The following is a 57,671-nucleotide window of genomic DNA, read 5'->3' on the forward strand; positions in this document are numbered from 1 at the left end:
GTTCCGGAAAAAGCGGTTACGGAGGAAGGGCCTTTGGTGAAGACGGTATTATGGATATGGGCTCCTATGGAGGCTACCGCCCACTTTTGGTGGAAATAGCGACGTTTTTTGATTCCGGGAAGGCACCGGTATCCGAGGAAGAAACGATTGAAATCTTTGCCTTTATGCAAGCTGCCGACGAAAGCAAGAAAATCAACGGACAGGCCGTGTCCCTGCAGGCCGTTTTGGACAAAGGCAGAAGAGAAGCCGCTCAAATCAGCATTTAATTTTATACCCAAAGATTCTCCCGATTTAGTATCGGGACAGGCTATGGGACCATAAAGAAACTATTATAAACACATGAAAAATAGCAGAAGAACGTTTGTAAAGAAAGCAGTAGCAGGAGCAACCCTGGCATCGGTAGGAGGCATGCTGCCCGGTATGTCCGCCAAAAGTTATGGTAAAATTATGGGAGCCAATGACCGCATCCTGGCAGCCAGCATGGGCGTGGTGAGCAGAGGTCATGCGGTTGGAACCAATTTTGCCAGCCAGGAGCAATGTGAGGTTATCTACAGCTGTGATGTGGATAGCCGCGCCGCGGAAAAGTTTGCAGGTTCGGTGAATGAAATACAGGGGAGAGCACCCAAAATCGAAAAGGATGTTCGCAAAGTACTGGAAGACAAAGAGGTGGACGTACTGATCGTCACCGCTCCAGATCACTGGCATGCTCCGGCTGCCCTGATGGCCCTGAAGGCCGGAAAGCACGTGTACCTGGAAAAACCCTGTAGCCACAATCCACACGAGGGCGAACTCCTGATGGATGCCCAAAAGAAATACAACAAGGTAATCCAAGTCGGCAACCAACGACGCTCCTGGCCCAACGTGATGAAAGGAATCGAGGAGTTGCATAACGGCGTGATCGGCAGGGCCTACATGGCCAAAACCTGGTATGCCAATAACAGGGGACCCATAGGGGTAGGAAAGCAGGTTCCGGTACCAGAATGGCTGGACTATGAACTCTGGCAGGGACCCGCGCCCCGGGAGACTTACCGGGATAATATTCTGCATTACAACTGGCATTGGTTCTGGAACTGGGGTACCGGGGAAGCCCTTAACAACGGCACCCACATGGTGGACCTGGCCCGATGGGGACTTCAGGTGGATTATCCAAGCCGCGTAAATTCCTCCGGTGGGAGGTATCGTTATGATGACGATTGGGAGACGCCCGATACCCAAATCATCAACCTGGAATTTGATAACAATTCCTTGATCACCTGGGAAGGGAGAAGTTGTAATGGAAAGCACATCGAAAGCGGAAGTGTGGGTACCTTATTTTACGGAGAAGAAGGAAGCCTCTTGATCGAAGGGGGCAACTCCTACAAAATTTTCAATCTGAAAAATGAATTGGTGAAGGATGTCAAAAACGATCAGGTGATTGATCCAACCAACCGTACCAACCCGGCGCAGGCATTGGATGCGATGCACATCCAAAACTTTTTTGACGGCATCCATAAGGGTACGGAAGTCCGGTCGGAGATCGTTGGCGCACACAAAAGTACCCTGCTGGTTCAACTGGGAAATATTGCCCAGCGGGTGGGAAGGACCCTGGATATCGATCCGAAAACCGGAATGATTCAATACGATCCCACCGCTATGGAACTCTGGAAAAGGGAATACGAGCCTGGCTGGGAACCAAGTGTCTAAGTTTTCTTACATCTCAAAGAGGCCAAACAAATCTGGTTTGGCCTTTTTTCTTTCACCACCTTAATCGTCTGTTATGGAGTTGAGTACCCTTGACCTGATTGTGATTGGTCTGTTTTTTTTATTGATGTTATTGATTGGCATCTGGTCGTATTTCAGAAATACGGACTCGGAAGATTATTTTGTGGCTGGTGGTAAGCTGCCCTGGTGGCTATCGGGAATCAGTCACCACGTTTCCGGATATAGCGGGGCGGTTTTCGTAGCCTATGCCGGGCTGGCGTATACGCATGGGTTTTCAGTATACATCTGGTGGGCACTTACGATCGGCTTGACCGTGATGATTTCGGCCAAGGTATTTCCGGTCTTCTGGGTCCGGTTGAGAAAGCGGTTTAAAATCCAATCACCTTTGGAGTTTTTGGAAACCCGTTACAACCTGGCCACCCAGCAGTTGATGGCATGGAGTGGGGTGATTCTGAAATTATTTGATATCGGTGCCAAATGGGCAGCGATAGCCATTCTGCTAAATGTCTTTACCGGCATTTCCCTGACCTGGGGAATTCTCATTTCGGGAGGTATTTCCCTTTTATACATCACCTTTGGAGGGCTGTGGGCGGTAATTATTACCGATTTTGCCCAATTTGTCGTACAAATAATCGCCGGACTGGTCATGTTTGTGGTGGTCCTTCAGAAATTAGGTGGAGTAGATGCTGTATTTACCGTATGGGAGCAATTGCCCGAGGGGAATAGCCAGGCCTTTAACGATCCCTATACGGTTGGATTTGCTCTGGCTTTTTTGTTTATCAACTTCCTTTCCTACAACGGGGGACAATGGAACCTGGCCACGCGCTATATTTCCTCACCTACCGAGCAACAGGCATCGAAAGCCGCCTGGCTCTCTGGAGCCCTGTACCTGGTTTGGCCCCTAATCCTGTTTTTTCCCATGTGGGCCGCACCGGTGCTCCTGCCCAATATGGAAGATCCCACCCAGTCCTATGGTATCCTTACCATGGAACTCCTTCCCATAGGATTGATAGGCCTGGTGATCGCTTCCTTATTTGCCAACACCATGTCCATGACCTCCTCCGATATCAATACGATCTCGGCAGTCATTTCCCGGGACATTTTACCGGCGGTCAATAAAAAATTCAGAAAGGAAGCTACCTCCCTGACCACTGCAAGGATTACCACTTTCCTGTTTACCCTGGGGACCATCGTGATTGCCTTGCAGTTTGAGCGGTTTGGTGGCGTATTGGGACTGATTATCAGTTGGTTTGGCGCATTGGTGGGAACCATTGCCATTCCCATGCTTTTTGGTTTGATTCCCTGGTTCAAATCCTGTGGACCCAAAGCAGCTATTGGATCCATTCTGGTGGGGCTGCTGGCCTTTGTGATCACCAAAAATGTGGAATTAAATAGCCTGGCCCTGGAAGTTAGTTTGCCCGTATTGAGCTCGGCGGTGACCTATATTTTTGTTGGATTTCTGCAAAGAGACACGGTTCCTGACAAAGTAAAGCAAATGCTGGAAGACATCGCCCAGGAGTAAGTCATTCAAACTCCTCCCAGCTCCCTACTAAAACAGGAGGGAGCTGGGAGGTAAAACGGGATACAATTCCCTCAACTAAACCTCAGCAAGGGTATTTTTTCTCTTAACCGCTGCTTTAGATTATCCGGAAAGGCTTTCTTTCCCATAAACAGGTCCGTCAGCAGTTCACAGCCTCGCTGCCCGTACTTCTGAATTAGCAGATTGCGCATCGATGGCTGGGCATAAAATATCCAGGCCATCAAACTGGATGTTTTCAACTCGGGAAGCAGCCTTTCTTCCAGCAAGGCCTGATAGGTCTGCCCGGCAACTGCACTTGATTCCCCACTTTCTATAAGGGCCTTGGCGGCCAATTCCCCTGAATACAAGGCATTCGAAATTCCCTCGGCCGTCAACGGGTCGGCAAATCCTGCCGCATCGCCAGCCAGAAAAACCCGGCCATTGGAAAAGCCAGTTGTTCTGGGTGCAATCGGAATCTGGAAGCCATGCGCAGAAGTGGAAAGCAGCTCATTGATCTGCAGTTTTTTCAGATAGGCCTGGTAGTAATCCTTTAGATTTATTTTCTGCTTTTTGAGGCTACAGACTCCCAGCGACAAATGCTTCTTTTTGGGAAAACACCAGGCATAGCCATAGGGTACCGCATCCACGTCAAAGCGAGTGGTCCGGGACAACCGCTCAAAGTCATCCGGATTCACGGCTACTTCGTATTCAAGCGCCGGAATAAGTTTTCTGCTTTCTTCCCAGCCAGCCAGTTTGGCGGTAGGACTGAGGGCTCCATCCGCTGCGACTACATATGTGGCCTTGAATGCCCCCATAGAAGTCTGCAATAAAACCCCGTTTTCTTCCTGCGTTAAGCCTTGAAGGGTACACCGCTCAAGCAATTCCGCTCCTTTCTCCCGGGCTTTTGTCACCAGCAGGGAGTCGAAGGAATCCCGCATCACCATGCTGATAATCGGTTCCTCTCTTCGTGCTGAAAAATAGCGCTTGGAACCTTCAAAATAGACTTCGATTTCCCGGCATTCCTTTTCTATCGTGCTGTCGATCGGAAAGGGCAAACGGCTTTTTCCCCGGAATACCAGGCCTCCTCCGCAGGTTTTGTAGCGGGGGAGTGATTCTTTTTCGATCAGGAGGACGCGTTTGTTGGCGGCGGCTGCGGTGTAAGCGGCCATGGCACCGGCCGGTCCCGTGCCGATTACGGCCATGTCGTATGCATTCATGGGCTGAATCAGAGCTCGTCCGGCTCCCTTTCGGGTACATCCGGACCGGTTAGGACTAGTTTCTCGTTCGAGCGATCCATAAAGTATCGCACCTGAATTTTATCCAGATCGGTATCATGAATATTAAGGCAGGCATTGTAATGCACTTTCTGAAACCCCAGCCAGAGCGAACCTTCCTGTGGGGATCGGGGCTCCTCCATTTCCAGCAGACGGACATTCTCGGCGATGGCTCCTTCGGAGCGGGTATAATAGCTTAGAAATATCCCCAATTCCTTTGCCTTCTCTGAAAATAAGGACTCCAAAGATGCCTGTAGACTGTCTTTAGGATCCTGTTCCTGCCAATCAAAAACCCACTTTTCCTGCATGTTCCTCGAAAATTAATGATTATAAGTAGTACCGGAATTCGCCCGAAACGGTAATAGTCCATTCCTGAAAGATTAGCGTATTACTTGCGAAAACCCTAAGGAGCTTTAAATATAAATAGTTAACTTGGAATCGAACAGAATAACAACCAACAATTCCCCATTTTCCATGATAAGCACCAACCCTTTCCCGACTTTCCCTGATTTTTTTTACCTAAAAACACCTGTTTTCCATTAGTAATTAACTGAATTGGGAATCCTCCGTTCAGACGTAACCAAGCAATCAATTTAATCTTTAAAAATAACCCAAACGAATGAAACCAATTGTTCAGATCAGTTTAGATTTAACGAATATTGAAGAAGCGCTGGAAACGGCGGCCATGGCCATGCGTGCCGGCGTAGACTGGCTGGAAGCCGGTACGCCCTTGATTCTGGCTGAAGGCCTGCATGGCGTTCGCAAACTTCGCGAAGCCTTTCCTGATACTCCCATTGTAGCCGATTTGAAAACCATGGATGGGGGCTACCTGGAAGCAGAAATGATGGCCAAGGCCGGTGCCACCCATGTGGTCGTCATGGCCCGGGCCCACGAGGAAACCATCAAATGCGTGGTGCAGGCAGGAAAAGATCATGGGGTAAAGGTGATGGGGGACAACCTGGGTTGTCCCGATATGGTGGCCGGAGCCAAATTCCTGGAAGACCTGGGCTGTGATTTTATCGTTCACCATATCGGTTATGACGAAAGAAGAGGAATTGCCGCAAAAGGAAACCGCATGCCCAGTCCCTTGGATCAGCTTAGAGAAGTGGTAAACGCCGTCAGCATTCCCGTGCAGGCGGTAGGCGGACTAAGCCTGGAGCAGGCCATTTCCACGCCTACCTATGGTGCTCCGCTAGTCGTGCTGGGCGCACCCCTAACCATCGATGCGGATGCCTTTAAAACCGCCGATGGAGACCTGGAAGCTTCGCTGCGCAAAATCTGTGATGCAGTACATGCCCATGGCGATGTGGATATTTCCAACTAAAATAATGAAATCGGACTTGAGTATTGGCCTTGTAAAACCCTCTTAAAAAGAAGCATTTATTGAAATAAAAAACAGTCGAATTCAAGCAGCGCTCGCAGCGAATCCGCAGCGCTCGCCGCGTGAAAGATTACCAAATAAGAGTAGGAATGATTAGCATTCTTTCTAGATTTTCCCAAATTAGCTTCGGGTCAGGTTATGAGCTCTTAAAGAAAACAATTAAAAGATGAAATCGAGCATGACGTACCCGTCAGACACTGGGATGATTATAAGCGATGCGAGATTGCACTCCGATTCTGATCTGGGCAAGTTGTGACTACTAAAAGACAATTATAAACACATGAAATCAGCAGCAGTAGTAAACTATGCAGAAGCCAAAGGCTCTGTAGAAGTACGTGAAATCGAACAACCCGAAATAGGAGAGGACGAAGTATTGTTGGAAGTGGCCAACGTAGGGGTTTGTGGCAGTGACCTGCACCAATGGACCTCGGATCACAGCTGGCCGGTGAACTATCCCGTAGTATTGGGACACGAATTTGGCGGAAAGATCCTGGAGATCGGTTCCCGGGTGGAAGGATGGAAGACCGGGGACCGGGTGGTGAGTGAAACCGCCGCCGTGATCGACCCTCTGAATCCCATGAGCCGCGTCGGGCTGTACAACCTGGACCCCACCCGAAAAGGCTTTGGCTACGGGGTGAATGGGGCCATGACCCGCTTTGTAAAAGTACCGGCCCGCTGCCTGCACCGGGTACCAGAGCAGGTGCCTTTTGAGGAAGCCTGCCTGACCGAGCCTTGTTGTGTGGCCTATAATTCCGTAGTAATGAACTCCAATATCCGTCCTGGCGACCGGGTGGTCGTCATCGGTCCGGGGACCATTGGCATGCTTTGCGCCGTCATGGCCCGCTTAAACGGGGCTGAGGTGGCCGTTCTGGGCCTGGAAGCCGATAAGGGGCGGTTGGAAATTGCCAAGGGATACGGTTGCGAAGGCCTGATCGGAGATGCCAGCGAATGGGCCCGATCCCGGGATGGCCTGGGTGCCGACCTGATTGTGGATGCCGCAGGAGCGAGCGCCACCCTGAAAATCGCCATGGACCTGGTGCGCCCCAACGGGCAAATCACCAAGGTGGGCTGGGGGCCGCAGCCCTGTAATTTTTCCCTGGACCCCATCGTACAAAAGAACGTCCGCCTTCAGGGGAGTTTCAGCCACAATTGGCCCATCTGGGAAAAAGTCATTGGCATGATGGGTTCCGGCATGCTGGACGTAAAACCCATTATCGGAGGCGTATGGCCCGTTACCTCCTGGCTCGAAGCCTTTGAGAAAATGCATCATGGAGAAGTGGTAAAAAGCGTACTCAAACCCGTCTGATCATGCGACTAAAAGGAAAAGTAATCATCGTCACCGGCAGTACCACGGGCATCGGCAAAGCCATCGCCCTTCGCTGCGCAGCCGAAGGAGCCAAGGTGGTGTTACACGGGCTGGAGAAGGATTGGGGAGAAGCGGTATTGCAACAAATAGGAGCAGAGCAGGCCGTTTTGCACGTGGAAGACCTGCAAAAGGAGGGCTGCGCGGAGCGCCTGGTGGCCCTGGCCAAAGAGCGTTTTGGAAAATTGGATGCCGTAGTCAACAATGCCGCCTGGGTGGTGTCCTCCGATTTGGAAAGCGTGGACCGGGCCTTTCTGGAGAAAGTGCTGGCCATCAATTCCATCGCCCCGCTTTTGCTGATCAAAGCCGCCCTTCCCGAATTATCCGCCAACAAAGGCAATGTATTGAACATCGGTTCCGTCAATGCCTGGAGCGGTGAACCCAATCTATTGGCCTACAGCATGTCCAAAGGCGCGCTGATGACCATGACCCGAAACCTGGGCGACAGCCTTTTTCGGGATAAGGGTGTCCGCGTCAATCAGATCAACCCGGGTTGGGTGCTCACGGAGACCGAAAAGCAACGGAAAAAGGAACATGGCCTTTCAGATACCTGGTACGAAGACCTTCCCAAAATGTACGCCCCGGCCGGGCGAATCATTGCTCCGGAGGAAATTGCCGCCGCCGCTATCTTCTGGCTGTCCGACGAGTGCGGACCCGTCAGCGGACAGGTGATGGAACTTGAACAGTACCCCCTGATTGGCCGCAATGCCCCCAAAGATGCAAGTACCATTCATTAATTTTTCAACCAATAGATTATGCCAAAATTAGCCGCATTTCCCAAAGCCTACATGCAAGCCCTGTGTAAGGACGGAACCATGAAACTGGAAGAATGGATCCAGCTCGCCAGTACCCTGGACATAGAAGGACTGGAGTGGTACGCGGGTTTTCTGGAAATGGAAGACCGCACCCGCTGGCCCGAATTCAAGGCCCGGGTGGAAGATACCGGAAAAGTAATTCCCATGATGTGCTGTTCCCCGGATTTTACCCATCCGGATGCTGCTTTTAGGGAAAAGGAAATTGCCAAACAAAAACACTGGATCGACATGACCCATGCCCTGGGCGGTAGTTATTGCCGGGTACTTTCCGGGCAAAAACGACCCGAACTAAGCCTGGATGAGGGCGTAAAACTGGCGGCCGATGCCATCATGAGTTGTATTCCCTATGCCGAAGAGCGGGGAATCACCCTGATTCTGGAAAACCATTACAAGGACGATTTCTGGACCTATCCGGAATTTGCCCAGAAAATGGATGTATTCTGCCAACTGGTAGACAGCATACAGCATTCCCATTTTGGGGTCAACTACGATCCCAGCAATACCTTTCTGGCCGGCGAGGATCCCCTGGAACTGCTCCATCGGGTGTCGGACCGGGTGGTCACCATGCATGCCAGCGACCGTTTCCTGAAATACGGCACCATCGACGACCTCAAAAAAGAAGAAGGCGGGGCCGTGGGCTACGCCAAACGGTTGAGTCATGGGGAGATTGGTAAGGGACTGAACGATTACGATGCCATCTTTACCGAACTGAAGCGTGTGGGATTCGACGGCTGGGTCAGCATCGAAGACGGCGTGGACGGCATGGATCAATTGGAAAGAAGCGTGGCATTTCTAAAGAAAAAGCTCGCCATCTACTGGCCCGAACAAGCCTGATTTCGTACCTCCCAGTCGACCGCAAGTTTGAGGTCAATTGGGAAAAAGATGAGCGCATGGAATAAAAAAAGTTGATTTCACGCCGCGCTCGCCGCGAATCCGCCGCGCTCGCCGCGTGAAACCCTTACTTGTCAAGGGGAGCCGTAAATAGCTTCCTTCGAGATTCTCCCGATTTAATATCGTGACAGGCTATTTGACCGCTAAAAGACAATTATAAACACATGAAAGCAACACTACTCCTTGATTCCCGTTGTGTACTGGCCGAAAGCCCCGTTTGGGAGCCAACGGAAGGCCGGTACCTCTGGGTGGATATCGAAAACGGAACCCTGTACCGACTGAAAAGGGGAGAAGCAACTCCTGAAAAATGGAGCTTTCCCCATCGCTTGACCATGGTCATTCCCGACGGAAACGGCCAATACCTGCTGGCGCTGGACCGGAAACTGGCCAAATTTAACCCCGAAACGGAGCAGCTCGACTGGCTATGTGAAGTGGAGCAAGACAAGCCGGACAACCGCTGGAACGACGGGGCCTGTGATAGCAAGGGCAGGTTATGGGCCGGCACCATGAGTACCAAATTTACCAAGAATGTAGGTTCGCTGTACCTGGTGGATAAGGAGCTGGCTCCAAAGAAGGTCATCGATTTGGTCAGCATCTCCAACGGCATCTGCTGGTCCCTGGACGAGCGGACCCTGTACTATATCGACAGCCCCACCCGAAAGATACAAGCCTTTGACTTCGATCTGGAGAGGGGCTTTATCAGTTTTAACCGGGTAGCCGTGACCATACCCGAGGAACTGGGCACGCCGGATGGCATGTGCATGGATCAAAACGGCAAGCTCTGGGTGGCCCATTACGGGGGATTTGGCGTGTACTGCTGGGACCCCGAGACCGGCCTGCAACTGGACAAAATCGACGTGCCAGCTCCTCACGTCACCTCCTGCGCCTTCGCAGGACCAGACAACGACGAGCTACTCATCACCACCGCCCGCGAAAACCTCTCCGCCGAAAAGATACAGCGGTACCCACAAAGCGGAAGTGTTTTTACATGTAAGGTTCCGGTAAAAGGAGCAAAGGTCTACGGACCGCACTTTTAATTCCCAGAGGCAGGTAGTGAATGATAGTATCTTGCCGGGAGAATAGCCGGTTGTTTCCTCTGGACATTTTCCGTGAAGGAGGGAGCGGTAGGATTTGTTCTGGCGTATTTTTTTCTTGTACCCAGGTTATTTTTATTCGGTAGGCTGGATTTTTTGAATTTTATTTCCAGCCATTCTTAAATAAAACTACTATATTGTTCGTGTATCTGGTAGGGTTTGGAAACGGCTGTTGGACAACTTTTCCATGGAAGCTCGATATATTTTCAAAGGCTGACGAAACCTCGGATTAGATGGCTTACTTCCCTACCGGACACAGCAATAGTCGAAGAAATAAACCCTGGCAAAAAGACAGACTAATAAGGGGGATCCAGTCGTAAATGGTCGGATAAGCCTGATTTTTGTTTGGGATATATATTAGTTATGCACCATTCTAAAACAGAGGGACATAGGCGAAAAATGCAAGAAATTTTGTAACTTCGTAGAAGTTTAAGACCAAATTATATGTTTAACACAATCGAAATTGACAGGAGTAATCTGACCATAATGGGTGTAAAATTTTCAGATTTGAAAACACTTGAAAGCACTGCGAATGCCTTAGGAAGTAATATGTTTGAAGGTTTTAAACCAACTCCGAAAGGAATTGAAATAATTAGAGACTATGTAATGGGAAAAATTTCATTGAGCGAGCTAGTGAAATTTGGAAAAGAAAAGGCATATGTCTAATTCCTATAAATATTTAGACCCTGACTACACTTACACAGACCCAAAAACAGGAATTTTAAGAAATCTCCAAGATATTACGGAACCCGATGTATTACTTTTTGTTGAAAGTGGTGCTGTTACAAAACGACTGCAACAGCTTTACGAAAATCCGATAAAGATTAAAGCCATTGAAAGTCTTTTTGAAATTCATAAGCACTTATTTCAAGACATTTACGATTGGGCAGGTAAAAAAAGGATTGTTGAGATAAGTAAAGACGGTAAACAATTTTTTCCAACGACGCATTTCGACAATGCCTCTAGATTCATTAACGGCTTAATAGCTGATTTTAAGAAAATCCCAAAAGACAACAAAAAGCAATTAGCTGAAAAATTGGCGGAAATTTTAGACAATGTTAATTACTTACATCCTTTTAGAGAAGGAAACGGACGAACACAAAGAGAGTTTTTAAGATTAATAGCGTTAGAAAAAGGATTGAATTTAAACCTCAACCCTCCCGACAATAAAAGTGTTTTTGAAAGATATATGAAAGGGACTGTTGAGAGCGACTTAACAACTTTGACTGAGCTGATTTTTGAATTAATTGAACCCAAAAACTAAAAAAGGAACGGTGCAAAACATCACCTTGGACCCAGCGGGCGGTTCCGTGTAAATATGAAAATTAGTTTCTTTAAGAAGTTAGGAGTAGGTTGGAAGCGAGCGGCTCCGCATGCCTCCCTGACGTTAGGCAGGCCCGCCGTCTCCAAGCTGAATCACGTGTGTGACTTGAATCAGCCCCAAGGGGCTGAATGCTTTGAAATGGATGGAGGACGATTGGGTAACCATTAGAGAGGCCCTCCGATGGCGGCTTGCCGGAGCAGCCATCAAACCGCCTTATGCTGCATCTGGCGGAAACTCCGATGTGGTGAATGGCTAAGGAAAAACGGGAATATAAATTCCCGTAGGTAGGCACTGTGGAGCTGAACGAGAGTGAACCAACGATGAAGTCTCGATATGGCAAATTATGATGTGAAAAACAGGTAGTTACGTTTGTACCTGTGATAAGTGTGGCAGACGTCCGGAAGATACCGGGCACACCGCATCCGGGGTAAAGTTGGCAGAGCCTGTCCCGATATCGGGAAACGCTGTACAGGCCATTTCAAGGAACAAGTGAACTCTACACCGGTCTGTAAAATCGAAAGAGGAAGCAGACTTTCAGGGAATGTGGAAGAGATGTAGGGGGCAGACCCATTCGAAGTAGTGTTGAGGCTCCTGTAATGGGAGTGAAGCGAAGGGGTGAGCATACCATGTTTCGCCTTTATTTACAACCTTGTTCATTCAGGGGAGGATTTATGGAAAAGAAGCAGGACCACCGTTAATTGATCAAATTAGCGCATTACCTTTAAGTGGTTGTTGGTATGAAGAGCCCCCGATGCATCGGGGCAGGCAGTGTGAGGTGAGAGTTTCACGCACAGCCTGTCCCGACTTTTCGGGAGTTCCGTGGGAAGGTAGGGGTGAAATTCCCCCGCCTGACCCGATTATAGCGCATATTGAGAAAGTAAATTGACAACTAACCAGCTTTTTAAAATTTTGAAAATAGTAACTTTTAAGTTACATTCACGTTTATGGATAAAGTAAGGGAAGTCATAGCCTACCAAGACCATTTTGAGAACTTTCTGAAATAGCAGACAGCGAAAGTTTAAAACAAAATTTACAAGGTTATTGAGGCTATTGAAACCCTGGAAAGAGTACCCAAAACCTACTTGCAACCTATCAAGACCAAGAAAGGGTTGTTTGAAGCCCGTATTCAGTTGGGATCAAATATTTGGAGAGTGTTTTGTTTTTTTGACGAAGGCCAGCTTGTTATTTTATTAAATGGCTTTCAAAAAAAGTCACAAAAGACACCACCTAAGGAAATTGAAAAGGCGAGTAAGTTGATGGACCAATACTTTGCTGAAAAAAAGAAAAGAAAGAAGCCATGAATACAAAAAGCTGGAAAAACATAAAAGATGATGTGTATGGAATGAAAGGCACATCACGAAGAGACGAACTTGAAAGAGATTTTGAATCATTTAAGATCGGGGTATTATTAAAGAAGGCCCGGGAGGACAGGAATTTGACTCAGGAGCAGCTGGCGGAATTAGTAGACAAGAAAAGAACCTATATTTCAAGAGTCGAAAATAACGGAAGCAACCTAACGCTTAAAACACTCTTCGACATAGTAGAAAAAGGATTGGGAGGAAAAGTCAAAATTTCCATTGAAGTTTGAAAACCAAATACGCGCTCAGACAGCTTGATCAATTCGCAGGCGCAGTGAAATGATGTCACCTTGTATCCGTTTTTTTCCATCCTTCGATAGCCGGGGGGAATACTTAGGAAGTGGGTGGGGGTACTTGAGAAGTGGGGTAGGGTACTTCCGAAGTTAGGAAACCGGCACGATAAACCAAATCAATACTTTAAAGGAGTTATACATAAAATGGAAGAACCCAAAAAATTTTACTCAACAAGAGGCATAGCGATTGCGACTTTCGTTGGGGGACCGCTTGCTGCCGGATATTTGGCAAAGAAAAATTATGAGACCTTAGAACAACCCGATCATGCAAAAAAATCGCTTGTTATAGGAGTAATAGCCAGCATAGTACTTTTTGCGGGAATATTTTTGATTCCGGAAGAAATCATTGATAGCATACCTAGTGCCCTCATTCCATTAATTTATACAGTGATCATCTACCTAATCGTTGAGAGCATTCAAGGGGAACGGCTAAAAAATCATAAGGCATCGAATGGGGAATTTTATTCTGCCTGGAAAGCGGCTGGAATAGGTGCCATTGCGACGGTGATTACCATTGCGGTAACGTTCTTGGTTGCGGTTATTTTCAGTTGATTTAGAAATTTTAAAAAGGGATGGTTGCTCTCAGTGCCGTATTCCTTGTTGGCACCGGATTTTGGTTAATTGCCTGCTGCTTGAGGAATTCATTTTGGCTAAAGCCGGGGGATTTTGCTATTCCAATTTTAAGAATGGGCTAAAGCCGCATTCCTATTGAGAAATTATCATTTGGGTCCCGAGTTCGTTTAATCAATTGCCTGCTGCTTGAGGTATTCATTTTGGCTAACCCCAGGGATCTTGCTATTCTATTTTAGGAATGGGTTAAAGCCGCATTCCTATTGAAAAACAACCAATTAGAGGAATGGTATAGAGCCGCATTCCTATTGAGGAATAGTCATTTGGAACCAGCATGCTTTTAATCAATTGCCTACTGCTTCAGCTGTAGGCAATATTGATTTTTCCCCAGTCTGGGGCATTAGCCAAAACTTTTATCATTGAACCTTTCCAACCCAAATTTCACCATTTGATCCATTTTGGCTATGGTTCAGGTTTCTAATTTTAGGAATGGATTAAAGCCACATCGCTATTAACGAGTAATTATTGGAACCCGGATTTTGATTAATTGCCTGCTGCTTGAGGTATTCATTTTGGCTAACCCCAGGGATCTTGCTATTCTATTTGGAGAATGGGCCAAAGCCGCATTCCTATTGAAAAATAACCAAATAGAAGAATAGTCTAAAGCCTCATTTAATTGTAGAATCATCGCTTGAAACCAGCATGCTTTTAATCAATTGCCTACTGCTTCAGCTGTAGGAATTATTGAATTTTCCCCCATCTAGGGCTTTAGCCAAATCTTTTATGTTTGAACCTTTCCAAACCAAATTTTACCAATTCATCCCTTTTGGCTAAGGTTCAGGGTTTTATTTTATGGAATGGATTAAAGCCAGATTCTTTCTAACGAATAATTATTTGGCACCGGGTTTTGGTTAATTGCCTGCTGATTGAGGTATTGATTTTGGCTAAAGCCAGGGAACTTGCTATTCTATTTGGAGAATGGGCCAAAGCCGCATTCCTATTGAAAAATAACCATTTAGAGGAATGGTATAGAGTCGTATCCGTATTGAGGAAAATATTTATTTAGGACCAGCATGCTTTTATTCAATTACCTACTGCTTTAGCTGTAGGCAATATTGATTTTTCCCCAGTCTGGGGCTTTAGCCAAATCTTTTATGTTTGAACCTTTCCAAACCAAATTTTACCATTTGATCGATTTAGGCGATGGTTTGGGATTCTATTCTATGGACTGGGCTAACGGCGCTTTTCTATTTATGTCGGGGTTTCTAAGAGGACCAAGGCGGCTGATGGGATCAGGCCAACAGGTAAAATCTCCCTCCGATAGGGCATTGGTTTTTTTTGATTAAGAATTAAATTTTTGAAACAGTTGACCATCGACCTATTAATTTCCTAAATTGAAGCAAAAAGCATGGCAAACCTCACGTTAAAATAACAAGCCATTGGAAAAATTGATCGCATCTCTCGAAATAAAGGAGGGGAAGATGGCCTTGAAATCACTTTTTATAGCATGGGAAGACAACAACGATTATAAAGAAATAAGAAGCACGAGTTGAAAAGCATGAGATACTGGTTCCGAATGAAATACCTTTTAGACACCAATAGCTGCATTCATTTTTTAAGACGAAAGTTTGCGCTGATCGAAAGGTTGCAGGAGATACAAATTGAAATTGTTGCTATTTTTAAAATTACATTTGCTGAACTAGTCTTCGGGGCAGATGTAGAATAAGAGCACCCAAAATGATCGACAAAAAAATTACCACACTTATTGGGAAAGCCATACGGGAAGGGAGATACCTGAATATTACCTACCAAAATAGGAGCGGGGAGATTACTCCTTTTTGGATAAGCATTCTCGATATCAATGCAAAGGGTGAACTGTGGGTAAACATGTTTAATGTTACCAAAGATGACCCCATCAGAGATGCCAAAATTTTTATTTCCAGCATTCAGACTGCTGAAATCCTGAAATTTTCACACTATGAGGTATCGGAAAAGCTGATTAAAAAGCTGGAAGAGGATGAAAGTTTACAGGTTTTTGAGTTTGACCGGTATGACAATAGTATATTAAACTACTACCTGGAATGCTACAAAGCCAATAAGGACCCCTTTCTTTACAAAGCCCATTTAATTCCGGAGGTGGATTTGACAGAATTGGCGAAGAAAAATCCGTATCCGTTATCCGACGAACAGCAAAAACAGATCATAAAAGATATCTATCATAACGATTACAACAAGTATTTTAACTACGAGCTGGCGATATGTGAATTTTCTATTGATTTACCTTCGAAAGGTAAATTTGTAATTGCCTACCGCAAACTCGAGCTAGATCCCGTCAATAAAACCTTACATGTAGGTAGCAAGACACTATTCAATCCCAACTTTTATATCAAGGATGTAAAGCATTCCTTATCCTACTACACCGATTTAAGTCCTGAAGATTATGAAGCGATGTACTTAAGGGATAAGTCCGAAGCGTTAGCCCTATTGCGGGCCAATTTTAAAACCGGCGAAATGCCAAATACCAGGCCGGAGGTAATTGTTTTGGGATATGCCCAGATAGATATAGCTGGAATTTACGATAACATACATGCCGCCTATGAGCAAAAGGAAATGGAGGTTCCCTTAAAGGCATTTTTTCAAAACCTATCATTGCTGGACAGGCAAAACCGGACCGAACCGCATATTGCGCTGTATGACCGGAATATTAATATTGATCAGATTCAAACCATTTACAATGCGTTGAAATACCCCATCACCTATGTGCAAGGACCACCCGGCACCGGCAAAACACAAACCATATTGAATATTATTGTGAATTGCCTCACCAATGGTAAAACGCTATTGATTTCGTCAAACAACAATGTACCCATTGATGGAATTAAGGATAAATTATACATTGGCAGGTACCGGAACAAGGAAATTCTGCTTCCTGTACTCAGGCTTGGAAACAACAAATGCGTCGCCCAGGCGCTGGATTTAATTAGAGAAAGGATTGCCTTTGAAACAAAGGATGTGCCTAAGGAAAAACTCTTGGTTAATATCAAAGAAAAGTCGAAAGAGAAAAACAGAAAATTGCTGGAGAAGATTAAGAATTATGAAACCAGCATGGAACAGACACAAAACCTGTCTTTCGTAAGCAGTCTGTTGTCAAAAGGAAAAAATCATTTGCTGGAAAAAGAAAAACAGGCCATTGAAGAAAAACTAAGGCAAATCCCAGAAACCAGCAATGACGATCTGGACAATTTATTTGAAGTGATAAAAGATAACCAACAGCTGTTGCAGTTTTTCTACTTCGAATCCTTGCGCTATGTAAAGCGTTTGAATAGCAAGGATTTAACTCCATTGATAGAAATACTGGATATTGAGGAATCCGAAAAACAGGTAAGGGAATTTAATAAATGGATTGCCGATGACGAAAACCTGGAGAAGCTCACAAAAATATTCCCCATTATCCTTACAACCAATATATCCAGTCGTAAGTTGGGTAGGAAATATAAATTTGATTTACTGGTAATGGATGAAGCCGGGCAGTGCGATATAGCCACCAGCCTGATCCCGATTTCAAAATGCAAAAACATGGTTCTGATTGGCGACACAAACCAGCTAAAGCCGATTGTTGTTTTTGAAGAAAGCAGAAATCGACACCTGATGAGCCAGTTTGGTGTAGATAATACCTACGATTACTATAATAATTCTATTCTGTCCATTTATAAAAGGATAGATAATATTTCCAGAGATATTTTGCTGAGCTATCATTATCGCTGTGGAAGGAAAATTATCAATTATTCTAACATGCGGTTTTATGAGAACAGATTAAACCTTTCGAAGATTACAATAAAAGGTGAGGTGAAGCTGATAGATGTGAATAATGTAACCCAAAAGGATAGAAATGCGTGCATCGAAGAAGCACAGGAAATAGTCAAATACATCGCCGAAAATAAGTTAACGGATACGTTTATCATCACTCCCTTCCGAAATCAGCAAGAGGCTTTGAATCATTACCTGAATAAGGCAAAAGCAAATGCCGAAATTGATTCTTCTGTGAGTTGCGGTACAATTCACAAAATCCAGGGGCAAGAGAATAAAACCATCATCATATCTACTTCCATATCCAGCAACACAAGCCCCAGAACCTACGATTGGATAAAAAACAACAGCCAGTTAATCAATGTTGGCGTTACCAGGGCACAGCATAACTTGGTTGTGGTTGCCGATAAATAGGCAATAGATAGGTTATCCAGAAAAGATGACGATTTGTACGCGCTGATTGATTATGTTCAGAAAAATGGTACTACCCAGATCCAAAATAGCATTGCAAACAAGTTTACCATCGGATTTTCGAATGACTCCAAATTTGAAGACGAATTTTATAAAACAATGAGCCATTATTGCACCATACAGGGCACCCGTTTTGAAAGAAATGTAAAGGTAATCAATGTCTTTCCGGGAGAATTAAACAATCCGGATGTAAACAAAAAGGAATTTGACGGCGTCATTTTTCAGGGTAGGATGCCAAAAGTGGTATTTGAAATAAATGGTATAGAACATTTTAAAAATAAAAAGCGAATTGAGTCAGATAAGATTAAAATGCAACTACTGCATTCGAAAAATATCGACAGAATAGTTGTACCCAATCACTATGTGAAACATTACGAATTTATTCGGGAATTAATGAATAAGATCAAAGGAGGTGTTTATCAAAAAGCATTGTTTGGCAGCTAATGTATTAGTTTAAAATCCACCTCTTCGCCCAGCGCTGTTTCATCTCCAATTTTTTTTTTGAACTGATTTAAATAGTTCCCTGTTTGTGGATGATTTTTTCAAAAAAATGTCGAACTTTTTGTTTCTATGCGCATTCAGATGCTTAAGAAAATCGGTTTTCTATTGTTCGCATTCTTTCTGGCCTTTAGGTCTTATGAAATGGTGAATGGGCTAAGTCGCGGTACCATCCCTGATTTGTCCCTTTTTTGAATCAGTTTTGATTTCTTTTTTGTTAGCTCTATTTCTAACGGGTGTTTTTGCGTTTCCGGGATTTGCTTTTCCGACAAGTACGCTGCTTCCTGAGGCTTATTACCGAACCCGCCAACCCGAACGGTTGAAAGCGGCTTATTTTGGGTTGGGAGGGGAGTATTTTAAGCGGATGCTGCTTATTGCCTTCTGAGGTAAGGAGAAGCAGCGAAAGAAATATTTCGATGGCACCAAAACAGGGATTGCTAACCTGGATTTCCAGACCAGGCAATCCGAATTCGGTCATTTGGCGGCCTTTATTTTGCTTGGTGTTGCATCGGCTATGTTATTGTTCCGGGGATATACCTTCATTTTCTTTCTCACCACCTTGTTAAATATAATCGGAAATGGCTATCCGATTTTGTTGCAACGGGTGCATCGCATCCGGATTCAGAAAATTATCGGTGGGTAAATCGATCGGAACCTTTGGATCCGCGTAAAAGAATGGGCTAAAGCCCGATTCCTATTGGATAATAACCAATTAGAGGAATAGTCTAACGCCTCATTTTTTTGAAGATTCATCGCTTGAAACCAGGATTCTTTTGATAAATTGCCTACTGCTTCAGCTGTAGGGAATAGAGATTTTTTCCTCATTTAGGGCTTTAGCCAAATCTTTTATGTTTGAACCTTTCCAAGCCAAATTTCACCATTTGATCCATTTTGGCTAAAGCCAAGGGTTCTCGCTATTTTATTTTAAGAATGGATTAAAGCCAAGTTCCTATTGAAAAAATATTCATTTAGAATCAGGATCTCTTAATCAATTGCCTGCTGCTTCAGTATTGGCCGAACTAATCATTAATATGAAAAATTTCACAGAAAAATTTGGTTTTTTTTGATTTTATAACTAACATCACCTAGCCCTTATTTTTGTTGTCATTAATTGTTGATTGGGAATCTGGTTTTTAAGGGTTATCGAAAAATAGTTTGTATCCGTGATCTAGGACTTTTAATAGGTTATTTTTTATCTGGACGGGAAGGTTGGGCGGTTTGAAGAAATGATCTGTTAAAGGAGGGACTGAGTTCCTTTAAGCAATTCAGGATGTTTACGTTTATTCTAACCGATTATCCTTTTAAAAGGTATGAAAGCCAGGATTTTCCCTTCCGCTATTGCAAGGCACAGCGTCGAAGTTTTTGATGCCCGGATTAGTGTCCGCTCCCAAGCCATTTACCTCTTTATTTTAACCTTACTCCTGGGCGCAAGCATTGCCCTATTTTTTGTGTATGTAGACGTGGCGGTACAATCACGAGGTACCTTTCAGTCTGCTTTGCAGCGTAACCCGCTGATGACTGCGGTGGGGGGAAGGTTGGAAAAGTGGAACCTTGCCGAAAACCAAAAGGTACAGAAAGGAGAAGTGTTGGCTGTGATCAGAAAAGAAGCACTACACCTGGAAATGCAGGGAGTGCGAGAGCGACTTGCGCTTTTAAATGACTTTATTTCGGATTTAAGGCAATTGCTAGGAGCAAATTTGTCAAAAGACCACGATCGCGCTGTCCTGCTACAGACACATTATTTCCAGGCTTCTCTGGTGGAGTTCCGGACGGAATTAAGTAACCAATCTGCGGCAGTTCAGAAATTGGAGCGTGATTATGATAGGGCCAAAACACTCCTAAACAGCCAATCACTGGCTTTTGCGGATTTTGACGAGGTAGAAGTACGGTACAAGCAGGCCAGGGCCCAATTGGAATTGATCCAAAAGCAGAAAATTCATGCCTGGGAGCAAGAGCTGAATAATTTCAGGAATGAAAAGAATAAGCTAAATAATCAGCTTCAGGTGTATGCGGAAGAAATGGACCGATACAGCATTTTGGCCGGTACGAATGGCACCCTGATCAATGTATTAAACCTGAACGAAGGTGATTTTATCCACCCTCAGCAAAAATTGGCTGAGATCTCCCCGGATACCACCTTATTGGCAGTAACGTATATTTCCCCCGCTGATATCGCATTTATCAAAAAAGGGCAAGAAGTGAGTTTTCAGGTGGATGCCTATAATTATAACCAGTGGGGGATTGCAACAGGTAGTGTGTGGGAAGTTGCTGATGACCTGACATTAATAAATGAAAACGAAGTGGGCTACCTGGTCACCTGTCTCTTAGAGCGTTCTTATTTGACCCTTTCGAATGGGGCATTTGGCCATGTCAAAAAAGGGATGACCTTCAATGCCCGCTTTGTAGTGGCAAGGCGTTCCTTGTCTCAGTTGCTATACGATAAGGTGGATAACTGGATCAACCCTTTTGTCAACAAACAGCCCTAACCGGGATGCGATATGAGTATAAAGATCAAACAGCGAGACATCACCGACTGCGGCGCTGCCTGTCTGGCTTCGGTAGCTTCCTATTACAAGTTGGAAATGCCGGTGGCAAAAATCAGGCAAATGGCTTCTACCGACCAAAAAGGAACCAATGTATTGGGATTGATTGAAGCCGCCACAAAAATGGGGTTTTCGGCAAAGGGGGTACGCGGAGAATTTGAGGCATTAAAGGAGATACCCATGCCGGTTATCGCCCATTTAGTGGTCAACAAAGTACTTCACCATTTTGTGGTTTTGTATAAGGTGGGTGAACAAACGGTGAGCTATATGGACCCCGCAGACGGGCAATTTCATAAAATTAGCCATCATGATTTTAAAAATTCCTGGACCGGAGTGTTGGTGCTGTTAATGCCCAATGATGACTTTAGAGCGGTTAACCAAAGAGTAAGCACCTGGAGCAGGTTTTGGTTTTTGATGCGTCCGCACCGTGGGGTGATGTTTCAATCCCTATTAGGGGCGATGATCTATACCCTCCTGGGCTTGTCTACTTCCATATATGTGCAGAAAATCATTGACCATGTGTTTATCGGAAGAAATACCAACCTACTCAACCTGCTGTCGGTGACCATGATTGTCTTGTTGTTGTTGCAAATCACCATAGGGGTTTATAAAACGCTCTTCGTGTTAAAGGTGGGGCAGCGCATTGATGCCAGGCTGATTTTGGGGTATTACAAACATCTTCTGACACTACCCCAACGCTTTTTTGATACCATGAGAGTGGGGGAGATCATCTCCCGCGTCAACGACGCAGTGAAGATCAGGGCATTTATCAATGACGTTTCCATAGGCCTGGTGGTGAATGTCTTCATCGTACTTTTCTCTTTTGCACTGATGTTTACCTTTTACTGGAAGCTGGCATTGGTGATGCTGTTGGTAATTCCACTGTATGCCCTGATTTATGGCATCACCAACCAACTCAATAAAAAAATTGAACGAAGGCTTATGGAAGAATCGGCTGAGTTGGAATCCCAACTGGTAGAATCCATTACGGCTGCCGGAACGATAAAAAGGTTTGGTGCTGAAGAACATGCGAATATCAAGACGGAAGTCCGATTTGTCTCCCTGCTCCGTACCGTTTACAAATCAGGTACAAGCTCCATTTTTTCTGGCACTTCTGCAGAAACCGTTTCCAGGTTGTTTACCATTATACTTCTTTGGGTAGGGGCTGGGTATGTGTTGAGGAATGACATAACTCCCGGGGAGCTGATGGCTTTTTATGCCTTGACGGGATATTTGACGGGCCCTATTTCAGATCTTATTGGCATGAACAAAACGATTCAAAATGCCCTGATCGCAGCAGATCGCTTATTCGAGATCATGGATCTGGAAGTAGAAAGTGCCGATGAGACCTTCCCCCTAAATAAGGAAGAAGCAGGAGATATTGTTTTTAAGAATGTAAGCTTTCGATATGGTTCCAGAACCAATGTCTTCGAAGACCTTAATCTGGTTGTTCCAAAAGGCAAAATTTCCGGAGTAGTAGGGGAGAGTGGCTCGGGCAAAAGCACCCTGGTAGCCTTATTGCAAAACCTATATCCCCTACAATCGGGACAGGTTTACATTGGAAAACATAATATTCAATACATTAACCATTCGAGCCTTCGGCAATTGGTCTCCGTGGTGCCGCAGCGCATTGATCTATTTGCTGGCAATATTCTGGAAAACATTGCACTAGGAGACTACCAACCCGATATGCAACGTATCGTCAACATCTGTAACAAGTTGGGCATGATGGATTTTATAGAAACCCTTCCCAACGGATTTGGAACATATCTGGGAGAAAACGGAGCCGTTTTGTCGGGTGGGCAGAAACAGCGCATAGCCATTGCCAGGGCACTGTACCGGGATCCTGCCATTCTGATCCTGGATGAGGCCACCGCCTCATTGGATTCTGATTCAGAGCAGTTTGTACGCAATACCATGCGCATACTGGCAACGGAGGGAAAAACCATCCTTTTCATCACCCATCGGCTGGCAGCCGTTCAGGAAATGGACCGGATTTTTGTTCTGGATAAGGGGCAACTTATAGAGGAAGGCACGCATGAAGACCTTCTGGGCAAGGAAGGCAAATATTCAAAAATGGTAAAGAAACAGTTTTTGGTAGTGAATTTAACGAGTTAAACCGCATGGATTATGGAGTTTATTAGACAGATTGAGCGATTTCAGCTATTAAATAAGCTGGTAAAGGAACAACGCACGGGGAGTCCTAATGATATGGCAAAAAAGATGGGGATAAGTAAAAGGCAATTGTACGTGTACCTCGAATACCTAAAGGATTTGGGAGTTGAAATTTCTTTCTCGAGAAAACTAAATAGTTTCATTTATAAGGGAAATACTAAAATTTATATTGATCTGAGATTTGAGATACTTAAAGTATCAGAGAATTGATAAATAATTAATGAAAACTTGATTAATGTTATTTTATTGCATTGATCAGAGTTAATTTAGAGTGAAATTAAAGAGAAAATAACTTATAACATGTATAGGAAGGATTAAAATGTTAAAAAATTTGGTGTAATAATTAAACTTGATTAAAATTATGGAAAAGTTAAAAGAACTAAGTTTAGAAGAATTAAAAGTGATTAATGGGGGAGAACCAGTTTCGATTGCCATAGGACTATTTGCTTTAGCGATAGCAGTCGGTTCTGTAGGTGTTTATCTTTATAATAATTCTGGGGATATAGCAAGAGGTTTTAGGGATGGAAGGAAAGGAAATTATAATCCACCACTATCTTGTAGGTAACTAAAATTAATTTATTATCTTATGAAAGAGTTAACTAATAACGAATATTTATCAGTCATGGGAGGTGATCTCTTCTTATATGATGTGTTCTATTTAGCTGGTATGGTTTTTCAATCAAGTTTAGAAAGTGGAAGGAGAGCTAGAAGAACACTGGGAACGAATAGCTACATGATTTCTCTTAAAATGGGAGGCCTTTAGTTTATTGTAGTAAATTACCTATGTCGGTGATTAAATGATAAGTTTAAATTGGACTAAGATGATAAATAATGATAATAAATATAAAATTGGGTTCTATGTTCTTTTAATTTTTTCTATTTTGGTTTTATTAGTTCAATTATATAATGCTATTAAACCAACGAATTATTAAAATTGTATCGGATTTAGGATAAGTAATTTATAGGGATGTTTCATATCGATACCAATTTATAGGGGTCTTAAGGCTAGTATTTCCCCTCCTTGGGGTCTTACAGAATACCATGTATTTGGATTAAAATGGCCTGTTTTTAGGTGGATATTTCAAGGCCGACTAATAATTTGTCGATAGGCAGTATGCTGATGGACATTATTTATTCCGTTATATGAAGATTAAAAATAAAATACTATTAATTAATGTTACCATTATATTTTTGATGATTTTATTTCAAAAAGAAATCTCCTATTATCTCCAACACAATGGGATTATTTTTTCTGTTGCTATTGTGTGTTCGTTTCTGTATTCAGTATTTATATTTTTCGCTGGTGCTTCAAATGGTCTTGTATACATCGCTCCAATTATAAGTTTATTTTTAGGATACTATATGTTTTGGATTGAATCGAGTTATATTAAATTAAATGAGCTTATAATTGGTATAATAATAGGAGTATTACTATATGTTTTAGAAGTAGTAATGTTCAAGAGATTTTCGTTATAATTTCAGAAGGTTTTTTTACTTAAACGGTTAAGTTAGGTTTTTATATAATTGTATTATTGATGGTTTCTATTGAAAAAAAATAATGATTGAAACCTTTTCGACACTCTGCCTTATACTGATTTTTATACTTTCAATTCGAGGTTTTTATATTTTTTATAATAACAAGGTAAAACTAAGAGAAATAGCGGGAATTTATTTTTTAAAGAATTTAAATTATAGTATATATTTTTTTATTTTAATTCTTATTTTGTTTTATTCTATCATCTTATTAAATATATATAATAATTATATTGTTTTTAATTTTACTAATAATTATAAAATAATATTTTCACAAATTCCGAAATATTTATCCATAGCAATAGTAGAAGAATTTATTTTTAGAATTTTACTTTTTGCAAGCCTTATCCATTATATTTCCAGAAAAAATGCGTTGATATTTTTTGCTTCTGTTCTTTTTAGCTTATACCATTTCCCAACAAATGGTATCTATTTTGTAAGTTATTTCCTGGCTGGTATCATGTACGGGTATTCATTTGTAAAATTTCAATCCATACTCATTCCGATAGGTATTCATTTTTCCTGGAATTTTGTACAAGGCGCTATTTTTGGGTTCCCTGTTTCTGGAATCGAATCAGATGGACTTCTGAATATTAGTATTATACCCCATGATATTTATAATGGCGGTAGCCAGGGGCCGGAGGGTAGCGTTATTGGAATCATGATTCGATTAGCCATTATAGTGCTTATATATTCCCTCCCCTCGAAACAAACAAATGATCAATTTTTAAAATACGCTAGTGATTTTAAGAGCTAAAAAATTTTGACTAAAGCCAGGGTTCTTGCTATTCTATTTTTATGAATAGGCTAAAGCCCGATTCCTATTGAATAATAACCAATTAGAGGAATAGTCTAAAGCCTCATTTTTTTGAAGAATCATCGCTTGAAACCAGGATCCTTATAATCAATTGCCTGCTGCTTAGGGTATCGGTTTTGGCTAAAGCGTGGGTTCTTGCTATTCTATTTTAAGAATGGGCTAAAGCCTCATTCCTATTGAAAAATATTCAATTAGAGGAATAGTCTAAAGCCAGATTTAATTGTAGAGTCATCGCTTGAAACCAGCATGCTTTTAATCAATTGCCTACTGCCTCAGCTGTAGGCAATATTGATTTTTCCCCCACCAATGGCTTTAGCTAAACCCTTTATCCTTAACCCTTTCCAAACCAAATTTCATTATTTCATCCATTTTCGCTAAAGCCAGGATTTTTTTTCATTTTCGGGAATGATTTCAACTGAAGTATGGGGTTTCAAAATGAGCTGGTCGGATGAGGGGTTCAGTAGGCTGTCATGCCAACAGATAAAGGCTCCCTTCGATGGTCTTTAAAGGAAAATTTAGTATTATTATTCCTGGTAAGATGGAGAATATAGCTAATATGAATGCAACAGTCTTTGAGGAACATTTAGAAAAGAGATATGGGGCACCAGGAACAGATCAAGGAATAGCATTTGAGTCGGTGACGAAAGCTTTTGCCATTTATATAGGTTAGGAAAAGCCGGGAGGAGGCGGGTTCCGAAAGTGCTCGCCAACCATAAGCTTCGATGCGTTAGGCATAATTTGAAACTACGAACACCATGAAAATTTGCGTCGCACAGACAGAAGCGGAAAGAGGTAATATTCAGCGCAATATCGAAAACCATTTGGGATGGATTGAACTTGCCATTACCGAAAAATCCGACTTGATCCTATTTCCCGAATTATCGTTGACTGGCTACGAACCGGTGCTTGCAAAGGAGTTAGCCACCCAACAAAATGATGCGAGACTTGAGCAATTTCAAGAAATTAGCGACGCGAACCAGATTACAATTGGGATTGGCTTGCCCACCATATCGGACGCAGGTATACTGATCAGCATGATTCTATTTGAACCCGGGCAGGATAGAAAAATTTATTCCAAACAAAAACTACATTTGGACGAACGACCATATTTTATTCAAGACAACCATCAGATAATTTTGACCATAAAAAGCAATAAAATTGCCCCAGCCATTTGCTATGAATCACTGCAACCCGAACACGCGGAAAGCGCGCACAGGCTGGGAGCAGAAATATATATAGCAAGCGTTGCCAAGTCCCAGAAAGGGGTTGAAAAAGCATTCAGACATTTCCCGAAAATCGCAAGGAAGTTTTCAATGCCCGTGCTGATGTCCAATAGCATTGGATTTTGTGGTAATTTTCAAAGCGTTGGACAGAGTGCTATTTGGAATAGTCAAGGCGAACTTTTGAAAAAATTAGATAGCGACAAGGAAGGACTTCTACTAGTTGACACGGGGACGCAACAGGTAATGGTGAAGGAAAAAGCCGTCGGCGACGCGTAAGTTCTTCCGGCTTAGCTGGATCAGGCTGTACGTTTTGTTCAGCCAGGCGTGCAAAGGGATTTTAAATTATTCGGTAGAAGGGTTAAAAGAAAATGAAGCCAGGATGCCCTTAAGCATCGAATGTTGGCAGGATAGGATTGTCGCCGTACTATCCCGTCTCACAAGGGATGGAATCATCCTTTTTTCGGTTTTCCCATTAGATTGGTTCCCTTACTACATCGCGTTAAATTCCAAGTTAAAAAATCTATTAGGGATTGGGAATCAAAAAAAGAAATTAGTTGCTCAGAATGGGATTTTTCAGGAAAGGAAGAAGGGGTTGTTTATGGTATTGTGAGAAGCCGCATTCCTATTGAAAAATCATTATTTAGAGTCAGCCAGGATTCTCTTGATCAAATGCCTACTGCTTCAGCTGTAGGCAATAGGCATCCAGTTAGCATCCATGGCTTTAGCCAAATCATGAGTTCTTAAAGCATTCAAAGCAGAAATTCACATTTGATAAAGAGGGTTGCACCTCGCCTCTTTCTTAATCAGTCAGACCGATTGTAAAATTCAATATGGTAAAAGCAGGACAATTATTTCCAGGGTTTTTCCCCCTTGCGGTATCATTTTTGTCACCATATTGGGAAACTTAGAAACATATGAATAAGACCATTCTTTTAAACAAACGCCCATATGGAAAGCCGACCCTCGATGATTTTAAAACGGTCAGTGAGGAAGTTCCTACTGCCAAAGAAGGGGAGGTTTTGCTGAAAACAGTTTACGTTTCGGTCGATCCCTATCTTCGTGGCAGAATGAATGATGCGAAGTCCTATATTCCACCGTTCGAATTAAACAAACCGATTCAGTCGGGAATAATAGCTGAAGTGGTGGACTCCAACCTTCCGGATTTCAAAAAGGGCGAGTTTGTGTCTGGTATGTTGGAGTGGAAGGAATTTCAGACTTCTAAAGGTAAAGGTCTGAATAAAGTGGACCCGACAGTGGCGAAACTATCCAGTTACTTGGGGATTTTAGGAATGACCGGGCTTACTGCCTATTTAGGCTTGATGGAAATCGGAAAGCCAACGCAAGGGGAGACCCTGGTGGTTTCCGGTGCTGCCGGAGCCGTAGGAACGGTAGTCGGACAGATTGGAAAATTGGTCGGTTGCAATGTGGTGGGTATTACCGGCGATGATGAAAAAGTAGCGCTTTTAACCTCAACTTTTGGCTTTGATCATGCCATCAATTATAAAACAACCCCCGATTTGAAAAAGGCTATCAAAGAAGCTTGTTCTGAGGGAGTAGATATTTACTTTGATAACGTTGGTGGGGAGATATCCGATGCGGTATTGGCAAACATCAATAAGTTTGCGCGATTGCCCGTTTGTGGTGCCATCTCACTCTACAACGAAACAGAAGTGCCAATGGGCCCTCGATTGCAGCCCATACTCCTCACCAAAAGTGCCACCATGCGTGGATTTATCATCGGTGACTTTGCGGAAAAATTTCCATCCGCCATACAGCAGCTAGCTTCCTGGCTAAAAGACGGAAAACTACAATTCAGCGAAACCATTGTAGAAGGATTTGACAACATTCCGCAGGCATTTCTGGATTTGTTTGAAGGAAAAAATAAAGGGAAAATGATTGTAAAGGTATGAGAACTGCCATGGCATTGCCAGATGACGGGATAATATAAAACAAATCCAACTATTCCCCTTGCGATAAAATGCATAGACTGTCTTCCATTGCCTCCACCGAATGGGTAATTTCAAGGGGTATTTCTACTTCGTCATATTGCCTTAGTTCTATAACCCTGTTTTCCTCTTTATAAATCACTGTTCCTTCCAAAACGGTTAATTTTGATGGCGTATGGGCCTTGTGCTCTTGCAATATCATCCCTTTTCGGAACCCCATGATTAGTACCTTAAAGCCTGTTCCGTGATGGAGTGACTTGGCAATGGGATGAGTAGCAGTTTTTAGTTCGGCTTTTATTTCTTTGATCGTCATCTGTTTATCCTTAGGTAATGTCCAACTATTTTTCCTTTATTGAAAGACAGGGTTATTGATGGCATTCAACGAATAGCCCCTCAATCAGCCGTTTGTCAAAACCGTTTCGATAATTTAGATTGGTCTTTTGGGCTGCTTGCTTATTTAGTAAGCCTAAGTTAAGAAAAACCTCGGGAAGGTCCAGTTTTATATGTGTTCCTTCCAATCCCAAAAAAGCCTGTCCATGGAATTGACTTTGTATTTCTCGAAAAAAATCGTTTTTCACAACCTCCAGCCCTACCTTTACGTCCAATACCTGCACTGTTTTTTAAAACATCCATACGTTAACTATGAAAAAAATATTAATTCCCATTGGCATCATCCTCCTGATTGGCATATTTGTCTATACCAAAGCCGTAGGCGTGTACAATACCTTTGTACAAACCGAAGAAACCATCAACGGTTCTTGGGCCGAAGTAGAAACCCAGTACCAGCGCCGGGCAGACCTGATTCCGAATTTGGTCAATACGGTAAAGGGCTATGCGGACTTTGAACAGGAAACGCTGACGGGTGTGATCGAAGCGCGTGCGAAAGCCACGTCCATCAGCTTGCAGGCGGATGACCTAACACCTGAAAATATTGAACGGTTCCAGGAAGCACAGGACCAACTGAGCGGGTCGCTTAGCAGGCTACTCGTGGCCGTGGAGCGGTATCCCGACCTGAAAGCCAATCAAAACTTTCTTGAATTGCAAGCACAACTCGAAGGGACGGAAAACAGAATTGCCGTCGCCAGAAGAAACTTCAACCAGTCCGTTCAGGGCTACAATGCCAACCTAAGAACTTTCCCAAACAATGTATTTGCCGGTTGGTATGGGTTTGAAACGAAGGGTTATTTCGAAGCGGCAGCTGGTTCTGAAAATGCACCCACAGTAGAATTTTAAATCCAAATCTTATGGCCGAAAAACTATTCAGCACAGCAGACCGGGCCATTATCACCGATGCCATCCGGAATGCCGAAAAAGAAACATCTGGTGAAATCCAGGTTCACATCGAAAGCCATTGCAAAGGAGAGGTGCTCGACCGGGCTGCCCAGGTATTCGAGAAACTCAAGATGCACAAAACCAAGTACCGCAATGCGGTGCTTTTTTACCTGGCGGTGGAGGACCATCAATTTGCCATTCTAGGAGATGCCGGCATCAACCAGGTGGTTCCGGAACACTTCTGGGAAAATATCAAGGAAGAAATGGTGATTCATTTCAAAAGAAAGGAATTTACCGAAGGCCTTAGAAAAGGCATCGAACTATCCGGGCAGCAACTTCGACAACATTTTCCTTATGACCAGAAGGGGGGCATCAACGAGCTACCCAACGAAATTTCCTTTGAATAAAACATTATGATCAAAAGACAGCTATTCACCCTATTATTTTTAGCATCCCTTTCATTTGCCGGCTGGGCGCAGGGAGATTTTCCGGAAAAACCCAACCCACCCCGGCTGGTAAATGACTTCTCCGAGACCCTTTCCCAGCAGGAGGTCAGGCAATTGGAAAACAAACTGCTGGCTTACAATGACAGTACCTCTTCCCAGGTTAGCGTCGTTTTGATCAACTCGATTGGGCCTTATGCGATAAGTGATTATGCCTTTCAATTAGGTGATAAGTGGGGAATCGGAAGGAAAGACAAGGATAATGGCATACTGATCCTTGCTGCGATGAAAGACCGCGAGGTCTTTATTGCGACGGGATACGGCATGGAAGGCGCCGTTCCGGATGCTTTGGCCAAGCGAATTGTCGAACAGCTCATTGTGCCCAATTTCCGTTCTGGGGATTATTTTGCCGGTCTGGACCAGGCTACGGACATGATCTTTAAGCTGGCTTCCGGGGAGTATGAAGCCGCAGAGCAGCTACCACCATCGGGTCGGCCTGCAGGCGCATTTCCGTTTATATTGATTTTTATTTTTGGCTTTGTGATATTGACCCTGATCAAAAACCGAAGGGACAACAATAACCACATGGGTGGAAAACGTGGGGGCGTGGACTTTTTCACCACCATGATGCTTGCCAGTATGCTTGGAGGCAATAGAGGCAAATATGGCGATTTCTCCTCTGGAAGGGGAGGCTTTGGCGGCAGTGGGGGAGGAGGTTTCGGTGGCTTCGGGGGCGGCAGCTTTGGAGGCGGTGGCGCGGGTGGTAGCTGGTAAGCTAGAAATAGACATCCTGGCTATTTTTATCAGGCGGAAAGGTGAACTCAGGGGCATTTCTATGCTTGATCCGCCCTACGAGCAGCAGCTCGCCATTGGCAAGTACTGGGAAAACATTCCTGGCAAGACTTTTCTGCCCGGATCGGTCACCTCCTCCGACCGTTTTGTGCGGGCATCTTTTTTCCTCAACTCCATTCCGCAGACGGACAACACCCGGGTGGCGGTAGCCAGCGTGTTCAGTGTTATCCGTAACGTATCCGTTCCCTATGGATTTGAAATCGAAGGTTACCCCAATTTATCTACCACCCGCTGGCGCATGGTGGCCGACCAGAAAAACCTGGTGTACTATTTTGAAACGGCACTGACGCCCAATGCCTTTTGGGTGGATTTGAAGAAAATCGATTTTAGCGAAAAAGCAGCGGTTCGCAAGCTGGATTTGGCCAATCACCGCACCTATTCCGGGGAAACCTCCGGTGATTTTAAGAAATCCGCACCTTTCCGGTTTATTGGCTTGTAAGGAGGCAGGTGTTATTCACGGTTAGCTGCATCCTTAAGATTTAGCTAAAAAAACCTGTTTTCGAGAATTAAAATATAGACCTCTGAAATGGGTTTTTAAAAAATGGTATATCTTTCCTTGGTAGGATTTAGCTTTTTTGGTGTATTATCCTTGGGGTACCATTGATTGTGCGGCTATTTTTGCCAGGTGCCTCCTTTGCGGTGCCGGCAATCGGTTAATTGACAGAAGACCAACATAAAACGTCAGTTCATGAAAAAATTTGCATCCATTTGGCTGCTTGCCGTATTTACCTGGGTCCTGGTTTCCTGCTCAACGCAGGAGCAACAAATCCTGGACCTTTCCAAGGCCGTGATTTTGGTTACACCGCAGATTGCCAGCCCGATGCAGGAAACGGTGTCAACCATTTTGGTTGAAGAAATCGAAAACAGGAGCGGCATCCGGCTGGAATTGGGTAGTGATTGGGAATCCGATACCCAAATTGCCCTCGCGCTGTCTTCGGATGAAAGCTTGTATGGAAAGACCGTTCCTTCACGCAAGGGCTTCGATGCGCCTGAACAAGAGAAAGAGGGTTACCGTATTTTTCAAGAATCCAGCGAGGCAGGGAATACGCTCTGGGTGATTGGTGCCGATACCCGCGGGATTTTGTACGGCATTGGCAAACTGCTGCGAACGGCCTACCTGAGCGAGGGTAAGGTTGCACTCAGCAGGGACATCGATTTTTCCGAATCCCCGCAGTATGCCCTTCGGGGACATCAGTTTGGGTACCGAAATACCGCCAATTCCTGGGATGCCTGGACGGTGGCTCAGTTTGATCAGCATTTTCGGGAGCAGGTGCTCTTTGGGGCCAATGCCTTTGAAAACATTCCTTTCCAGCAAATGGGTTCCAGCCCGCACTTTAAGGTGGATCCGCAGCAGATGGAAGTGGAACTCAGCCGAATCTGTGAAAAATACGACGCCGATTATTGGGTTTGGACCCCGGCTCCCCGAGACCTGAGTGTGCCCGGAGCCCTTCAAGAGGGGCTTGAGAAACAGGAAGACTTTTATGCGCGTGTTCCCCGATTGAATGCAGTATTTGTTCCAGGTGGCGATCCCGGGGATAACCATCCTTCCGAGCTAATACCCTACCTGGAGGAGCTGTCGGAGCTATTGCAGCAATACCATCCGGATGCGGGTATCTGGGTTTCCCTGCAGGGATTCAACGAAGAAAAAGTGCGGTATTTTTTTGACTACCTGCAGACCAATAATCCAGATTGGTTGGCCGGGGTGGTGAACGGGCCCAGTAGCCCGCCGATTGCGCTGGAACGGGAACTCCTACCGGAAAAATACCTCCACCGGTTTTACCCCGATATTACCCATACCGTACGCTGCCATTATCCGGCAGAAAACTGGGATCAGGCTTATGCGCTGACCCTGGGCAGGGAACCCTGTAACCCCCAGCCGCGAATGTATACGCGCTTGTTTAACCGGGACAGCCCCCATACCGATGGGTTTATCACGTATTCCGATGGTACGCATGACGATGTAAATAAAGCCGTCTGGAGCCAATTGGGTTGGGATCCCGGAAAAGATCCGGAAACCATTGTGCGGGAATATACCCGGTTTTTCTTTGGTGCGGAGCTGGCGGAGGAAGCTGCCCAGGGGATATTTGCGCTGGAGGACAATTGGGACGGGCCGATTCTGGAAAACCCGGCTATTGAAGAAACGCTTGCCTGGTGGAAAAGGCTGGAGGCCGAAAATCCCGACCTGGCCGGAAATTGGCGCTGGCAGCAATTGCTGATGCGGGCCCATTACGATGGATACATCAAAAAACGCCTCGCTTTCGAAAAACGACTGGAAGCCGAAGCCTACGCCATTCTGGCCAAAGCCGACTCGATCGGGGCCGATCAAGCGATGGAGCAAGCTTTGCAACAGCTGCAAAAAGCGGAAACCGAGCCAGTTTCTCAGGACCTGAAAGAAAAAGTGATTGCTTATGGAGAAATGCTATTTCAGAGCGTTGGGGCGCAGACCAGTGTGGAAAAATACGGAGCCAGTGGAGCCGAGCGGGGTGCCATCCTGGATTTTATCGATTACCCGCTGAAAAACCGCTGGTGGTTAGAAGACGAGTTTGAAAAGGTACGTTCGCTGGGGTCCGAGGCCGAAAAACTGGCCCGCTTGGACTTTATCCGAACCTACGAGTACCCGGGAGAAGGAAGCTTTTACGACAATATCTCCAGTGCCGATGCCAAACACGTAACGTCCAAAACCGATGATGCCATCGACTTCTTGTGGGAAAACAACGGGATCAACCGCAAGCGCCTGTCCACGCAGCTGTTCCAGTTTACCCCCACCTTGTCGTACGATGAGCTGGACCCGAATTCCGATTACCTGATCCGGGTTTCGGGCTATGGGGAAGCCCTTTTGCGGGCCAATGGACAACGGCTTACACCTACCAAATACGAGAAGGGATACGAGGAATTCAAGGAATTTCCGCTTCCCAGGGACTTGATAAGCGACGGCGAATTGGAGATCCGATTTGATAAGCCCGACGAAGCGCACTTGAACTGGCGGCAGCAGTCGCGGGTAACGGATGTGTGGCTGATCAGGCAATGAATGAACGTCTTATGCAGAAGCAAACCTGGCTATCGAATGGCTGCCGAAAAGGCAGGAAGCAGCTGTTTAGTGGGTATTTTCTTAGGTTCTGAACGAGATAATTGCTAATTCCGGTGGTTTTATGATCCTAAATTCTTAATTTAATTCCAGAAATTAAATCAGAGGGGGGTGGGGTAAAGGATTCGTTTACACGCAACGCTGACTTCAAGGTAGCGTTGCAACGGTTGATATGGCCGAAAACTCAGTGAAGTCATTATTGACTTGCAATTTTAGGCAAAAACTTGTAAATTTGTAAGATATAATGCTCTTGGTTACGTATTCTCAATTCTTCATAAAATAGAGAGAATGCCGACCCTAGAGCTTTTTTTATTAAAATGAAAAGAAGAACGGCAATATTGGTTGATGGAGGATTTTTCATTAAACGGTATCGCTCCATAAATAAAGTCAAGAATCTTGATCCTGAGAGGACGGCAAAAGATCTTTGGGAAATGTGCTTGAAACATCTTTCCCAAGCCAAGTCTGAGACTTACGATTTGTACAGGATTTTTTATTATGATTGTTTACCCTACGACAAAATGATTGTCTACCCTACGACAAAAAGCAACATAATCCGATAACGGGTAAGTCAATCGATTTTTCTAAAACTGATCAGTATAAATTTCAATATGCATTTTTTGAAGAATTAAAAAAGAAGAGAAAGATTGCTCTCCGTCTTGGAGTTTTAGAAGACCGGAAAAGATGGATTATTAAACCCTCCAAAACCAAGGAACTACTTTCAAAGCAAATTGCAATAGACGACTTGACAGAAGACGATGTGCAGTTTGACTTTAACCAAAAGATGGTGGACATCAAGATAGGATTGGATATTGCATCTATCACTTTAAAAGGTCAGGTAGATCAAATCATTTTAATTTCTGGTGACAGCGATTTCGTTCCAGCTGCAAAATTGGCACGTAGGGAGGGCATCGACTTTCTATTAGACCCCATGTGGAATCCGATAAAACCTCATCTTTTTGAACACATTGACGGTTTAGTCTCAAGGATAAAACGACCAGAAAACCACAATACCTAACCAGAAATTTGCTGATTCCGATGGTTTTATGATCCTAAATTCTTAATTTAAATCCGGAAATTGAGGATCAAGAGAGGGGGGTAAAGGATTCGTTTACAAGCAACGCCGCTGCCTTCAGGAGATAGCGTTATATGGATGTTACTTACTGTTTTACATATAACCAACTTCCAATTATCTGCCAACAGTTTTGCGAATAGGCCCTTTCCGGTTTTTCTTCTTCAGCAATGAAGGAAACGAACCTCCCCATATTCATGTTGAATCAGGTGAAGGCCATGCGAAATTTTGGCTGGAACCAGTTGAATTAGCTAATTCAACAAATTTTAGTGCCCCTGAATTAAATAAATTACGTAAATTAACAGAGGAACACAAAGCGTTAATACTAAAGAACTGGCATGAGTACTTTAACAGATAAAAAAATCAATAGAGCCAAAAAAGTCTGGTTTACGGAAGAAAGGCTTTATGTACTTTTGGAAGATGGAAGAGAAATCGGTACTCCAATTGAATGGTATTCCAAACTTCGGCAAGCTTCAAAAGAACATTTAAATAATTGGAGGTTAATTGGAGGAGGAATTGGAATTCACTGGGAAGGCCTTGATGAAGATCTCTCAGTTAATGGATTATTAAAATAAGGGAGTGTTAGCTCAACTCTGTCTGGCTTCCCTTCGGGGGCTAGCCTCACAGCCGGATCATGATGCCATGCTACCGTTCTTAGCAAAACCGTTACCTCCAAGCCATTTGCGTCTCAATCAATCCATAGCGTACGAATTCAACCATAATCTATAGAGTAAAAAAATCAATGTATTTCTGTACGTTTCCCAAAAATTGGCCTGGTGGCTTGGACAAAACAAGATCTAAACCTTTGTTAGTTTAGGTCGAATCTCCTGTGGGATATACTTATAAATTTCTGGTAAGTCGAACCAACCCCATTCCTACGATGCCCTTAAACCAAACTGAACGTCAAATTTTACGCAAACACCTGATCGAATCGCTAAGTGGTGAAAAAGCACATAGTACCTTTGATCGGGTGATAGCCGATTTTCCGCTGGAGGCCATCAATAAAAAAGTGCCGGGCATTCCCCATTCTCCCTGGTTCCTGGTAGAACACATGCGAAGGGCGCAGCGGGATATCATCGAATTTATAAACAACCCCAACTATCGGGAAATGAACTGGCCGGAAGACTATTGGCCAACAGCCGAAGCGGATCCGCATACCTGGAAACAATCTATAGAAGGTTTTTTTGCCGACCGAAAGGAACTGATCCAGCTGGTAGAAGATGATTCGATTGATCTGTTTGCCCCCATTGCGCATGCTCCGGATTACACGATATTCCGGGAAATTATCCTCATGGCCAATCACCACTCCTACCATACCGGTCAATTGCTTTACCTTAAAAGAGTCTTTAAAAGTGAGCCTAGCTAAGGAAAATCAAGCAAATTTCAACCACTGTTAGTTACCTGCTTTATGGCTAAATTGTGTAACTTGTTTAGCACTTAACCATCAACTAATGGGAATATTGAAAAAACCAGGCGTATACATCGAAGAAAAAAATGCTTTCCCTTCTTCGGTAGTGCAAGTACCAAGTGCAGTTCCCGCATTTATCGGGTATACAGCCAAACGGCCAACTAACCAAGCCAGGCGCATTTCCTCCTTTTTGGAATTCGAACAGTTTTTTGGAGGACCAGGTCCCCGCCTGTTTCGGCTTCATGCGAAAGGAGATAGAGACAACCAGCGGGATCAGGCACCGGTAGCTATGGAAAGTACCATCGAAACGGAAGCAAATGATCCGATCGGCGAAATCAATGGCTATGGACTGAGTAGAGTAGGACCGTCATACCGGCTTTATGCGGCCATAAAGTTGTTTTACCAAAATGGGGGAGGTACCTGCTATATCGTTTCGGTAGGTGGATTTGATGAAGGGGAACCGATCCAAGCGGCCAGTCTTAGGACCGGTTTGCAAGCCCTGGAGCAAGAACCGGAACCCACCCTGGTACTGGTTCCCGATGCCGTATCTCTGGATACAGCCGAGGCATTTTATAGCCTGTGCCGCAAGGTAATCGCCCATTGCGGGCAGATGAGGAACCGGATGGCCATTTTGGATGTGTACCAAGGCTACAAAGCCTTGCAAAAGTCCGTTGTGGACAGGTTCCGCCAAGAGATCGGCAGCGAATCACTCAGCTACGCCGCCGCCTATTACCCCTGGCTGGAAACAACGATAGTAGCCGAATCGGATCTATCCTTTCAAAATCTGACAGACGATAGCCTGGAACGGCTCGTTGAAATGATCAGTGGGGAACTTTCGCTTACCGATCATCCCGAAAATGAATCAAAAAGCGAAGCGCTACGAAAAGAGCGGGTTTTATCCCTGGTAAAACAACTTCCCGATTATACATCAGTTGCCGTGAAAAGCTGGGACGATCACCGCAATACTTCCGGCAAACTTTCTCCCGCTGACTTGCACCGCACGCTTTTGACGGTAAGCCAGGCCTATAAAGCATTTATGGGATTTCTGCAAAAGTACCTGAACCGGCTGCCACCTGCTGCAGCAATGGCAGGCTTGTATTCCTTGGTGGATTCCACGAGCGGGGTTTGGAAAGCCCCCGCCAATCTCTCTCTGAATTCCGTCATTGCGCCATCGGTACCCATTTCCACCGAGGAGCAAGAGTATCTGAATACCCCCTTGGATGGAAAAGCGGTCAACGCCATCCGTACCTTTATTGGGGAAGGCGTGCTGGTATGGGGGGCGCGCACGCTGGATGGAAACAGCAACGATTGGCGGTACATTCCTGTGCGACGGACGGTGATGGTGATCGAACAATCGATGATGTCGGCCGTCAAAGCCTACACCTTTGAACCCAATCAGGCTGCTACCTGGATCACTGTCAAATCCATGCTGGAAAATTACCTGACACAGCAGTGGAAAATGGGAGCTTTGGCCGGAGCGAGCCCAGCAGAGGCTTTCTCAATACGCGTTGGGGTAGGGGAAACGATGACGGCTGAGGATGTCCTGAATGGTACTATGCGGGTAAGGGCATTGGTCGCTGTGAGCCGACCTGCTGAATTTATTGAAATCACTTTTGAGCAAGCCATGCAAAAGGCTTAAAGGATCCTGATGGCTGGATGGAAGCAAACTGGAGCCCATTCCATTTAAAAAGGCTACCTAATAGCAAGCTTGGCCAAAACACCACCCAGAGGGTTGATGATAGCGCATGTGAACGATAGTAAATGACAGATAAAAATGAGAACAGATTGGAAATACCGCCTGGTGCTTGCTTTTCAAATGGGAGTGCTTTATACCCTTGGAATTTGGGCAATGGACTATTTTTCGGGCGAAACCAGGTATTCGCCGGAAAGCTTACTATTTCAGGGCCTGTTTTTTGGTCTCTCGTTCGCACTAATATTCCCCTACCTCTTTAACCGGCTGGGGGGAATGGTATTTAGCAAAATCGGTGCAGCCATCCATCCGGCACTGGAGCCGGGGGAAGAAATCCAGCGAGAGGCTCCCGCCACCCTTTTCAAAGGCATGGAAGGAGTAGGAGGCAAACTGTTTTTAACCAACAAAAAGCTCATTTTCAAGTCCCACGCACTGAACATACAGAAAGGGCAAACGGATATTGACTATGAAACGATCTCCGGGGTTGAAAAAAGAGAGGTGGGAAAAAGGAAGTATCCCGGTATTTGCATTCAAACAAAGGATGGTAAGAAGTACAAAATGGTCGTTTATGAGCCAGAGGTGTGGATAGCGGAACTAAATGAAAGGATAACCCCATAAAAAAGCGGCTTTCCTGAATTTTAAGCATTTCTTAAGATTCAATTAATGGATTCTTAAGCGAGTTATATGCCTATTTGGTAGATGAGAATTTTGATAGTTGAAGACGAGAAGGGAATAGCGGCTTTCCTTAAACAAGGATTGGAGGAAGAGTCTTTTGCTGTGGATATAGCTGATAAAGGAAAAATGGGTCTTCGATTGGCTTTATCAGGGGAGTCCGTTATCCTTTTATTGGACTGGATGCTTCCGGGATTAAGCGGAATTGAAATTTGCAGGCAGTTCAGACGAGAATTCCCAACTACTCCGGTCATTTTTCTCACCACCAGGGCCACCAAACATTTGTAGCATCAAAAAACTTTTTAAAAAACAGGTATCCCCTGTCATATAAAACTAACTTTTAGGCACTAATGGGTAAGAATGAAAAAACGGCAACTGGAAAACCTCCTTTACCTCTTTAACCGGCTAGGGGGAATGTTATTTAGCAAAATCGGTGGAGCCATCCACCCGGCAGGTTGCTAACCTTTGAAATTCTCTCTATCGGGAAATTTTGGCAAGGTGAAGAAAAAGGTGCTGCCTTTACCGGGGACTGATTGTGCACCGATTGTTCCACCATGGATTTCAAGTATCCGTTTGCAGGCCGAAAGTCCGATTCCTGTTCCAGAAATGCTGTCATGTGAGTGTAGCCTTTTCATAAATCCAAATATTTGATCCGCATACTTCATTTCAAATCCCATCCCATTGTCCTTGACCAAAACCTTGATTTTATCCCCTTTGTCTTCATAGGTTACTTTTATAATGGGGTCCTCATTGGATCGGTATTTTATGGCATTGCTAAAAAGGTTCTGAAAAAGCCGCACCAACTGGATTTTATGCCCGTAAATTGTTGGCAATTCCGGAATTATAAAGGTAGCATTTTCCTTATTTACCTGATCCCGAATCATCTCCAGCGCAAATTCACAGACTTCATTTAAAGAAACGGACTCAAATTCAAGTTCATTTTCATCAATTTTGGAGTATTCCAGCAGGTCTTTGATCATTAGTTTCATCCGTTGGGTGTTACTTTTGATCAGTGAAAAGTACTGTCTTTCGTTATTTCCGGAAGACAACTTTACCTTTTTTTCCAACAAGCCAATCAAGCCGGATATGGTATTTAGAGGAGCCTGTAAATCATGGGAAGCGGTGTAGGCAAATTGTTCAAGATCTTGGTTGATCTGTTTTAACCGTAAAACAGTTTGATCGGCCTTTTCTCTGGCTTTTTTTAGTTCCAGCTCATATTGTTTTCGTTGGGTGATGTCCAACACGGAAAAACGATAAACAGGCTGCAAATCCGACTGGTTAAGAATACGCCTGGCATTGATCAGCGTTGGCAGCCTGGCCAAGCCTTTGGTTTTAAGGGAAAGGTTTATTTCGGAAACCTCCCCTTGCATTTGAAGCAGGGGCATCAGATGTGTTTCAAAATAAATTTTTTCTCCCATGCCCAAAAAATCTTGAAATGATTTTTGACGGACGATTTCATCCCGTGGATAATCCAACCATTTTAGCAATGTGGCATTTATATTTACGATTAATCCGTCTTCACGCATGGTCATGTACCCAAACGGTGCGTTTTGGTACAGGTCTTCTGCGTCCTCTATGAATGGCTGAAAATTCAATCCGCTCTATTTAGAAAGGTTTGCATATGGGATATAACTTTGTCTGGTGCCGTAAGGTGTGGACAGTGACCAGAAGCATCCAGGAGTTCATACGTACTATTAGGTATTTGTTGGTGAACAAATTCTCCAACTTTGACCGGGGCAATTACATCCGGATGACACTGGATGATCAAAGAGGAGGTCAAAACCTTCGATAAATCTTCCCTATTGTCACCCAGAAAAGTCACTTTTGCAAAATGCCTGGCGATTTCAGGATTCATACTGCAAAAACTGTTCCTGAGTTCTTCAGAATATTCCGGCATTTCCGGATTTCCGATAATTACGGGCGTGATGTAACTTGACCAACCTAGATAGTTATTTTCTAAGGTTTCTACCAATTCATCGATATCCTGTCTTGTAAAGCCTCCAAAATATCCGTCTTTATTGATGTAACAAGGGGAGGGTCCTATCAACACCAGCTTTTCAAAAAGATCTGGTCTTTTTATGGAAGCCAGTGCTCCGATGATGCTACTTACTGAGTGCCCTACAAAAATCACTTGCTTGAGTTGCAGTTCATCGCAAATTTCGATTAGGTCATCCGCATAACCATGGAGAGAATCGTATTTTTCAAAATCATAGGCACTTTGATCTGATTTTCCGGAACCCACATGATCAAACAAAATAATTTGGTAATCTTCTTCAAACGCAGGCGTAATGTATCGCCACATGTGCTGGTCACATCCGAAGCCATGGGCAAAAACCATCGGCTGATTTCCATTCCCTAAAATATTTACATTATTTCTTTGTTTTATTTTATTTTTCATAGACAGAAGTTACCATATATTTTTGGTTTTCAGTAAATTTGAGTCCTATTTTGTCCGACTTATCATCAGACTTTTTTCTATCCAGCTCCACCAATTCTTGATTTTATGATTCGTTAGAATCTTGTTGCGATAATCATGCCACCGTGTATCGCTTGCGTCATACCTGCTTGCCCAGCTCAATTTCATCCGGTTTGCGGTTCAAAAAAATTAGTCCTCCAATCTAATTCATTCTCCCGCAAGCTTGTTCAAGCGAATAAACTTTTAAACCAATGAATCCGCCCAGCAATTTTCTTTTGAGTCAATTATTGGTAATTTGTCGGCCATATTCTTCCCTAAAATAACCGTCCATGCATCGTACCATTAGTTGCTGCCTTTCTGCGCTGGTATTTTATGCCTGTTCCTCAGGCACCACCGATCAGTCTGTCCAGGCTGAGGATTCTAAACCTAACATCATTTACATCCTTGCCGATGACCTGGGCTATGGGGATTTGGGATTTACCGGACAAGAACACATAGCCACCCCAAACATCGACCAACTAGCCGCGGATGGAATGTTCTTTACCGCTCATTATTCCGGGTCTACCGTGTGCGCCCCGTCCAGAAGTACCCTGGTATCGGGCTTGCATACCGGTCATGCCCCGGTCAGGGGCAATTACGAAATCCAACCCGAAGGACAATATCCCTTACCGGACTCCGTTTTTACTGTTTTCGAATCCCTGAAAGCTAGCGGCTACACCACAGGTGCCTTTGGTAAATGGGGGCTGGGCTATCCCGGTTCGGAAGGAGACCCCAATAATCAAGGGGTGGATGTTTTTTATGGATACAACTGTCAGCGAATGGGGCATAATTACTACCCTTACCACCTTTGGCACAACCAGGACTCGGTGGTGTTGGAAGAAAATGCCGGTAAAGACCTGGGGCTTTATGCGCCCAACCTGATCCACGAGCAAACTTTACAATTTATTGAAGACAATCAGGAGAAACCTTTTTTTCTATATGTACCCAGCATCATTCCCCATGCGGAACTGATCGCTCCGGAGGCGCAAATGGCCGAACACCTGGGGCGGTTTGAAGAGACACCGTATGAGGGGGTAGATGATGGTCCCAATTACAAAATTGGAGGCTATATGTCACAGGAAAACCCCAGGGCTGCTTTTGTGGCCATGGTCGAACTGCTGGATGAGCAGGTGGGGGAAATCCTGGCGAAGCTGGACCAGCTAGGCTTACGAGAAAATACCCTGGTGATATTCACCTCCGACAACGGCCCTCACCTGGAAGGAGGAGCGGATCCGGACTTTTTCAATAGCAACGGACCCTTCCGGGGCCACAAGCGTGATTTATACGAGGGCGGCATTCGGGTACCCATGATTGCCAATTGGCCCGGGAAAATTCAGTCGGGTCGCACGGATCATCCATCTGCTTTTTGGGATGTGTATGCCACGCTGGCTGATCTGACTGGGGCGGAACTGCCTGAAAAAACGGACGGAATTTCGTTTGCGCCCACTTTACTAGGCAGAACCGGTGAGCAAGCCAAACACGAGTACCTTTATTGGGAGTTTATTGAACAGGGCGGTAAACAAGCGGTTCGTAAAGGCGATTGGAAAGCCATTCGGCTCAATCTGAACAAGGACCCAAACCCTCCCATTGAATTGTACAATCTGGCAGAAGATCCCGGAGAACAAAACAACCTGGCCGATCAGCACCCCGAACGGGTGGCGGAATTGAAGGAATTGATGGAGCATAGCCACAGACCCAACCCGGTTTTCAAATTGTATGCATCGGAGATCGAAGCTAAGTAATAGGGAATTTAGGTTTCTCCGGCTGGAATAATTGATCTGATATTCACGACAGATAAAACGGGCCATAAATAGGCTATTATTGGATTTGCCTGGGTCATTTCGCGATAAGCGCAGGTAGTTCTTGTCCTGTCCTAGAGAGGCCAAACCCACAGAATCAGAGGCACGCCCAGTGCCAGCACCAGCAGGGTTAAGGGTAACCCGGGTTTCATGTAATCTGAAAAACGGTATCCTCCAGGACCCATTACCAGGGTATTGGATTGGTGACCAATGGGTGTCAGAAAGGAGGAAGATGCTCCTACGGCAATGCTCATCAGAAAAGGATCGGCAGAAAGCTCCATACTATAAGCGATCTGCAGCCCAATAGGAGCCATTAATACCACCGTAGCGGCATTGTTGATCAAGGCGGAAAGCAACATGGTGGTCAGCATGATGACCAATAGCATGGACCAGGCAGGGAAAATATCTGAGTACACCAACATCAACTTGGTGACCGTTGCTGCAGCTCCGCTGGTTTCAAATGCCTCACCTACGGGTATCATTGCGGCTAACAGGACAATAACCGGCCAGTCAATACTGGTATAAAAGTCCTTTAGGGGTAAAATCCTGGTAAGGACCATGGCCATGGCGGCTAATGTGAAGGCAATTTCTACCGGAAGCCAACCGGCAACAGCAGAAATGATGGCCGTAACAAAAATGCCAATAGCCAAAAGGGTTTGTTTTGGTTTTCCTATGTCCAGGCTTCTGCTTGCCAATGGCAGGCATTTCATTTCGTCCAGGGTTTCCGAAAGTTGCTCATCCCGCATTTGAAGCATCAGGACATCCCCGGAGCGGAATACTTCATGGTCAATTCTTTTGATGAGGATCCGGTCCCCCCGGGATAAGGCCAGCAAATTCACATCAAATCTGGATCGCATGTGTAGGTTTGCGGCCGTCTGACCTACGAGCGGGGAATTGGCCTGAATAATTCCTTCCGTGATAATGATTTTGGATTTATCTTTGGCAGATTCAATGAAATCTTCATGTCCTACCATTTCCAATTCAAAATTGCTGACCAATTCTTTAAGATCTTCGGTGCCGGATTCCAGGATAAGGATATCGTCCTCTTTAAACATGTGGTAAGGTCCGGGAGCATGTATTCTTTCCTTATTCCGGAGTATTCCCAGCACCTTGACATCAATGTCCTTATTGTTGGTAAGTTGCTGTATGTTTTTACTGATTAAATCAGAATCAGCAGTGACCCTCACTTCGGTGATGTAATTTTTTATTTGGAATAAATCTTCCCCGGATTGTTTGGACCTCCGGGTAGGGAGCATTCGCCAGCCTACCAGAGAAATAAAAATCAGTCCGGCAATAGCCAGGCCTGCGCCTACAGGCGCGAAGTCAAACATATCGAATGCAGGGACTTCATTGGTAGTCCTGAAAGCGGCAATAATAATGTTTGGAGGCGTTCCAATGAGCGTAGTCATTCCGCCGAGCAGGGAGGAAAAGGCAATGGGCATTAGCACCAGGGAAGGTGGATAATCGTTTTTTCTGGCGATTTGAATGGCGACGGGAATAAATATTGCCAAAGCACCCACATTGTTCATAAAGCCGGATAAAAGGGCGACGATGCCCGACATAGAAGCGACTTGTAAGGTCAGATTGCTTCCAACCCGGTCCATTATCCGGACGATCAGGTTTACAAGTCCAGAACTCTCCAGGCTCTTGCTGACAATCAGAACTGCCGCTACCGTAATGACAGCGGGATGTCCAAAGCCTAAAAAAACCTTCTCATAAGGGATTAAGCCAAGAATGGCCAGAATAAGCAGGGCAAATAATGCCACCAGGTCATACCTGATCTTGCCCCAAACAAAAAAGATTAGGGAAAGGCCAAGTACGGCAAATACAATAATTTCATTCATAAACTAGTTTACATTGCAATGGGAGCTGCTAAACAGGCATTGGGAATGTTAAATGCGTTTACCAGCGGAACCGCATCCTTCCGTATTTCCCAGCACAATTGATTGACCATTTTTCGGATCGCTTTGGTTTTTACGCCTTCCATATATCCCTGTTCCAGGTACCAGCCTTTGTGGGTTTCCAACTGGTACAAAGCAAACAAATCACATAATTTCTTCAGCACAGTCTTGATTTTTGGGTCCGGGGTTTGAGCGGTTTTGGCTATAAATTTCTCCAAAATTACCCGTTCGATGTAGGCTTGCCCCATATTGACCAAGTGATGCTGGGATACGTTTACCGCATCAAAGGGATCCATCCCTTCATCCATCAGCCGCTTCAAGCGCTTTGCTCCGGAATCCAGAATGCTGTTTTCCCGGTATTCAAAAGCACTCAAATGAAACTCCGAATCCAACAGGTGATCTTCGTCTGTATTTCGGATGATCAGCGGGTTCTTTTCCGTAATGGATGTCTTCGTTTTGGAGGCTACGTAATTGATAATGGTAAACAGGTTCATGTTTTCAAACTGCTCTTTATAGGCACTCAAGCGGCTTTTGGCCACCAATTGCATGAGTACCGTATTATCCCCTTCGAAGGTGGTATAGACATCCGTGTCGTTTTTTAAGGCATCGATCCGGTTTTCGGATAAGTAGCCCTTACCCCCACAGGCTTCCCTGCATTCTTGTAAAGTGGCCGTATTTTGCCAGGTTACATAGGATTTCATTCCAGCCGCCAGGGCCTCTATTTCCTGCATTTCCTCCTCCTTCCGGTGAAGAAAGCGATCGGTAACGTATTCCATAGCGAAATGGCAGGCATAGGTTTTTGCCAGCAAGGGGATTAGCCTCCGCTGGTGCATGCGGTAGTTCAATATGGGGATCTCTTCCCCGCCTTCCGGGCCAAACTGCCGTCGGCGGTCTCCGTAGCGGATCGCAATGGTCAGTCCGGATTTGGAAGCGGCAAGAGCAGATCTCGGAATGCCTATTCTTCCCCCTACCAGGGTACCCAACATGGTAAAAAAGCGCTTGTTATCACTGGCAATGGGGCTTTGAAATTGCCCGTCTTCATCCACGGACGAAAAGCGATCCAACATGTTTTCTTTTGGAATGACCACGTTTTCAAAAGCAATCAACCCATTGTCTACGCCATTCAGTCCCATCTTCCTGCCGCAGTCGGTAATTTTAATGCCTGGCAAGGTATTTCCTTCCTCGTCCCTCAACGGAACCACAAAGGTGCTGACCCCATAATCTTTTCCATCAATCAGCAGCTTGGCAAAAACGGTGGCCATTTTACCATGCATGGCGGCGTTTCCGATGTATTCTTTTCGGGCATCCTGATGGGGGGTGTGAATGGTAAAGGTTTGGTTTTGGTGATCATAATTGGCAGTGGTCTCAATCCCTTTTACATTGGACCCGTGATTGGTTTCAGTCATGGCAAAGCAACCGGGGAGTTTCAGCGTTCCGATGGCTTTCAGGTATTTGTCATGATGCTTTTTGGTGCCCAATGACAGGATACTCATGCCCCAAAGGCCAAATTGCACACCAAATTTGATCACCATGCTCAGATCCCGGTAACTCAGGGTTTCCATGACGGTGAAATAAGCCTCCATGTCGTCTTTACCTCCATGCTCCTCCGGGAATCCAATGGCTCCATAGCCTTTATCCGCCAGGAGCTGGCACCAAGAGAGCACCTGGTTACGATAGGTTTTTAGGTTATCAGGTTGGACATAATCAAAATTATCGGTAGCCAGGAAGGTCTTAAGTTCATCGATCAGGGGCTTTCTCTGCCCATCCAGGATTTTTGTGAGGGCGTTGACATCAAAGTCTACCTGGGTTTCGTAGCGAGTGGATATGTTGCTATGAGAGGACTTGAAACTGAGTGCAGCAGATTTACCGACGATGCCCAACCGTTTTTCCAGGTCAGACAGTTCTTTTTCTGCCTGCTCTATGGGAAAGGTATAGGCAACTTCCGGCGCCTCCTTTTTCAATAATTCAATACCCAGGGAAGTCAGGTTGGGGTAGGTTTTGCTTTCATCTACGGCAGAAGTGATGGTTTCCCACCAAAAATCCATTTCGCGGCGTTGTGGTGGCGATTCCGGACTGAGTTTTTCCCGGAGGAATTTTTTATCTTCTTCGCTGAGCCAGTCAGCCTGATTTAAAAACGTTATAAATGCCTGGTTTTCCTGATCCTGGATCAGGGTTTCCGACCATACCAGGTAAAGGATAGGTAATAAAACCAGTCCTCCTGGTGTCGGTTGTTTCGGGGCTTGCTGCATGGCGATAAATTTGGTTTTCTCTTAACAATTAAAAAGATAAGAAAAATATTCCAACCTACGCCTGCTTGCTCGTGAAACTTGAATTTTCTTAGAAGAAGGAAATGATTTCAAGTCAGTAGGAGCCCCTTAGTCTATTTTATCCCACTCTTCTGTATTATCAATATTCAGGGTATCCGAATTAAAGGTAGGATCCAATCCTTTTTTCCGTTGCTCCACGTAATCCCGCAAGGCATCCATGGCCGGTTTCCGCAATAGAAAAATGGCGATGATGTTTAACCAGGCCATCATACCTACCCCGATATCGCCCAGGGTCCAGGCCAGCGCGGCCGTTCGGATGGTGCCGTAGAAGGTGGCAATCAAAATCAATGCCCTCAATAAAAACAAGGGCCATTTACGGTTTTCGTCCCCCTGAAGGAAACTCAAGTTGGTCTCCGCAATGTAGTAGTAGGCCATGATGGTGGTAAAGGCAAAAAACATCAGGGAAATAGCGATAAATCCAGGGCCCATATTGGGAAAATGTTCGCTGATGGCAAACTGCGTGAATTCCGGTCCTATGGGTACACCAGGTAAGTTTTCGATGATAAAACCACCTTCCGGGTTGATAACATTATATTGGCCGGTAAAAAGAATCATAAATGCAGTGGCCGTACAGATAAATAAAGTATCCACATACACCGAAAAAGCCTGTACCAAACCCTGCTTGACGGGGTGACTCACTTCTGCAGCAGCAGCGGCATGCGGAGCAGTTCCCTGACCAGCCTCGTTGCTGTAGATTCCTCTTTTGATTCCCCAGGAAATGGCCATTCCGAAAATTCCTCCGAAGGTAGCGTCCATATTGAAAGCAGAACTAACAATTAATTTGATAACTCCGGGAATCTCGCTGATATTTAGTATCATAATGATAACGGCCATAAGAATATAGGCAGCTGCCATAAAAGGAACCACAATTTGAGCTACCTTACCGATTCTTTTTACGCCGCCAAAGATGATCAATGCCAGAAAAAAACAAATCACCAAACCGGTAATCCAGGTGGGTATCTGAAACGCATTTTCCACGCTGAGGGCGATGCTATTGCTTTGCACGCCGGGTAAAAAGAACGCGGTGCTCAGGATGGTAGCAAAGGCGAACAATACTGCATACCACCTGATTCCCAATCCTTTTTGTATGTAGAAGGCAGGTCCACCCCGGTATTGGCCCCCTTTGATTTCCTTAAACATTTGACCAAGCGTGGCTTCAATAAAAGCGGATGCACTGCCCAGAAAGGCAATGATCCACATCCAGAAGATTGCTCCCGGCCCACCCATCGCAATGGCGGTAGCCACGCCTGCAATATTTCCAGTACCCACGCGCCCGGAGATTGCGATCGCAAACGCCTGAAAAGAAGTAACCCCTTTATCGGAAGATTCTCCACCGAAAAGAAGTTTGATCATTTCACGGAAGTATCGTATTTGGAGAAATTTGGTGATGATGGAAAAATAAATCCCTGCACCTAAACAAAGGACAATCAAGGCATTACTCCAAATAATATCATTGATGGCGTAAATAATAGATTCCATAGAATAGAAAAGGTTGGCTTCAGTCGATTGGTGTACTGACCACAAAGAAAGCCAAAATATGTTTACAATTGATTTTGACGTTAAAAATTATCTGATTTTACCCATAAAATCTTATTTTGGTTAAAAAAGTGTACGATTTGAATCCAGTTTCTTTCTGCGGCAGGAAATGCGTTGAAAAGGGTAGGCCATAATAGAACAGTTTTTTACACGTCATTCGGGCAATGGCAAATAGGGCAGGGATGGTATTCCGTAAATTCCTTACATTTGTGCCGAAAGGCACGAAGAGAGCCAAATGAAACCGAATACCCCATGAAAGAATTAGGATTGATCAGTACCCTGAGCATAAACCGGTTTACCGATAATGGTGCTTATTTGCAGCTAAGTGATACGGGTGAAGTGTTGATTCCCAAGCGCTATTTGAAAGGGGATGAAAAAGAAGGGGATTTGTTGGAGGTTTTCGTCTATACCGATAGCGAAGATCGACCCGTAGCCGTAACTGATCGACCGGTAGCTTTGCTGGACGAGTTTGCGATGATGGAAGTTAAAGATGTAACGCCCATCGGAGCTTTTTTAGATTGGGGATTGGAAAAGGATCTCTTTGTTCCTAATTCTGAAATGCGCCAAAAGGTTGACAAAGGAGATCAGGTGTTGACCATCGTTTGCCTGGATCACCGAACCAACCGGCTGATAGGAGTCACTAAATACGAAGATTTTATACTGGCAGACACCAGCTTATTTCAGGAGGGCCAGGAGGTACAGGCGTTGGTGTTTGACCGGACGGACCTGGGGTTTAAAGTATTAATAGCTGGTTTTTACGAAGGGCTGATGTATGAAAATGAAGTCTTTCAGCACTTGGAAATCGGGCAAACCGTCACGGCCTTCATAAAGAAGATCCGGGAAGATAACAAAATGGACGTGCAATTGACCCCCATTGGCCGGCAGAAGTACGAAGATGGGGCCGATTTTATTCTTGCCAAAGTTAAGGAAACCGGTTTTTTGCCGCTTTCGGATAAATCCGAGCCCGATCGCATTCGGGAGCATCTGGGAATGAGTAAAAAACAGTTTAAGCAGTGCATCGGGCAGCTCTATAAAAAGAAAAAAATTGTTATTAGGGAAGATGGAATTCACTTACCCTGAGAGGAGCAGGTAGCTATTTTTCGGCAATCCTTTCGTTGATTCACCTATTTTCACAGAAAATCCGTTATTTTTACCCCTTGTCTGTGATAACCGATCTTGGTAGATCAGCAGGAAAGTATAGGTTCCTTGTAAAGGATTCAAAATTAACGTTCATTTGAGTAACACATACTATGGATAAGAAAACCGAAAACTTTTTAGGTATAGATGTGGGAGGTACCCATGTAAAAATTGGCCTGGTCAATACCAAAGGCCAAATCCTTCAGTTTGCCAAGGAACCAACAGCTTCGCTTCGGAGTCACGAACTGGGCTTTAATCTCGCCTTTGTAGACGTGGTGGGGAACTACCTCCGCCAATTTCCGGAGGTCCGGCATGTTGGCATCGGCCTGCCTGGCTTGGTAAGTAAAGATCGGACCACCACGCTGGAAATCCCCGCCATCTCTGAGTTGAATGGGTTTGATTTGAAAAATGCGCTGCTTGATAAGTACCCGGATATTATTTTTCATCTGGAAAACGATGCCAGTGCGGCTGCGGTAGGCGAATTGCATTTTGGCACGGGGAATACGCCTCAAAACTATCTTTTTATTACGCTGGGGACAGGTATCGGAAGTGCTTTGATTCTGGATGGAGCCGTTTTTAAAGGGGTCAGAGGAAATGCCATGGAAATGGGACACATGCTATCCCGGGGAAATAGTCGCCTCGAACCCCTGATAGGTCGAAACGGGATTCTGAAAATCGCCGGTAGCTTGCTGGAAAAATACCCGGAGGAAGCTGGTAAACTGGCTTCTCAGGAACTGGGCATGCACGTATTGGTAAGTGCTTCGTCCGAGGGAAATCCAATTGCCCTAAAAACCTTTGCCGAAGTTGGAGAAATTCTAGGGGAAGCCATTGTATCGACCATACGCATCCTGGATGTGAACGAAATTTACTTTGGAGGGGGGATTTCTGCCGCCTTGTCCTACATCATGCCCTCCATGGATAAAACGATCCATCAATACCTAAGTCCCTATTACCTATCTGATATTAAGATGCAACGGGCCACGTTGGAAAACGATGCAGGGACACTGGGGGCTGCTGCCCTCTGTTTTATGGATTAAGACGCGTAATGGTTACTTCACTGACCTTACTGATCGCATTCAATCGAAAAAGAACCTTTAGCGGTTCTTTTTCTTGTTTTCCCTCGCAGTTATCGGAAGGTTCCAGAAAGTAAATGAAGAAACTCTGGCTTTTATCGATCAGTTCCACCCGGTCGGGCCTACCAAACGTCTTAATAATTTCCTGGTTGTAACTGGCTAAAAAACTGTTTTTAATCGAACGCAATTCTTCCACATCCTGGATGCGCAGCCCGAGGCATCCGTTCCGGTCTTTTTTCCAATTTGACATATTCATGGTGCCGGTATCTAGTTTTCCGGTACAGGAAAGCAGGGAAAACAATAAAAAGATAGAAAAAAGGACGTTGAGAAATTTATGTTGCATGTATAGGAGTGTGGACGATCGTTTTTTGAAACCCAAATTTACCGCGAATGTTTGATTTTGCCCCGGGATTCGGGTACTAATTCCCATTTTCTATTTTTACTTCACGGCAATGGGCTGGTGGGGGCTGAGTGAGTAGGTTTTGCCGTTGTAATTCATTTCCACGGCCCGGTCCGATTCAGCCCGTTTGATGGCCCCGTTTTCCAGTTGGAATACGAAGAAGCAACTTTGATTAAAGGAGACCTCTGCCTCATCGTCACCATCCAAATCCATTGATTTCCCTTCGCCTCCGGCAATTTCCTTTCCGATATAGAAATTTTCCCCAACCCTTGCAAAGGAAGTTTCAAATCCCCCGCTGGTCCATTGGAATTCCTCCTTTAACCGATCCGCCTCCATTTCTCCTGCTCTTTTGGGATAAACCAGCAGATCAACAGTTGCTTCGGGCGTTTCAAATCGGACAGGTTTCAGCCATCCGTAGGTACTTTGAATGGAGGCAGCCGTGGTATCCAGTTCCACGCTCTCATTAAGACTGATAAAGTACTGTCGATCTCCCAGGGTACTGTATCCGGTATGCGCCAGGTCAGCCGAAATGTTGGTTTGCAGCGACCTACCATCATTTTCCAACAAAGGAACGGTCAGGCCAAAGGGCAGCTCTTGAGCACTTTTCAACCGGGTAACCAATAAATCCGGTGTCAACACAAATTCCTGACTAAAAAATGGTCCCCCTCTTCCGGTAACATAGCTGTAATGGATGGTGAATTTTACCAATAAGGGATGGACAAAATGAACCTCAGCTTCTCCCTGGTAGTTGGCAGGCAGATCCGCTATGCGTACCCAATGGCCTTTTTCCATCCATTCTGGCCCAAAGGAAATTCCCGATTGAGGCCGGTAATGATCCACCTTGTCCCCACTTCCAGTTACTAAATCAACGGTTTGCCCCCTTTCTAAATCGTGCTCTCCATCAGCAGGGCCAAGCCGTCCATCCCAGCCTTCTTTGATCATCCGAACCGTACCCAAGGGGGTCCAGCTTAAGCCATATTTGGGTACACTGGCCCCGCGCAAATTAACCATTACCTGGAAGCCCCCGGCATTCGCAAAAAAGGCTCCAAATCGATCGTCCGTTTCAAAGGCATACCCACCTGTTTCTGTGGGGGCGGGTACCTCCTGTATTTGGGACTGTCGGGTAAGGTAGGCCTCGGCCAGGTGTTGCACGATCGCGCCGGTATAATTTCCCCATTGACTGGCCGGTTGGTACCCAATACGCTCGCCGGGTTCAAAATGATTTTTTGTAATGAAAAACGACCCCATCCAGGGAGTATCTGTTCGCTGCCATCTCAATATGCTTTTAAAGGCCAGGTTAGCCGCCCGCCTGTATTGCCCCGCCAGCCGTTCATTTCCTTGCTTCCAGGCATCTTCGGCCATTGCTTCAAAAGCCAGTTGATAGAGTACATCATTAAAAATGTGGTTATCTGTCCTGCCATTGGGAGGGGCCTGCCCATCCGGAGCCTGCATAAAAAGGCTGGTACGGGTACCTCTCCTTACTGCTGAAAGCATCTCTCCTGAGGAGGGGCCATCATATTTTTCCATGGCCAGGCCAATCAGGTTTCCCCTTCCCACGGCTTCTACCGCCAGGGACTGAGGATCGCTACTCCAATCCTGGTATAGGTTCCACCGGTCATTCACAATTCGAATACGCTGGCTGTACTGATTCCAGGCGGTTTCAATAAATTCGGTGGCATACTTTTTTTCGCTCAAGCCCTTCATCGCCCGACTCCATTCGCCCTTCATGGCATAGGTGCGCCAATTGTTGATACGGCCGTCGAAATTCTGCATGACCTCGGCCAAAGGAGTTTCCATCCTCCTTTTCCACTCCTCATACAGCTCCTCCGGAATATGATTCTTGTAAAGGTCTAATCCATGAGTAAGCGGACTGATGAAAAATTCCCCGTGCTCATCCGGGATGGATTTCGTGCCTTTTGAAAAGTTCATCGTGCTGTGTTCCATGGCTTGTATTCCAGCTTCTTTTAGCTCCAATCCCACTCCGGCATCGAGCAAAACTCCTACGGCAAAGGCAAAATAGGGGGTAGCATACTGATGTTCCCGGTCCAGGTAGGGGTCAATTATGGCACCCACTTCATTTTGCTGTCGGGCCATGACCTGGCAGGTAGCTGCGATTACTTCCAGCATTTCTGTTTTTTCCAATTGACTTTCTTCCCATCCAGGAGCTGTCAGTTGAAAAGGAAGGTGCTGGGGTTCTTGTGCAAGGCCCTGGTTTGGTGCCTGAAAACTTAGAAAGCTTAATAAAATGAGGCAAATTCGATTGAGAATAGGAAAATGGAGCGATGGTATTATCATGGTTTTTTTAGGTTATTCTGATAATTCGTACGTGATGATTTCTTCTCTTCCCTGGTAGCTTACCTGAATACTAATTTTCTGTGAACCGATGGGAGGGTTCTCCAGAATGGTCACGTCGACCTCAGGTTCTTCCTTCTGATAGGGGATAAGCAGCGTGACCAAACGCTCTCCAACGGATCCCTCGGTCAAATTTTTTCTGAAAGATAGTGCCGTACGCGGTTCTTTTTTGGTGTAGACAAAAGATACCTGACCTTCCGCTTCTTCCAGTGTAAGCCCCTCCTGCGCCTGGGTTTTAAGGGAGAGGTTATAGCCATCAGTGAATTGGGTAGCTGCCTTCAAGTTTCCTTTATCGAGTTTGACCGGCCCTGGGGCCAATTGGAAATTCAGGTCCAGAATACCGCTAAAATCACCAATTGCCTCATCGATTAGTATAAAAAAGGAATGATCAAAAAAGATCACAGCCCTCCGGTGGGCGAGGCCTTCGTAGTTTTGGTTTTCTACCACCAAAAGATCGTGATTTTCTCCAGGTTGCCACAGTAGTAGCCGGGGTTCATAGGCGATGTTTTCACCATTGAGGGTAAGTGTTTGATGCACCTTGCTTTGCCGAAACCAGGCCCTGCCTTCCGGATCACCGCTGTAGATAAAACTTCCCGAGTCGGGCGTGAGGTTTCTTCCGCCAGCGTACAATTCAAACGTTCCGTTATCCGGCTGGCTGTGACCGCCCCCATTGGGCCCACATTTTAGCACCAGGCAAATGGCTTCCGGATTCCAACTGCTACGCATGGAATAAAGCCCGCTGTGCGGATAGGCAAAGGCGGTGGCCGCCGGTTTTTCTCCTTTTTGCCCTTCCGTAGCCACATAGGTAAAATCGGACCGATCAAATAATGCTGCCCATTCCAGCAACCGATCGTAATACTGACCAGGATTGCCCGTCCAGGCATCACCAAACTGCGGACTGGTACCGTTCGGAAAAGCCAGTTTCATGGGCACCGCTGCCATTTTTTCGATCATTTGTAGGTATGTATCAGGGAAAAGGTTACCTTTTCCATTCATTTCTGCCAGTTCATAAGTTCGCAGAAACCAGCGAATACTGCCCATGTGATAGCCAAAGGCGAGTTCCCGTTGATGGCCATCAGGGTATACCTGATGGGTGATTTCCTTGCTAAACCTTGAAATAGCCTCTTCCATCCATGCCTTTGATTCCTTAAATTCCGGAAAGGTCATGGCAATGAAGGCAAGCCCTTCCGCTTCCATCAAGGCCCAATTACTACCTTTGCTGTATTTGGTCATCAGGAAATCAGCATGCTCGTGCACCGCAGCCAAAAAGTCTACCAAGGCTTCAGGGGTGAAGGAAGGGGAGTCCAGAAAATACTGAAACAAGTTGGTCCATCGGTGGCCCCGGATTCCAGCTTCGATAGACCTCCAGGCGTAGTGATGCGCTTCATCCCTTGGATTTTTTTCTACCCAATCCATCATTTGGCGAACCCAGGCCCTGGCGTACTTTTCCTCCCCCGTCTGCCAGTAGGCTTTTGCCATGGCATCCCAGAAAGTCATGCGGTTCAATTGCCATACCCATTCGTTATCACTTACGGGTCTGCTGCCCCAATCAATGTCTTCCCCTACGTAAAAAGGCGGATAGGCGGGTTGTCCGACCATAATATGGGCAAGCGCATTATCGGCCATTTCCATGTCTTTTTCGGTGGCCAGATTTTCCAGCCGCATCCGTTCCTGTCGGTCAACCGGGTGTCTTACATCGCTTCTCTCCCGGAAGTGCTCTAACATACCCCGAGCGGCTACCAACGGATTTTCAGCATTTTGGATTGATTTGGCTGAAAAGCCCGCTTCAAAATCCATCAAGCCAAGCAGGTGGTGGTATTTTTGGTGGAAAGCATCCGTCGTTTTGCCGTGGACGATGTCTTCTTTGTTGTCTACAGACAAATTATATCCTATGGTTACCTGCTTTGCTTCGAGACTTCTGTTTCCTTTCCCGCCATTATTTCTAAAAATATTTCTTTTTACTTCAAAATCGTGAACTCCCTCCATCCAGTTATCTAAAAACAAGCCATGTCGGTCGTTTCCTTCCAGCAGATTCCTTTCCAGCAAACCGGTTTTACTCTCGGTAATATGTATTCCATGAAGTTTGTTTCTGGAGGATTCATTTCCAGCCAGAACAATGTTTTTGCCAAATGATAGGTGTATGCCGCTTCCCCAAGGGGAGTTACTAAACCTTCCATCCGTCACCTTTACCTCTGTCACCCTCAGGAGGTGAAGGTTATGGTGGAGGCCTTTTCCGGGAACCACATTGGATCCATTATCACTGAAATCACAACCAATAATTTGTACATTTTCGGCTCCCCGGATGGAAACGCCATGCTTAGTGAAGTTCCGTACCGTGACATTTTCCAGGGTAATGTGTTGGATTTGTCCCTCTTTTTCGGCTGAAAAAACCAGCCCTTCCCGGCGCAAAGCTGATTGTCGTGCCCGTTTTCTTCGTCCCTGGTTGGGATCGCTGCCGGGATCCACAGAGGCTGCGCCCTCAATCAGCAAATGGCGGATCACCACCTGCTGAATATCCGGAACTTTGTTGCGAATGGTAACCCCTGCCTTTCCAGCTTCCAACATCAATATGCTGCTTGCTCCCTGTCCTTCCAAATGGGTTTCAGCAGGGATGAGCAGGGGACCATCCAGTTGGTAAATCCCTTTCTTCAACATTACTTTTTTACCCGTACCGGCAGCCTTATCCAAGGCCTCTTGAATAGAAGCCCCAGGGGGCACGATCAGGTCTTCTTCATGTATGCCCTGGCTTGTATTTTGTTTTGCTCCGGTCTGCGGCCTTGCACTTGCTAGTGGAGGACCGGATGAAAGAGGCGTTTCCGATAGGGCAGGAGCCCTTTGCGATATCAGGAAATACCAGGAAGATGAAGGACGGGTTTGCTGGATGGCTTTTTCCGTATTAGGCATCCCGAGGTGCTTCACCTGGGTATAATGGTGGTATACGGATTCGTAAATATCCCTGAATTCACCCCTTCCTCTGGGAGAAATAGAACCATAGGCCGGTACCTCTTCTCCCAACATGTACTTTGCGGTATATTCAAAACCCAGCGCCAGTCTTTTGTCCGCTACCGCATAAAAATCCATACCCTGCGTCCAGGCCACCTGTGCCGCTTTGGCCAATTCACCCAGACCCAGCTGCACGTGGGGCCAATCTCTGGTGGATTCCTGGATTTGCCCGTTGGGATAAATGTATTTGGTAATGCCTCCGTTGTTGGGTCCCCAGTAAAATCGTTCGGCTGCCCGTTGAAATATATCTGGTCTGTCGGTGAAAACCCCGATGCAAAGCATGGTGTGAATCATGGCTGCATCCCAATTTCCATTGGCTTCAGTAAAAAAATCCCGGATAGTCGGATAGTATACCGTCAACATCATCTTTTCGAAGGCCCGGATATCAGCATCTTCCCAACCGTCATAGGTATATCTCAGTATTTCCGCTGCATTGAGAAAATGTTGTCCGGTCAGGGCGGCGATCAACTTGGCATCATTATCATCGAAATCCCATAATTTTTCCGACCAGGCGGCAAGGATGGAAATGGCTTTTTCCGCATGTACTTCCTTTTCGGTAATATACCAGAGCAACGCATGGCGGTAGGCCTCCATGGCACTG

Annotated in this window: 52 protein-coding genes and 1 pseudogene (2 of these 53 cut by a window edge); 42 read left to right on the forward strand and 11 right to left on the reverse strand. The window is 45.1% G+C overall.

Going from position 1 to position 57,671, the window contains the following annotated elements; genetic code table 11:
* The 3 genes from GJQ68_RS18505 to GJQ68_RS18515 all read left to right on the forward strand — a co-directional run.
* A protein-coding gene (locus GJQ68_RS18505) for a Gfo/Idh/MocA family protein (protein WP_202927972.1) crosses the window boundary here: on the forward strand, positions 1-266 show its end. It extends 736 nt beyond the left edge of the window; 266 of the gene's 1,002 nt are visible here — the last part of the coding sequence; its start codon lies beyond the left edge, outside the window; its stop codon occupies positions 264-266.
* A 73-nt stretch (positions 267-339) separates the two neighbouring features.
* Positions 340-1,683 (forward strand): Gfo/Idh/MocA family protein, encoded by a 1,344-nt coding sequence (locus tag GJQ68_RS18510; RefSeq protein WP_162418766.1) that lies wholly within the window; start codon positions 340-342, stop codon positions 1,681-1,683.
* A 73-nt stretch (positions 1,684-1,756) separates the two neighbouring features.
* Positions 1,757-3,223: a sodium:solute symporter family protein gene (locus tag GJQ68_RS18515; protein WP_162418767.1), complete on the forward strand. Its 1,467-nt coding sequence runs from the start codon at positions 1,757-1,759 to the stop codon at positions 3,221-3,223.
* Between the two features lie 71 nt (positions 3,224-3,294).
* Here the strand turns inward: GJQ68_RS18515 and GJQ68_RS18520 are convergent, their stop codons facing one another.
* Positions 3,295-4,437: a geranylgeranyl reductase family protein gene (locus tag GJQ68_RS18520; protein WP_162418768.1), complete on the reverse strand. Its 1,143-nt coding sequence runs from the start codon at positions 4,435-4,437 to the stop codon at positions 3,295-3,297.
* 8 nt (positions 4,438-4,445) lie between these two features.
* Positions 4,446-4,802: a hypothetical protein gene (locus GJQ68_RS18525; protein ID WP_162418769.1), complete on the reverse strand. Its 357-nt coding sequence runs from the start codon at positions 4,800-4,802 to the stop codon at positions 4,446-4,448.
* A gap of 311 nt (positions 4,803-5,113) precedes the next feature.
* Between GJQ68_RS18525 and GJQ68_RS18530 the strand changes: the two genes are divergently transcribed.
* The 24 genes and pseudogenes from GJQ68_RS18530 to GJQ68_RS18635 all read left to right on the forward strand — a co-directional run bounded on the left by GJQ68_RS18530 (position 5,114) and on the right by GJQ68_RS18635 (position 28,560).
* On the forward strand, positions 5,114-5,818 hold the full coding sequence (locus GJQ68_RS18530) for an orotidine 5'-phosphate decarboxylase / HUMPS family protein (protein WP_162418770.1): 705 nt from the start codon (positions 5,114-5,116) through the stop codon (positions 5,816-5,818).
* A gap of 337 nt (positions 5,819-6,155) precedes the next feature.
* Complete coding sequence (locus GJQ68_RS18535; RefSeq protein ID WP_162418771.1) at positions 6,156-7,181, forward strand: zinc-binding dehydrogenase; 1,026 nt, start codon at positions 6,156-6,158, stop codon at positions 7,179-7,181.
* 2 nt (positions 7,182-7,183) lie between these two features.
* Positions 7,184-7,975 (forward strand): SDR family NAD(P)-dependent oxidoreductase, encoded by a 792-nt coding sequence (locus GJQ68_RS18540; RefSeq protein ID WP_162418772.1) that lies wholly within the window; start codon positions 7,184-7,186, stop codon positions 7,973-7,975.
* 18 nt (positions 7,976-7,993) lie between these two features.
* A complete protein-coding gene (locus GJQ68_RS18545) occupies positions 7,994-8,887 on the forward strand; it encodes a sugar phosphate isomerase/epimerase family protein (RefSeq protein ID WP_162418773.1) in 894 nt (297 codons plus the stop codon).
* Between the two features lie 221 nt (positions 8,888-9,108).
* Positions 9,109-9,981: an SMP-30/gluconolactonase/LRE family protein gene (locus tag GJQ68_RS18550; RefSeq protein WP_162418774.1), complete on the forward strand. Its 873-nt coding sequence runs from the start codon at positions 9,109-9,111 to the stop codon at positions 9,979-9,981.
* Between the two features lie 501 nt (positions 9,982-10,482).
* Complete coding sequence (locus tag GJQ68_RS18555) at positions 10,483-10,704, forward strand: antitoxin VbhA family protein (protein ID WP_162418775.1); 222 nt, start codon at positions 10,483-10,485, stop codon at positions 10,702-10,704.
* Positions 10,697-11,302 (forward strand): Fic/DOC family protein, encoded by a 606-nt coding sequence (locus GJQ68_RS18560; protein WP_162418776.1) that lies wholly within the window; start codon positions 10,697-10,699, stop codon positions 11,300-11,302. The genes GJQ68_RS18555 and GJQ68_RS18560 overlap by 8 nt, the downstream gene beginning before the upstream one ends.
* Positions 11,303-11,356: 54 nt before the next feature.
* Positions 11,357-11,530, forward strand: a complete 174-nt coding sequence (locus tag GJQ68_RS18565; RefSeq protein WP_162418777.1) for a hypothetical protein — start codon at positions 11,357-11,359, stop codon at positions 11,528-11,530.
* A gap of 860 nt (positions 11,531-12,390) precedes the next feature.
* The gene (locus tag GJQ68_RS18570; RefSeq protein ID WP_317174457.1) at positions 12,391-12,663 is read left to right on the forward strand and encodes a type II toxin-antitoxin system RelE/ParE family toxin; all 273 of its coding nucleotides are present in this window, start codon (positions 12,391-12,393) and stop codon (positions 12,661-12,663) included.
* On the forward strand, positions 12,660-12,950 hold the full coding sequence (locus GJQ68_RS18575) for a helix-turn-helix domain-containing protein (RefSeq protein ID WP_162418778.1): 291 nt from the start codon (positions 12,660-12,662) through the stop codon (positions 12,948-12,950). Before GJQ68_RS18570 ends, GJQ68_RS18575 begins: the two co-directional genes overlap by 4 nt.
* A 207-nt stretch (positions 12,951-13,157) precedes the next feature.
* Positions 13,158-13,565, forward strand: coding sequence for a hypothetical protein (locus tag GJQ68_RS18580; protein ID WP_162418779.1), 408 nt, complete (start codon positions 13,158-13,160; stop codon positions 13,563-13,565).
* 1,755 nt (positions 13,566-15,320) lie between these two features.
* The gene (locus tag GJQ68_RS18585) at positions 15,321-17,804 is read left to right on the forward strand and encodes a DEAD/DEAH box helicase (RefSeq protein ID WP_202927973.1); all 2,484 of its coding nucleotides are present in this window, start codon (positions 15,321-15,323) and stop codon (positions 17,802-17,804) included.
* A gap of 156 nt (positions 17,805-17,960) precedes the next feature.
* Entirely contained in the window at positions 17,961-18,305 is a 345-nt protein-coding gene (locus GJQ68_RS23240) for a hypothetical protein (protein ID WP_235941788.1), read from the forward strand.
* A gap of 268 nt (positions 18,306-18,573) precedes the next feature.
* Entirely contained in the window at positions 18,574-18,744 is a 171-nt protein-coding gene (locus tag GJQ68_RS23245) for a hypothetical protein (protein WP_202927975.1), read from the forward strand.
* Between the two features lie 24 nt (positions 18,745-18,768).
* Positions 18,769-19,002: pseudogene (locus GJQ68_RS23710) on the forward strand (glycosyl-4,4'-diaponeurosporenoate acyltransferase CrtO family protein); the annotation flags it as partial.
* Positions 19,003-19,669: 667 nt separating this feature from the next.
* Positions 19,670-20,845: an HlyD family secretion protein gene (locus GJQ68_RS18595; protein WP_162418780.1), complete on the forward strand. Its 1,176-nt coding sequence runs from the start codon at positions 19,670-19,672 to the stop codon at positions 20,843-20,845.
* Between the two features lie 12 nt (positions 20,846-20,857).
* Positions 20,858-23,020, forward strand: coding sequence for a peptidase domain-containing ABC transporter (locus tag GJQ68_RS18600; RefSeq protein ID WP_162418781.1), 2,163 nt, complete (start codon positions 20,858-20,860; stop codon positions 23,018-23,020).
* A gap of 12 nt (positions 23,021-23,032) precedes the next feature.
* Positions 23,033-23,287 carry an HTH domain-containing protein gene (locus GJQ68_RS18605; RefSeq protein WP_162418782.1) on the forward strand — a complete coding sequence of 85 codons (255 nt, stop codon included), beginning with the start codon at positions 23,033-23,035 and terminating at the stop codon, positions 23,285-23,287.
* A gap of 151 nt (positions 23,288-23,438) precedes the next feature.
* Entirely contained in the window at positions 23,439-23,642 is a 204-nt protein-coding gene (locus tag GJQ68_RS18610) for a hypothetical protein (RefSeq protein ID WP_162418783.1), read from the forward strand.
* A gap of 21 nt (positions 23,643-23,663) precedes the next feature.
* Positions 23,664-23,840, forward strand: a complete 177-nt coding sequence (locus tag GJQ68_RS18615; RefSeq protein WP_162418784.1) for a hypothetical protein — start codon at positions 23,664-23,666, stop codon at positions 23,838-23,840.
* 795 nt (positions 23,841-24,635) lie between these two features.
* Positions 24,636-25,367 (forward strand): CPBP family intramembrane glutamic endopeptidase, encoded by a 732-nt coding sequence (locus GJQ68_RS18620; RefSeq protein WP_162418785.1) that lies wholly within the window; start codon positions 24,636-24,638, stop codon positions 25,365-25,367.
* 556 nt (positions 25,368-25,923) lie between these two features.
* Positions 25,924-26,097, forward strand: a complete 174-nt coding sequence (locus tag GJQ68_RS18625) for a hypothetical protein (protein WP_162418786.1) — start codon at positions 25,924-25,926, stop codon at positions 26,095-26,097.
* 85 nt (positions 26,098-26,182) lie between these two features.
* Positions 26,183-26,926 (forward strand): carbon-nitrogen hydrolase family protein, encoded by a 744-nt coding sequence (locus tag GJQ68_RS18630; RefSeq protein ID WP_162418787.1) that lies wholly within the window; start codon positions 26,183-26,185, stop codon positions 26,924-26,926.
* Positions 26,927-27,564: 638 nt separating this feature from the next.
* On the forward strand, positions 27,565-28,560 hold the full coding sequence (locus tag GJQ68_RS18635) for an NADP-dependent oxidoreductase (RefSeq protein ID WP_162418788.1): 996 nt from the start codon (positions 27,565-27,567) through the stop codon (positions 28,558-28,560).
* 49 nt (positions 28,561-28,609) lie between these two features.
* Here the strand turns inward: GJQ68_RS18635 and GJQ68_RS18640 are convergent, their stop codons facing one another.
* Positions 28,610-28,909 (reverse strand): cupin domain-containing protein, encoded by a 300-nt coding sequence (locus GJQ68_RS18640; protein WP_162418789.1) that lies wholly within the window; start codon positions 28,907-28,909, stop codon positions 28,610-28,612.
* Positions 28,910-29,238: 329 nt separating this feature from the next.
* On the opposite strand from GJQ68_RS18640, the gene GJQ68_RS18645 reads away from it, so the two are divergent.
* The 12 genes from GJQ68_RS18645 to GJQ68_RS18700 all read left to right on the forward strand — a co-directional run bounded on the left by GJQ68_RS18645 (position 29,239) and on the right by GJQ68_RS18700 (position 39,375).
* Positions 29,239-29,829, forward strand: a complete 591-nt coding sequence (locus tag GJQ68_RS18645) for a LemA family protein (protein ID WP_162418790.1) — start codon at positions 29,239-29,241, stop codon at positions 29,827-29,829.
* 11 nt (positions 29,830-29,840) lie between these two features.
* On the forward strand, positions 29,841-30,275 hold the full coding sequence (locus GJQ68_RS18650) for a TPM domain-containing protein (RefSeq protein ID WP_162344283.1): 435 nt from the start codon (positions 29,841-29,843) through the stop codon (positions 30,273-30,275).
* A 6-nt stretch (positions 30,276-30,281) separates the two neighbouring features.
* Positions 30,282-31,085 carry a TPM domain-containing protein gene (locus tag GJQ68_RS18655; protein ID WP_162418791.1) on the forward strand — a complete coding sequence of 268 codons (804 nt, stop codon included), beginning with the start codon at positions 30,282-30,284 and terminating at the stop codon, positions 31,083-31,085.
* Entirely contained in the window at positions 30,976-31,602 is a 627-nt protein-coding gene (locus GJQ68_RS18660; RefSeq protein WP_235941796.1) for a linear amide C-N hydrolase, read from the forward strand. Before GJQ68_RS18655 ends, GJQ68_RS18660 begins: the two co-directional genes overlap by 110 nt.
* Positions 31,603-31,851: 249 nt before the next feature.
* Positions 31,852-34,191, forward strand: a complete 2,340-nt coding sequence (locus GJQ68_RS18665; protein WP_162418792.1) for a hypothetical protein — start codon at positions 31,852-31,854, stop codon at positions 34,189-34,191.
* A 556-nt stretch (positions 34,192-34,747) separates the two neighbouring features.
* Positions 34,748-35,263: an NYN domain-containing protein gene (locus tag GJQ68_RS23430; RefSeq protein ID WP_235941797.1), complete on the forward strand. Its 516-nt coding sequence runs from the start codon at positions 34,748-34,750 to the stop codon at positions 35,261-35,263.
* Positions 35,264-35,450: 187 nt separating this feature from the next.
* The gene (locus GJQ68_RS18675) at positions 35,451-35,675 is read left to right on the forward strand and encodes a DUF4160 domain-containing protein (protein ID WP_235941802.1); all 225 of its coding nucleotides are present in this window, start codon (positions 35,451-35,453) and stop codon (positions 35,673-35,675) included.
* A complete protein-coding gene (locus tag GJQ68_RS18680) occupies positions 35,656-35,892 on the forward strand; it encodes a DUF2442 domain-containing protein (protein WP_162418793.1) in 237 nt (78 codons plus the stop codon). Before GJQ68_RS18675 ends, GJQ68_RS18680 begins: the two co-directional genes overlap by 20 nt.
* A gap of 305 nt (positions 35,893-36,197) precedes the next feature.
* Positions 36,198-36,683 carry a DinB family protein gene (locus tag GJQ68_RS18685; RefSeq protein ID WP_162418794.1) on the forward strand — a complete coding sequence of 162 codons (486 nt, stop codon included), beginning with the start codon at positions 36,198-36,200 and terminating at the stop codon, positions 36,681-36,683.
* Positions 36,684-36,768: 85 nt separating this feature from the next.
* Positions 36,769-38,364, forward strand: a complete 1,596-nt coding sequence (locus tag GJQ68_RS18690; protein WP_162418795.1) for a phage tail sheath family protein — start codon at positions 36,769-36,771, stop codon at positions 38,362-38,364.
* Between the two features lie 135 nt (positions 38,365-38,499).
* Complete coding sequence (locus tag GJQ68_RS18695) at positions 38,500-39,033, forward strand: PH domain-containing protein (protein ID WP_162418796.1); 534 nt, start codon at positions 38,500-38,502, stop codon at positions 39,031-39,033.
* Positions 39,034-39,114: 81 nt separating this feature from the next.
* The gene (locus GJQ68_RS18700; RefSeq protein ID WP_162418797.1) at positions 39,115-39,375 is read left to right on the forward strand and encodes a response regulator; all 261 of its coding nucleotides are present in this window, start codon (positions 39,115-39,117) and stop codon (positions 39,373-39,375) included.
* 170 nt (positions 39,376-39,545) lie between these two features.
* On the opposite strand, the gene GJQ68_RS18705 is transcribed toward GJQ68_RS18700, so the two are convergent.
* The gene (locus GJQ68_RS18705) at positions 39,546-40,682 is read right to left on the reverse strand and encodes a sensor histidine kinase (protein WP_162418798.1); all 1,137 of its coding nucleotides are present in this window, start codon (positions 40,680-40,682) and stop codon (positions 39,546-39,548) included.
* Positions 40,679-41,485 carry an alpha/beta fold hydrolase gene (locus tag GJQ68_RS18710; protein ID WP_162418799.1) on the reverse strand — a complete coding sequence of 269 codons (807 nt, stop codon included), beginning with the start codon at positions 41,483-41,485 and terminating at the stop codon, positions 40,679-40,681. The genes GJQ68_RS18705 and GJQ68_RS18710 overlap by 4 nt, the downstream gene beginning before the upstream one ends.
* Positions 41,486-41,832: 347 nt before the next feature.
* On the opposite strand from GJQ68_RS18710, the gene GJQ68_RS18715 reads away from it, so the two are divergent.
* The gene (locus GJQ68_RS18715; protein ID WP_162418800.1) at positions 41,833-43,284 is read left to right on the forward strand and encodes an arylsulfatase; all 1,452 of its coding nucleotides are present in this window, start codon (positions 41,833-41,835) and stop codon (positions 43,282-43,284) included.
* 131 nt (positions 43,285-43,415) lie between these two features.
* Here the strand turns inward: GJQ68_RS18715 and GJQ68_RS18720 are convergent, their stop codons facing one another.
* The 3 genes from GJQ68_RS18720 to GJQ68_RS18730 all read right to left on the reverse strand — a co-directional run bounded on the left by GJQ68_RS18720 (position 43,416) and on the right by GJQ68_RS18730 (position 49,048).
* The gene (locus tag GJQ68_RS18720) at positions 43,416-45,185 is read right to left on the reverse strand and encodes an SLC13 family permease (RefSeq protein WP_162418801.1); all 1,770 of its coding nucleotides are present in this window, start codon (positions 45,183-45,185) and stop codon (positions 43,416-43,418) included.
* Positions 45,186-45,193: 8 nt separating this feature from the next.
* Positions 45,194-47,491, reverse strand: coding sequence for an acyl-CoA dehydrogenase family protein (locus GJQ68_RS18725; RefSeq protein ID WP_162418802.1), 2,298 nt, complete (start codon positions 47,489-47,491; stop codon positions 45,194-45,196).
* A gap of 126 nt (positions 47,492-47,617) precedes the next feature.
* A complete protein-coding gene (locus GJQ68_RS18730; RefSeq protein WP_162418803.1) occupies positions 47,618-49,048 on the reverse strand; it encodes an alanine/glycine:cation symporter family protein in 1,431 nt (476 codons plus the stop codon).
* Between the two features lie 309 nt (positions 49,049-49,357).
* On the opposite strand from GJQ68_RS18730, the gene GJQ68_RS18735 reads away from it, so the two are divergent.
* Together GJQ68_RS18735 and GJQ68_RS18740 are read left to right on the forward strand one after the other, a co-directional pair.
* Positions 49,358-50,185: a CvfB family protein gene (locus GJQ68_RS18735; protein ID WP_162418804.1), complete on the forward strand. Its 828-nt coding sequence runs from the start codon at positions 49,358-49,360 to the stop codon at positions 50,183-50,185.
* A gap of 170 nt (positions 50,186-50,355) precedes the next feature.
* Positions 50,356-51,279: an ROK family protein gene (locus tag GJQ68_RS18740; RefSeq protein ID WP_162418805.1), complete on the forward strand. Its 924-nt coding sequence runs from the start codon at positions 50,356-50,358 to the stop codon at positions 51,277-51,279.
* On the opposite strand, the gene GJQ68_RS18745 is transcribed toward GJQ68_RS18740, so the two are convergent.
* The 3 genes from GJQ68_RS18745 to GJQ68_RS18755 all read right to left on the reverse strand — a co-directional run.
* Positions 51,269-51,658, reverse strand: coding sequence for a hypothetical protein (locus GJQ68_RS18745; RefSeq protein WP_162418806.1), 390 nt, complete (start codon positions 51,656-51,658; stop codon positions 51,269-51,271). The genes GJQ68_RS18740 and GJQ68_RS18745 overlap by 11 nt on opposite strands.
* A gap of 96 nt (positions 51,659-51,754) precedes the next feature.
* Positions 51,755-54,010 (reverse strand): hypothetical protein, encoded by a 2,256-nt coding sequence (locus GJQ68_RS18750; RefSeq protein WP_162418807.1) that lies wholly within the window; start codon positions 54,008-54,010, stop codon positions 51,755-51,757.
* Positions 54,011-54,022: 12 nt separating this feature from the next.
* Positions 54,023-57,671, reverse strand: partial view of a heparinase II/III family protein gene (locus GJQ68_RS18755; RefSeq protein WP_162418808.1) — the 3' portion only. Its footprint extends 305 nt past the window's final position; only the last 3,649 of its 3,954 coding nucleotides appear in the window; its start codon lies off the right edge, out of view; it ends in the stop codon at positions 54,023-54,025.

The sequence above is a fragment of the Cyclobacterium roseum genome, from assembly GCF_010119225.1.
Classification (GTDB): domain Bacteria; phylum Bacteroidota; class Bacteroidia; order Cytophagales; family Cyclobacteriaceae; genus Cyclobacterium; species Cyclobacterium roseum.

Excerpts from the sequence above, each read along its gene's own strand:
- GJQ68_RS18510 (WP_162418766.1), top strand. The coding sequence starts at position 340 with ATGAAAAATAGCAGAAGAACGTTTGTAAAGAAAGCAGTAGCAGGAGCA.
- GJQ68_RS18515 (WP_162418767.1), top strand. The coding sequence starts at position 1,757 with ATGGAGTTGAGTACCCTTGACCTGATTGTGATTGGTCTGTTTTTTTTA.
- GJQ68_RS18520 (WP_162418768.1), bottom strand. The coding sequence starts at position 4,437 with ATGAATGCATACGACATGGCCGTAATCGGCACGGGACCGGCCGGTGCC.
- GJQ68_RS18525 (WP_162418769.1), bottom strand. The coding sequence starts at position 4,802 with ATGCAGGAAAAGTGGGTTTTTGATTGGCAGGAACAGGATCCTAAAGAC.
- GJQ68_RS18530 (WP_162418770.1), top strand. The coding sequence starts at position 5,114 with ATGAAACCAATTGTTCAGATCAGTTTAGATTTAACGAATATTGAAGAA.
- GJQ68_RS18535 (WP_162418771.1), top strand. The coding sequence starts at position 6,156 with ATGAAATCAGCAGCAGTAGTAAACTATGCAGAAGCCAAAGGCTCTGTA.
- GJQ68_RS18540 (WP_162418772.1), top strand. The coding sequence starts at position 7,184 with ATGCGACTAAAAGGAAAAGTAATCATCGTCACCGGCAGTACCACGGGC.
- GJQ68_RS18545 (WP_162418773.1), top strand. The coding sequence starts at position 7,994 with ATGCCAAAATTAGCCGCATTTCCCAAAGCCTACATGCAAGCCCTGTGT.
- GJQ68_RS18550 (WP_162418774.1), top strand. The coding sequence starts at position 9,109 with ATGAAAGCAACACTACTCCTTGATTCCCGTTGTGTACTGGCCGAAAGC.
- GJQ68_RS18555 (WP_162418775.1), top strand. The coding sequence starts at position 10,483 with ATGTTTAACACAATCGAAATTGACAGGAGTAATCTGACCATAATGGGT.
- GJQ68_RS18560 (WP_162418776.1), top strand. The coding sequence starts at position 10,697 with ATGTCTAATTCCTATAAATATTTAGACCCTGACTACACTTACACAGAC.
- GJQ68_RS18565 (WP_162418777.1), top strand. The coding sequence starts at position 11,357 with ATGAAAATTAGTTTCTTTAAGAAGTTAGGAGTAGGTTGGAAGCGAGCG.
- GJQ68_RS18575 (WP_162418778.1), top strand. The coding sequence starts at position 12,660 with ATGAATACAAAAAGCTGGAAAAACATAAAAGATGATGTGTATGGAATG.
- GJQ68_RS18580 (WP_162418779.1), top strand. The coding sequence starts at position 13,158 with ATGGAAGAACCCAAAAAATTTTACTCAACAAGAGGCATAGCGATTGCG.
- GJQ68_RS18585 (WP_202927973.1), top strand. The coding sequence starts at position 15,321 with ATGATCGACAAAAAAATTACCACACTTATTGGGAAAGCCATACGGGAA.
- GJQ68_RS23240 (WP_235941788.1), top strand. The coding sequence starts at position 17,961 with ATGAGCCATTATTGCACCATACAGGGCACCCGTTTTGAAAGAAATGTA.
- GJQ68_RS18595 (WP_162418780.1), top strand. The coding sequence starts at position 19,670 with ATGAAAGCCAGGATTTTCCCTTCCGCTATTGCAAGGCACAGCGTCGAA.
- GJQ68_RS18600 (WP_162418781.1), top strand. The coding sequence starts at position 20,858 with ATGAGTATAAAGATCAAACAGCGAGACATCACCGACTGCGGCGCTGCC.
- GJQ68_RS18605 (WP_162418782.1), top strand. The coding sequence starts at position 23,033 with ATGGAGTTTATTAGACAGATTGAGCGATTTCAGCTATTAAATAAGCTG.
- GJQ68_RS18610 (WP_162418783.1), top strand. The coding sequence starts at position 23,439 with ATGGAAAAGTTAAAAGAACTAAGTTTAGAAGAATTAAAAGTGATTAAT.
- GJQ68_RS18615 (WP_162418784.1), top strand. The coding sequence starts at position 23,664 with ATGAAAGAGTTAACTAATAACGAATATTTATCAGTCATGGGAGGTGAT.
- GJQ68_RS18620 (WP_162418785.1), top strand. The coding sequence starts at position 24,636 with ATGATTGAAACCTTTTCGACACTCTGCCTTATACTGATTTTTATACTT.
- GJQ68_RS18625 (WP_162418786.1), top strand. The coding sequence starts at position 25,924 with ATGGTCTTTAAAGGAAAATTTAGTATTATTATTCCTGGTAAGATGGAG.
- GJQ68_RS18630 (WP_162418787.1), top strand. The coding sequence starts at position 26,183 with ATGAAAATTTGCGTCGCACAGACAGAAGCGGAAAGAGGTAATATTCAG.
- GJQ68_RS18635 (WP_162418788.1), top strand. The coding sequence starts at position 27,565 with ATGAATAAGACCATTCTTTTAAACAAACGCCCATATGGAAAGCCGACC.
- GJQ68_RS18640 (WP_162418789.1), bottom strand. The coding sequence starts at position 28,909 with ATGACGATCAAAGAAATAAAAGCCGAACTAAAAACTGCTACTCATCCC.
- GJQ68_RS18645 (WP_162418790.1), top strand. The coding sequence starts at position 29,239 with ATGAAAAAAATATTAATTCCCATTGGCATCATCCTCCTGATTGGCATA.
- GJQ68_RS18650 (WP_162344283.1), top strand. The coding sequence starts at position 29,841 with ATGGCCGAAAAACTATTCAGCACAGCAGACCGGGCCATTATCACCGAT.
- GJQ68_RS18655 (WP_162418791.1), top strand. The coding sequence starts at position 30,282 with ATGATCAAAAGACAGCTATTCACCCTATTATTTTTAGCATCCCTTTCA.
- GJQ68_RS18660 (WP_235941796.1), top strand. The coding sequence starts at position 30,976 with ATGGCGATTTCTCCTCTGGAAGGGGAGGCTTTGGCGGCAGTGGGGGAG.
- GJQ68_RS18665 (WP_162418792.1), top strand. The coding sequence starts at position 31,852 with ATGAAAAAATTTGCATCCATTTGGCTGCTTGCCGTATTTACCTGGGTC.
- GJQ68_RS18680 (WP_162418793.1), top strand. The coding sequence starts at position 35,656 with ATGAGTACTTTAACAGATAAAAAAATCAATAGAGCCAAAAAAGTCTGG.
- GJQ68_RS18685 (WP_162418794.1), top strand. The coding sequence starts at position 36,198 with ATGCCCTTAAACCAAACTGAACGTCAAATTTTACGCAAACACCTGATC.
- GJQ68_RS18690 (WP_162418795.1), top strand. The coding sequence starts at position 36,769 with ATGGGAATATTGAAAAAACCAGGCGTATACATCGAAGAAAAAAATGCT.
- GJQ68_RS18695 (WP_162418796.1), top strand. The coding sequence starts at position 38,500 with ATGAGAACAGATTGGAAATACCGCCTGGTGCTTGCTTTTCAAATGGGA.
- GJQ68_RS18700 (WP_162418797.1), top strand. The coding sequence starts at position 39,115 with ATGAGAATTTTGATAGTTGAAGACGAGAAGGGAATAGCGGCTTTCCTT.
- GJQ68_RS18710 (WP_162418799.1), bottom strand. The coding sequence starts at position 41,485 with ATGAAAAATAAAATAAAACAAAGAAATAATGTAAATATTTTAGGGAAT.
- GJQ68_RS18715 (WP_162418800.1), top strand. The coding sequence starts at position 41,833 with ATGCATCGTACCATTAGTTGCTGCCTTTCTGCGCTGGTATTTTATGCC.
- GJQ68_RS18720 (WP_162418801.1), bottom strand. The coding sequence starts at position 45,185 with ATGAATGAAATTATTGTATTTGCCGTACTTGGCCTTTCCCTAATCTTT.
- GJQ68_RS18725 (WP_162418802.1), bottom strand. The coding sequence starts at position 47,491 with ATGCAGCAAGCCCCGAAACAACCGACACCAGGAGGACTGGTTTTATTA.
- GJQ68_RS18730 (WP_162418803.1), bottom strand. The coding sequence starts at position 49,048 with ATGGAATCTATTATTTACGCCATCAATGATATTATTTGGAGTAATGCC.
- GJQ68_RS18735 (WP_162418804.1), top strand. The coding sequence starts at position 49,358 with ATGAAAGAATTAGGATTGATCAGTACCCTGAGCATAAACCGGTTTACC.
- GJQ68_RS18740 (WP_162418805.1), top strand. The coding sequence starts at position 50,356 with ATGGATAAGAAAACCGAAAACTTTTTAGGTATAGATGTGGGAGGTACC.
- GJQ68_RS18745 (WP_162418806.1), bottom strand. The coding sequence starts at position 51,658 with ATGCAACATAAATTTCTCAACGTCCTTTTTTCTATCTTTTTATTGTTT.
- GJQ68_RS18750 (WP_162418807.1), bottom strand. The coding sequence starts at position 54,010 with ATGATAATACCATCGCTCCATTTTCCTATTCTCAATCGAATTTGCCTC.